General features: G+C 56.8%; 51 protein-coding genes (2 of these 51 running past the window's edge). 26 read left to right on the forward strand and 25 right to left on the reverse strand.

The window, feature by feature from the left end; all coding sequences use genetic code 11:
- Positions 1-784, forward strand: the 3' end of a protein-coding gene (locus tag ACFO5Q_RS00515; RefSeq protein ID WP_068150631.1) for a monovalent cation:proton antiporter-2 (CPA2) family protein. The gene continues 926 nt to the left of window position 1, outside the view; the window shows 784 of its 1710 coding nt (coding positions 927-1710); its start codon lies beyond the left edge, outside the window; the stop codon is at positions 782-784.
- Here ACFO5Q_RS00515 and ACFO5Q_RS00520 read toward each other — a convergent pair.
- Complete coding sequence (locus ACFO5Q_RS00520; protein ID WP_068150634.1) at positions 781-1002, reverse strand: SlyX family protein; 222 nt, start codon at positions 1000-1002, stop codon at positions 781-783. The two genes, ACFO5Q_RS00515 and ACFO5Q_RS00520, sit on opposite strands and share 4 nt — an antisense overlap.
- A 26-nt stretch (positions 1003-1028) precedes the next feature.
- Entirely contained in the window at positions 1029-2738 is a 1710-nt protein-coding gene (locus ACFO5Q_RS00525) for a formate--tetrahydrofolate ligase (RefSeq protein WP_068150637.1), read from the reverse strand.
- A gap of 162 nt (positions 2739-2900) precedes the next feature.
- On the opposite strand from ACFO5Q_RS00525, the gene ACFO5Q_RS00530 reads away from it, so the two are divergent.
- The 4 genes from ACFO5Q_RS00530 (at position 2901) to ACFO5Q_RS00545 (ending at position 5805) form a co-directional block, all read left to right on the forward strand.
- Entirely contained in the window at positions 2901-3440 is a 540-nt protein-coding gene (locus tag ACFO5Q_RS00530; RefSeq protein ID WP_068150642.1) for a GNAT family N-acetyltransferase, read from the forward strand.
- A complete protein-coding gene (gene rluA / locus ACFO5Q_RS00535; RefSeq protein WP_068150645.1) occupies positions 3440-4099 on the forward strand; it encodes a bifunctional tRNA pseudouridine(32) synthase/23S rRNA pseudouridine(746) synthase RluA in 660 nt (219 codons plus the stop codon). The genes ACFO5Q_RS00530 and rluA overlap by 1 nt, the downstream gene beginning before the upstream one ends.
- Positions 4100-4301: 202 nt before the next feature.
- Positions 4302-4445, forward strand: coding sequence for a hypothetical protein (locus ACFO5Q_RS00540; RefSeq protein WP_156432027.1), 144 nt, complete (start codon positions 4302-4304; stop codon positions 4443-4445).
- A gap of 109 nt (positions 4446-4554) precedes the next feature.
- Positions 4555-5805 (forward strand): type III PLP-dependent enzyme, encoded by a 1251-nt coding sequence (locus ACFO5Q_RS00545; protein WP_082720010.1) that lies wholly within the window; start codon positions 4555-4557, stop codon positions 5803-5805.
- Positions 5806-5874: 69 nt separating this feature from the next.
- On the opposite strand, the gene ACFO5Q_RS00550 is transcribed toward ACFO5Q_RS00545, so the two are convergent.
- Positions 5875-6588 carry a TonB family protein gene (locus ACFO5Q_RS00550; protein WP_068150647.1) on the reverse strand — a complete coding sequence of 238 codons (714 nt, stop codon included), beginning with the start codon at positions 6586-6588 and terminating at the stop codon, positions 5875-5877.
- Between the two features lie 233 nt (positions 6589-6821).
- On the opposite strand from ACFO5Q_RS00550, the gene ACFO5Q_RS00555 reads away from it, so the two are divergent.
- The 3 genes from ACFO5Q_RS00555 to ACFO5Q_RS00565 are packed head-to-tail and all read left to right on the forward strand — an operon-like array spanning position 6822 to position 9518.
- Positions 6822-8054 (forward strand): TIGR03862 family flavoprotein, encoded by a 1233-nt coding sequence (locus tag ACFO5Q_RS00555; protein WP_068150649.1) that lies wholly within the window; start codon positions 6822-6824, stop codon positions 8052-8054.
- A 55-nt stretch (positions 8055-8109) separates the two neighbouring features.
- Positions 8110-9009 (forward strand): alpha/beta hydrolase family protein, encoded by a 900-nt coding sequence (locus tag ACFO5Q_RS00560; RefSeq protein ID WP_082720011.1) that lies wholly within the window; start codon positions 8110-8112, stop codon positions 9007-9009.
- A gap of 8 nt (positions 9010-9017) precedes the next feature.
- Positions 9018-9518 carry a SixA phosphatase family protein gene (locus ACFO5Q_RS00565; protein ID WP_068150656.1) on the forward strand — a complete coding sequence of 167 codons (501 nt, stop codon included), beginning with the start codon at positions 9018-9020 and terminating at the stop codon, positions 9516-9518.
- 5 nt (positions 9519-9523) lie between these two features.
- On the opposite strand, the gene ACFO5Q_RS00570 is transcribed toward ACFO5Q_RS00565, so the two are convergent.
- The 5 genes from ACFO5Q_RS00570 to kefF all read right to left on the reverse strand — a co-directional run bounded on the left by ACFO5Q_RS00570 (position 9524) and on the right by kefF (position 15315).
- A complete protein-coding gene (locus tag ACFO5Q_RS00570; RefSeq protein WP_068150659.1) occupies positions 9524-10738 on the reverse strand; it encodes a M24 family metallopeptidase in 1215 nt (404 codons plus the stop codon).
- 135 nt (positions 10739-10873) lie between these two features.
- On the reverse strand, positions 10874-12451 hold the full coding sequence (locus ACFO5Q_RS00575; RefSeq protein ID WP_068150662.1) for a SulP family inorganic anion transporter: 1578 nt from the start codon (positions 12449-12451) through the stop codon (positions 10874-10876).
- A 153-nt stretch (positions 12452-12604) separates the two neighbouring features.
- Positions 12605-12898, reverse strand: coding sequence for a hypothetical protein (locus ACFO5Q_RS00580; RefSeq protein ID WP_068150664.1), 294 nt, complete (start codon positions 12896-12898; stop codon positions 12605-12607).
- 81 nt (positions 12899-12979) lie between these two features.
- The gene (gene kefC / locus ACFO5Q_RS00585) at positions 12980-14776 is read right to left on the reverse strand and encodes a glutathione-regulated potassium-efflux system protein KefC (protein ID WP_068150667.1); all 1797 of its coding nucleotides are present in this window, start codon (positions 14774-14776) and stop codon (positions 12980-12982) included.
- Entirely contained in the window at positions 14773-15315 is a 543-nt protein-coding gene (gene kefF, locus ACFO5Q_RS00590; RefSeq protein ID WP_068150670.1) for a glutathione-regulated potassium-efflux system oxidoreductase KefF, read from the reverse strand. The genes kefC and kefF overlap by 4 nt, the downstream gene beginning before the upstream one ends.
- A 219-nt stretch (positions 15316-15534) precedes the next feature.
- Between kefF and ACFO5Q_RS00595 the strand changes: the two genes are divergently transcribed.
- Complete coding sequence (locus tag ACFO5Q_RS00595) at positions 15535-15891, forward strand: energy transducer TonB (RefSeq protein WP_068150674.1); 357 nt, start codon at positions 15535-15537, stop codon at positions 15889-15891.
- Positions 15892-15934: 43 nt separating this feature from the next.
- Here ACFO5Q_RS00595 and ACFO5Q_RS00600 read toward each other — a convergent pair whose 3' ends face one another.
- From ACFO5Q_RS00600 to ACFO5Q_RS00610, 3 genes are read right to left on the reverse strand one after another with little or no spacing between them, the layout of a single operon-like run.
- On the reverse strand, positions 15935-19129 hold the full coding sequence (locus ACFO5Q_RS00600; protein WP_068150677.1) for a TonB-dependent receptor domain-containing protein: 3195 nt from the start codon (positions 19127-19129) through the stop codon (positions 15935-15937).
- A 52-nt stretch (positions 19130-19181) separates the two neighbouring features.
- Entirely contained in the window at positions 19182-20171 is a 990-nt protein-coding gene (locus ACFO5Q_RS00605; RefSeq protein WP_197421221.1) for a FecR family protein, read from the reverse strand.
- 40 nt (positions 20172-20211) lie between these two features.
- Entirely contained in the window at positions 20212-20895 is a 684-nt protein-coding gene (locus ACFO5Q_RS00610) for an RNA polymerase sigma factor (protein WP_068150685.1), read from the reverse strand.
- A 556-nt stretch (positions 20896-21451) separates the two neighbouring features.
- Here ACFO5Q_RS00610 and mobA point away from each other — a divergent pair.
- From mobA to ACFO5Q_RS00630, 4 genes are all read left to right on the forward strand, one after another.
- Complete coding sequence (gene mobA / locus ACFO5Q_RS00615; RefSeq protein ID WP_197421223.1) at positions 21452-21970, forward strand: molybdenum cofactor guanylyltransferase; 519 nt, start codon at positions 21452-21454, stop codon at positions 21968-21970.
- 232 nt (positions 21971-22202) lie between these two features.
- Positions 22203-22409, forward strand: coding sequence for a cold-shock protein (locus tag ACFO5Q_RS00620; RefSeq protein WP_068150689.1), 207 nt, complete (start codon positions 22203-22205; stop codon positions 22407-22409).
- Positions 22410-22615: 206 nt separating this feature from the next.
- On the forward strand, positions 22616-25861 hold the full coding sequence (locus ACFO5Q_RS00625) for a S41 family peptidase (protein ID WP_068150691.1): 3246 nt from the start codon (positions 22616-22618) through the stop codon (positions 25859-25861).
- 48 nt (positions 25862-25909) lie between these two features.
- A complete protein-coding gene (locus ACFO5Q_RS00630; protein ID WP_068150695.1) occupies positions 25910-27607 on the forward strand; it encodes a dipeptidyl-peptidase 3 family protein in 1698 nt (565 codons plus the stop codon).
- A gap of 54 nt (positions 27608-27661) precedes the next feature.
- Here ACFO5Q_RS00630 and ACFO5Q_RS00635 read toward each other — a convergent pair whose 3' ends face one another.
- The 3 genes from ACFO5Q_RS00635 to ACFO5Q_RS00645 form a co-directional block, all read right to left on the reverse strand.
- Positions 27662-29407, reverse strand: coding sequence for a GAF domain-containing sensor histidine kinase (locus ACFO5Q_RS00635; protein ID WP_068150698.1), 1746 nt, complete (start codon positions 29405-29407; stop codon positions 27662-27664).
- Complete coding sequence (locus ACFO5Q_RS00640; RefSeq protein ID WP_068150701.1) at positions 29407-31002, reverse strand: response regulator; 1596 nt, start codon at positions 31000-31002, stop codon at positions 29407-29409. Before ACFO5Q_RS00640 ends, ACFO5Q_RS00635 begins: the two co-directional genes overlap by 1 nt.
- Before the next feature lie 195 nt (positions 31003-31197).
- Entirely contained in the window at positions 31198-31695 is a 498-nt protein-coding gene (locus ACFO5Q_RS00645; protein ID WP_156432028.1) for a PAS domain-containing protein, read from the reverse strand.
- 286 nt (positions 31696-31981) lie between these two features.
- Between ACFO5Q_RS00645 and ACFO5Q_RS00650 the strand changes: the two genes are divergently transcribed.
- A complete protein-coding gene (locus ACFO5Q_RS00650; RefSeq protein ID WP_068150705.1) occupies positions 31982-33538 on the forward strand; it encodes an MFS transporter in 1557 nt (518 codons plus the stop codon).
- A gap of 234 nt (positions 33539-33772) precedes the next feature.
- On the opposite strand, the gene ACFO5Q_RS00655 is transcribed toward ACFO5Q_RS00650, so the two are convergent.
- The 5 genes from ACFO5Q_RS00655 to ACFO5Q_RS00675 all read right to left on the reverse strand — a co-directional run bounded on the left by ACFO5Q_RS00655 (position 33773) and on the right by ACFO5Q_RS00675 (position 40532).
- Positions 33773-35038: a M24 family metallopeptidase gene (locus tag ACFO5Q_RS00655; RefSeq protein WP_068150710.1), complete on the reverse strand. Its 1266-nt coding sequence runs from the start codon at positions 35036-35038 to the stop codon at positions 33773-33775.
- Between the two features lie 17 nt (positions 35039-35055).
- Positions 35056-36324: a Xaa-Pro dipeptidase gene (locus tag ACFO5Q_RS00660; RefSeq protein ID WP_068150714.1), complete on the reverse strand. Its 1269-nt coding sequence runs from the start codon at positions 36322-36324 to the stop codon at positions 35056-35058.
- 184 nt (positions 36325-36508) lie between these two features.
- Positions 36509-38110 (reverse strand): tetratricopeptide repeat protein, encoded by a 1602-nt coding sequence (locus tag ACFO5Q_RS00665; RefSeq protein WP_068150717.1) that lies wholly within the window; start codon positions 38108-38110, stop codon positions 36509-36511.
- Positions 38111-38247: 137 nt separating this feature from the next.
- Positions 38248-38787, reverse strand: coding sequence for a hypothetical protein (locus tag ACFO5Q_RS00670; RefSeq protein ID WP_068150720.1), 540 nt, complete (start codon positions 38785-38787; stop codon positions 38248-38250).
- Positions 38788-38801: 14 nt separating this feature from the next.
- On the reverse strand, positions 38802-40532 hold the full coding sequence (locus ACFO5Q_RS00675) for an OPT family oligopeptide transporter (RefSeq protein WP_068150722.1): 1731 nt from the start codon (positions 40530-40532) through the stop codon (positions 38802-38804).
- A 155-nt stretch (positions 40533-40687) separates the two neighbouring features.
- Between ACFO5Q_RS00675 and ACFO5Q_RS00680 the strand changes: the two genes are divergently transcribed.
- The 6 genes from ACFO5Q_RS00680 (at position 40688) to ACFO5Q_RS00705 (ending at position 46459) form a co-directional block, all read left to right on the forward strand.
- A complete protein-coding gene (locus tag ACFO5Q_RS00680) occupies positions 40688-42070 on the forward strand; it encodes an MATE family efflux transporter (RefSeq protein ID WP_068150725.1) in 1383 nt (460 codons plus the stop codon).
- A 232-nt stretch (positions 42071-42302) separates the two neighbouring features.
- On the forward strand, positions 42303-43094 hold the full coding sequence (locus ACFO5Q_RS00685) for a MipA/OmpV family protein (protein WP_068150728.1): 792 nt from the start codon (positions 42303-42305) through the stop codon (positions 43092-43094).
- Positions 43095-43197: 103 nt separating this feature from the next.
- Positions 43198-44952 carry a serine hydrolase domain-containing protein gene (locus ACFO5Q_RS00690; RefSeq protein ID WP_068150731.1) on the forward strand — a complete coding sequence of 585 codons (1755 nt, stop codon included), beginning with the start codon at positions 43198-43200 and terminating at the stop codon, positions 44950-44952.
- 147 nt (positions 44953-45099) lie between these two features.
- The gene (locus tag ACFO5Q_RS00695) at positions 45100-45360 is read left to right on the forward strand and encodes a hypothetical protein (RefSeq protein WP_068150736.1); all 261 of its coding nucleotides are present in this window, start codon (positions 45100-45102) and stop codon (positions 45358-45360) included.
- Positions 45361-45999, forward strand: coding sequence for a DNA-3-methyladenine glycosylase family protein (locus tag ACFO5Q_RS00700; protein WP_068150737.1), 639 nt, complete (start codon positions 45361-45363; stop codon positions 45997-45999).
- 16 nt (positions 46000-46015) lie between these two features.
- Positions 46016-46459, forward strand: coding sequence for a TIGR01244 family sulfur transferase (locus ACFO5Q_RS00705; RefSeq protein WP_068150739.1), 444 nt, complete (start codon positions 46016-46018; stop codon positions 46457-46459).
- 6 nt (positions 46460-46465) lie between these two features.
- Here ACFO5Q_RS00705 and ACFO5Q_RS00710 read toward each other — a convergent pair whose 3' ends face one another.
- Both ACFO5Q_RS00710 and ACFO5Q_RS00715 read right to left on the reverse strand, forming a co-directional pair.
- A complete protein-coding gene (locus ACFO5Q_RS00710) occupies positions 46466-47074 on the reverse strand; it encodes a GNAT family N-acetyltransferase (RefSeq protein WP_068150742.1) in 609 nt (202 codons plus the stop codon).
- 25 nt (positions 47075-47099) lie between these two features.
- A complete protein-coding gene (locus ACFO5Q_RS00715) occupies positions 47100-49151 on the reverse strand; it encodes a S9 family peptidase (RefSeq protein ID WP_068151148.1) in 2052 nt (683 codons plus the stop codon).
- A gap of 162 nt (positions 49152-49313) precedes the next feature.
- Between ACFO5Q_RS00715 and ACFO5Q_RS00720 the strand changes: the two genes are divergently transcribed.
- Together ACFO5Q_RS00720 and ACFO5Q_RS00725 are read left to right on the forward strand one after the other, a co-directional pair.
- Positions 49314-51107, forward strand: coding sequence for an aminopeptidase P family protein (locus tag ACFO5Q_RS00720; protein ID WP_068150744.1), 1794 nt, complete (start codon positions 49314-49316; stop codon positions 51105-51107).
- 30 nt (positions 51108-51137) lie between these two features.
- Complete coding sequence (locus tag ACFO5Q_RS00725) at positions 51138-51881, forward strand: metallophosphoesterase (protein WP_068150746.1); 744 nt, start codon at positions 51138-51140, stop codon at positions 51879-51881.
- On the opposite strand, the gene ACFO5Q_RS00730 is transcribed toward ACFO5Q_RS00725, so the two are convergent.
- Positions 51847-52275, reverse strand: a complete 429-nt coding sequence (locus ACFO5Q_RS00730) for an OsmC family protein (protein ID WP_068150750.1) — start codon at positions 52273-52275, stop codon at positions 51847-51849. The genes ACFO5Q_RS00725 and ACFO5Q_RS00730 overlap by 35 nt on opposite strands.
- Positions 52276-52433: 158 nt before the next feature.
- On the opposite strand from ACFO5Q_RS00730, the gene ACFO5Q_RS00735 reads away from it, so the two are divergent.
- Complete coding sequence (locus tag ACFO5Q_RS00735) at positions 52434-52862, forward strand: BLUF domain-containing protein (RefSeq protein ID WP_068150752.1); 429 nt, start codon at positions 52434-52436, stop codon at positions 52860-52862.
- Here ACFO5Q_RS00735 and ACFO5Q_RS00740 read toward each other — a convergent pair.
- A complete protein-coding gene (locus ACFO5Q_RS00740; RefSeq protein ID WP_156432029.1) occupies positions 52859-53518 on the reverse strand; it encodes a glutathione S-transferase in 660 nt (219 codons plus the stop codon). The genes ACFO5Q_RS00735 and ACFO5Q_RS00740 overlap by 4 nt on opposite strands.
- Complete coding sequence (trhO, locus tag ACFO5Q_RS00745; protein ID WP_068150755.1) at positions 53518-54495, reverse strand: oxygen-dependent tRNA uridine(34) hydroxylase TrhO; 978 nt, start codon at positions 54493-54495, stop codon at positions 53518-53520. The genes ACFO5Q_RS00740 and trhO overlap by 1 nt, the downstream gene beginning before the upstream one ends.
- 224 nt (positions 54496-54719) lie before the next feature.
- On the opposite strand from trhO, the gene bfr reads away from it, so the two are divergent.
- The gene (gene bfr / locus ACFO5Q_RS00750) at positions 54720-55199 is read left to right on the forward strand and encodes a bacterioferritin (RefSeq protein ID WP_068150761.1); all 480 of its coding nucleotides are present in this window, start codon (positions 54720-54722) and stop codon (positions 55197-55199) included.
- A gap of 103 nt (positions 55200-55302) precedes the next feature.
- Here the strand turns inward: bfr and ACFO5Q_RS00755 are convergent, their stop codons facing one another.
- A complete protein-coding gene (locus ACFO5Q_RS00755) occupies positions 55303-55494 on the reverse strand; it encodes a (2Fe-2S)-binding protein (RefSeq protein WP_068150765.1) in 192 nt (63 codons plus the stop codon).
- A gap of 207 nt (positions 55495-55701) precedes the next feature.
- On the opposite strand from ACFO5Q_RS00755, the gene ACFO5Q_RS00760 reads away from it, so the two are divergent.
- Both ACFO5Q_RS00760 and ACFO5Q_RS00765 read left to right on the forward strand, forming a co-directional pair.
- Complete coding sequence (locus ACFO5Q_RS00760) at positions 55702-56319, forward strand: PAS domain-containing protein (protein WP_068150770.1); 618 nt, start codon at positions 55702-55704, stop codon at positions 56317-56319.
- A 193-nt stretch (positions 56320-56512) separates the two neighbouring features.
- On the forward strand, positions 56513-57671 hold the 5' portion of the coding sequence (locus ACFO5Q_RS00765; protein ID WP_068150772.1) for a glycosyltransferase family 4 protein. The gene runs 53 nt beyond the window's last position; 1159 of the gene's 1212 nt are visible here — the first part of the coding sequence; the start codon lies at positions 56513-56515; its stop codon lies off the right edge, out of view.

Below are 57671 nucleotides of genomic sequence, written 5' to 3' on the forward strand. Positions count from 1 at the left end.
TGTAATCATCACAGGCCTTGTGCGCGTCATGAAACAGCCGCTGGGAGAGGCCATCAAGGTGGGGGCCCTTCTGGCGCAGTCCGGCGAATTTGGCTTCGTGCTCTTTACCTATGCCCAGCTTGAAGGCCTGCTTGAAGGGCCACTGGTTGAAATGCTATCTGCCGTGATTGCGCTTTCGATGGCCGCGACACCGCTTCTATTCCTGCTTGGTGAACGACTGGCGCGGCGTGTAGCCCGCGATACCGGCACGCCTCCATCCGTGGCACCTCAGGAAGACGACAAGAAACATATCGTCATCGCCGGGTTTGGCCGCGTGGGCGACACAATCGCCCGCATACTGTCTGACCTGGAACTGCCGTTCACAGCCGTGGACCTTAACCCCGAGCACGTAAAACGCGCGAGAGAGGCAGGCCATACAGCCATCTATGGCGACGCTGCCCGGCCTGAAATTCTGCGCGCTGTCGGTGCAGGTAAAGCTGCCATGCTGGTAATTACGGTGGATGACCCGAAGGCATCGGAGCGCATGATCGTATGCGCCAAGCGCGAATGCCCCACCCTGCCTATATTTGTCCGCACCCATAACAACACAGCGGCCAAGGCACTGCGGAAGCTGGGCGCTATGCACGCGGTGCCGGAAACACTTGAAGCCAGCCTCAGCCTGGGGGCTGAAGTGGCCCGGGCCATGAACGCTGACGAAGCCGATATCCAGACAGTGGTTACTGCCCTCAGGTCAGATGATTACCGCGCCATCGCGCCAGAAGAGGAAACCCCAAGCAAGGCCTAGTAATGCGGCGGCTTGATATTACCTGGGTCTGCCGGCCCCTGGGTATCTTCAAGGTCCGCGATCTGGCCCTGCAGCTGCGACAGCATCCGCTTTAGCCGGTCGATCTCCGCCCACTGGTCGGTCACTGTGCTGTTCAGCGTCTCGATCGTTTCCTGCTGGAACGCGAACTTGACCTCAAGATCATCAAGGCGGGTGCCCAGGTTGGCTTCATCAGCCATGTTTAAGTCCTCCTAAATCGGCGGGCCTAGAAAAGCCCCGCAACACGGCCCTTGTCGTCCACATGGATGGCGTTGGCGGATGGCACTCGCGGCAGGCCCGGCATGGTCATGATGTCACCGCAGATCACCACTAGGAACTCTGCCCCCGCGCTCAGGCGTACTTCGCGGACTGGCACCACGTGCCCCGTGGGAGCGCCTTTATAGTCCGGATCGGTGGAAAAGCTATACTGCGTTTTCGCAATACAGACCGGGAAATGACCATAATCGGCCTCCAGGTCCCTGATCTGGCCTCGAACTTTCTTGTCGGCGATGATTTCGCTGGCGCCATAAAGGTCCGTCGCGATGGTCTGGATCTTGTTCCAGAGCGACGTGTTGTCACCGTAGAGCGGTTTGAAATCGCTCTCGCCGCTTTCTGCTGCTTCCACAACCTGGCGTGCGAGCTCTTCGGCACCCGCGCCGCCCTCAGCCCAGTGATCGCTTTCAACCGCCGTGACGCCAAGCGAGGCGCATTTTTTACGAACGAGTTCCATCTCCGCAGGGGTGTCTGCCGAGAAACGGTTGATGCCCACCACCACCTTCACGCCAAAGCGCTTCAGGTTTCGGATGTGACGCTCAAGGTTCACGCAGCCCTTTTCCAGCGCATCCAGGTTTTCCGTTTTCAAGTCATCCTTCGCCACGCCGCCATGCATCTTGAGCGCGCGGATTGTGGCCACCAGCACTGCAGCATCGGGCTTGAGGCCACCCTTGCGGCACTTGATGTCGAAGAATTTCTCTGCCCCCAGGTCAGCGCCGAACCCGGCCTCGGTGACCACATAATCCGCCAGCTTCAGGGCTGTCTTGGTGGCGATAAGCGTGTTGCAGCCGTGGGCGATGTTGGCGAACGGCCCGCCATGGACAAACGCCGGGTTGCCTTCAAGCGTCTGAACAAGATTGGGCTTCATGGCGTCCTTCAGAAGCGCCGTCATCGCACCCTGGGCATTGATCTCTCGCGCCAGAACCGGCTTGCGGTCGCGCGTGAAGCCAATGATCACATTGCCCAAACGCCGTTCCAGATCCTTGAGGTCCTTCGCCAGGCACAGGATCGCCATCACCTCTGATGCAACGGTGATATCAAACCCAGCCTCGCGCGGCGCGCCGTTTGCCACACCGCCTAGCGACGTTGTGATCTGCCTCAAAGACCGGTCGTTCATATCGAGCGCCCGACGCCAGGTGATGCGCCGGTTATCAAGCCCCGTTTCATCGTTCTGCCGCCAGTAGACATGGTTGTCGATCAGCGCGGCCAGGAGGTTGTTCGCAGCACCAATGGCGTGAAAGTCGCCGGTGAAATGAAGGTTGATATCCTCCATGGGCACCACCTGGGCGTAACCGCCGCCGGCCGCGCCTCCCTTCATTCCGAAGCAGGGACCAAGGCTGGGTTCGCGCAGGCACATCATGGCCTTCTTGCCGATACGGTTGAGCGCGTCACCAAGGCCCACGGTGGTGGTGGTCTTGCCCTCGCCCGCTGGCGTCGGCGTTACGGCCGTTACAAGAATGAGCTTGCCGTCAGGGTGGTTTTCAAGGCTGTCGATATAGTCAAGTGACAGCTTGGCCTTATAGTGGCCATAGGGTTCAAGGTCTGTGGCCTCAATCCCGAGTTTGTCTTTTGCCACGTCCATGATCGGCCGCATGCTGGCGGCCTGGGCGATTTCAATATCAGATTTTGGATGTGCGTGTTGGTCTGAAGGTTGGCTAGCCACCTCAAATCCTTCCCGTTTTTTGGCACTCTTTGGCGCCCTGTTGTCCCTCTCAGGAAACTATGGTGGCTGTGTGCAGGGCTGTCAATTCAGGGGAGCATTTTCATTGGACAGACACAAGGCGCGCACCACATAGTGACACAAATCAACCAGAGTGACTGACCCATGACCCATAAATTCACGCACCGCGTGGCCACAAAAGACGATATCCCCGTGCTGACCAGCATCATGAATGCCTCCATTGGCAAGCTGCAGGACGGCTTCCTGACGCCAGAGCAGGTCCAGGCCTCCTATGAGCTGATGGGCATGGACACGCAGCTTATTGAAGACGGCACCTATTATGCGATTGAGTGCGAGGGTGAGATAGTCGGCTGCGGCGGCTGGTCCCGGCGTGAAACGCTCTATGGCGCCAACCACACGAAGGGACGCAATCCGCGCCTTCTTGACCCGGAAACCGAAGCCGCCCGCATTCGCGCCATGTATACCCACCCCGGCTGGGCCCGCCAGGGCATTGGCCGCATGATTATGGAACTGTGTGAAGGCAAGGCTCGTGAAGAAGGCTTCAGGACCTGCCAGCTGATGGCCACCCTGTCTGGCGAGCCGCTCTATAAGGTTTGCGGATATTCGCCTGTCGTGTATGAAGAGGTCCCGACGTCTCTGGGCGTCAATGTACCGCTTATAAAAATGGAAAAGTCACTGGTCTGATGGTCTTGCTCCGTCCCTATAATCCTCCCCTTGAGCCCTGGCTCGATATCCTGTTCGAAGATGATGATATCCTGGTGCTGAACAAGCCCGCAGGGCTTTTGTCCGTGCCCGGGCGTACGGAGGAAAAGCAGGACTGCCTGGCCACCAGGGCGCAGGCCCAGTTCACAGGCGCCCGCACCGTCCACCGGCTGGATATGGAAACCTCGGGCGTCATCATCATGGCGCGGCACATGGATGCGCTGAGAAATCTGGGGCGCCAGTTCGAAGACCGGCTGACAGAAAAAACATACGAGGCCCGCGTCTATGGCCAGATGGGCGCCGATGAGGGCGAAGTGAACCTGCCGCTTGTGTTCGATTACCCAAACCGGCCGAAGCAGAAGGTCTGTTTCGAGACCGGCCGGAAGTCCCTGACCCGATACAAAGTGATCGAACGCGAAGAAAACGCCACCCGTGTGGCGCTCTATCCCGTCACCGGACGGTCGCACCAGCTTCGGGTTCATATGCTCAGCCTCGGCCATCCGATTCTGGGTGACAATTTATATGCTGAAGGTGAGGCACTTGAGGCCGCACCGCGCCTGCAACTGCATGCAAAAACGCTAACACTCAGGCACCCTGAAACGGCAGAAATGCTCACCTTTGAGGCGCCTGTTCCCTTCTAAAAATGCGACGCTCAAAAAAACGCTTGCAATCACAGTCAAAAAACATCATTTACGCCGCCAGACGTAAAAAGCGCACGTGCCACGACTCCCGGGCAACAAGCCATCAGGCTTCCGGCAGCCATGTACGGGTAACGACGCAAATCGTCCTTTGTTGATTGGGGCCGGCCACTACCGGTCAAAGTTGATCGAGGGGTTTGCCGGAATGATCCGTACCGCACGCAAAGAGGCGCTGCAGCAACTGTCTGCATCCCATGAATTCGAAGCCAACCGGCTGTTTATGTCGGCCGACATGTACGACTATTTTTCAGTCGTGCTGAAACTTTTCCATATTTCCGCGCATCGCTAACGGATGCGCCAAACGCCGGCAATGCGCTGGCGGCCCTGTCTAAGACCCTTGGAGCTGTTTCCTTAAGGGTCATGTGCTTTTTTCCTCTTGAGTGAAGGAATCCAGGCCAATGCAGGTATTGGAAATTGTACGTCCATCGTCCCCATCAGAAGATTTTCGCGGACAGTATGGAGCTCTGAATTGCTATTCTTCCATTCGCGGTGCCATCGAAGCCGAGGCATCGAACGACAGCGTGCATCTGTTCTTCCCGGACGTACTGAAAGATAAGGCAGCCGAATTCCTGACCGGATTTCGTGGACGATCCATGTATGCCGTGAAAGCAAACCCACACGCGGAAGTGCTGAAAACCCTGTGGGCTGAAGGTGTGCGCGATTTCGACGTGGCCTCTATCCGCGAGGTTGAGCTCGTCTCCGGCCTGCTGCCAGACGCGAAGCTTTACTTCATGCACCCGATCAAGAGCCGTCAGGCCATCAGCCGCGCCTACATGATGGGTGTGCGTGCCTTCGCATTCGACCACATGGATGAGCTGAACAAGATCCTCGAAGAAACTGGCTATGCCGAAGACCTGGAACTGTTCCTGCGCCTTGGTGTGTCCGCCAAAGGTGCCGCCTATGAGCTTTCCGGCAAGTTCGGTGCGCCACTTGATATGGCGCCGATGCTGCTCAGCCGCGCCCGTCAGGTAGCCAAGCGCCTTGGTGTCAGCTTCCATGTTGGCAGCCAATGCATGCGTCCTGGCGCTTTCTCGGAAGCGATCCTGCAGGCAGCGGCCGTGGTGCGCCACGCCGGCATCAAGCTGGACGTGATCGACGTCGGCGGCGGCTTCCCTGTAGCTTATCCAGGCATGGAGCCCCCGGCACTAGACAACTATTTCCAGACCATCCACAGCGCGCTCGACATGCACGGGTTTAAAGACGCAGAGACCCTGTGCGAGCCCGGCCGTGCGCTCGTCGCCGAATCCGGCGCCGTCGCCGCCCGTGTGGAGCTCCGCAAAGGCACTGACCTGTACCTGAACGACGGCACCTATGGCGCGCTGTTCGATGCGGGTGTGCCAGAGTGGCCATTCCCGCTGTCGCTCATCACCGCCGATGATCGCGCCCTTCTGGACGAGACCAGCTTCTACCGCTGCTTCGGTCCAACCTGCGACAGCTGCGACAAGATGGAAGGCCCCTTCCCGCTGCCAGCAGACGTGGCAGAGGGCGACTGGGTGATCTTCGAGCACCTGGGCGCATATGGCCACACGATGCAAGCGCGCTTCAATGGTTTCTATTCCGAAACGATGGTTGCTATTTCACGTGAAAAAGACATTTCAACCAGCGTTTCAGTGCCCACCCTTGTGGCTGCACCGACCCTGATTGCCTAAGCTTTGGCAGACCCCAAATACTGAAGAGGCGGCCAACTAGCCGCCTCTTCACGTCTCTCGTTACCTGCCTTAGCGGCGGGCGTAATTGGTGCGCTCGGCTGCGATCTCATACTTGAGCGGCAGCACAAGCGTGAAGCTTTCCTTGCCTTCAGGCAGCTGCGGAAGGCGCAGGTCACCCGCCATCAGAAGCGCCTCTTCGTCCAGTTCTTCGTTGCCGGAAGACTTCAGCAGGCGGGCATCAGTCACCAGGCCGTTCGCCGCAATGTCGACGCGCAGCTTCACGCTGCCTTCAACACCCCGGTTGATCAGATACTGGGGATATGATTGCTTCAACGCCACTTGGCGCTTCGCCTTCATCTGCCATTCGGCCATCGCATCCGACGGCTGTTCAACTGTCACCCGGTCCGCCGACATGGCGACATCAGTCAGGCGGAAGTTCAGCGGAATCACGAAAGACTGTTCGTCGCGGGCACCCGGTACGGCAGGCAGTGGGTCAACGCGGGCGATCAGGTCAAGCGCTTCAGCGTCGAGATATTCGTTGCCGGAGCGCTCAACAATTTCGAACCCATTGACAGCGCCTGACGCCGACACGCGCACGCGAACCTTGACCGTCCCTTCGGCATTGGCCTGGCGGGCACGGCGTGGGTAGCGCTGCTTGGCTGCAAATTCCTGGCGGACATCGTCAGCCCAGCCTTCAAGGGTATCGGCAGCAAAAACCGGCACGGTGATTGACGCCATCATCAGTGCCGCAAGGGTAGCGGATTTCAAAAAAGAACGAGGCATTGTCTGCTCCTAAAAAACACCTGTGGAAGACTCCTGGGGGAGGTAAAATTCTGGCGCTTTGTGCGCGCTGTCTAAATGCCCTGCGGTCCATTTCAACATGATCGCACTTATGTGAAAAAATGGTGACCCGCGCATACAAGCCATGCGTCAAATGACCACCTCAAACCAGCTTGCCTGGGGCGGACATAAGCTCTAGTGTCCGGGCGAGATTGGACCACCTGGGGAAATGCGCCGTGACACCATCAGAGGAACAAGTGGACGTTGCCATCATTGGCGCCGGGCCTGCTGGCCTGATGGCAGCGGAAGACCTGATCGCGGCCGGCATCACTCCTGTTATCTATGACGCCATGCCCACGCCCGCGCGGAAGTTCCTGATGGCGGGCAAGTCCGGCCTCAACCTGTCGCACTCTGAACCCATTCAGGCATTCCTGAAGCGATACGGCGCGGGGGAAGACCGGCTAGGGGATGCCATCCGCGGCTTCAACAGCTGGGCCATCCGCGACTGGGCCAAGGGCCTGGACACCGAAACCTTCGTCGGCAGCTCGGGCCGCATTTTCCCCACCGCCTTCAAGGCATCGCCGCTCTTACGCGCATGGCTGACGCGCCTCAAGGACGGTCACGCCGTTCTCAAGACCCTCCACCGCTGGATCGGATGGGCGGAAGATGGTCGCCTGCGTATGCAAACGCCAGAAGGGGAAGTGTTGGTCAGGGCCAATACGGTGATCTTGGCGCTTGGCGGGGTGAGCTGGCCACGGCTTGGGTCAGACGGGTCGTGGGTCCCGTACCTCAAGGACCGCGGCGTGCATGTCACACCGTTCCGGCCTGCCAACTGCGGCTTCAATGTAAACTGGAGCGATCATTTCCGCGACAGATTCGAGGGCGAGCCAGTGAAGAACACCATCCTCTCGTTTGAATGCCAAACCACAAAAGGCGACTTTGTTGTCTCCAGGCACGGGGTGGAAGGTAGCGCCGTCTATGCCCTATCCACCGCCATCCGCGACACGATCGAGGAAGTTGGACCGGTGGCTTTGACGGTTGACCTGACCCCAGACCGAACCGTAGAGCAACTGAAAAGCGCCCTCTTGAAACCTCGCGGCAAGAAATCGATGGCCACCCATATCAAGAAGGCAACCGGGCTAACTGGCGTGAAGGCGGGCCTCTTGCGCGAATGCCTCTCCGCGGACGAGTTTGCTGACCCTGAAAAGCTGGCGGCCAGTATCAAAGCACTGCCGCTTGTGCTTCAGAGCACCCGACCCATTGAGGAAGCCATCAGCGTGGCTGGCGGCGTGGCGTTCGAGGAACTGGACGACCATCTGATGCTGAGGGCGCTGCCCGGTGTCTTCTGCGCCGGTGAAATGGTGGACTGGGAAGCCCCCACGGGTGGCTACCTGTTGACTGCCTGTTTCGCACAAGGGAAGCAGGCAGCAGCCGGTGTGATGAACTGGCTGAACACCCACAGCACCTAACTGTTGATTGACACACCCCCGCGCTTGCCCCTTAACTTGCCTTCAGACATCGGACATGACCGAACCAAAGGGGGCAATCCTCATGCGCATTATCCTTGGCCTGCTTGCGGCACTTTCAGTACCTGCCGTGGCAGACACCGACCCGCTTTTGAGCGACCCGGCAACCATAGACCGTGAAAACCCGCCCGGCATGGTGGAGCTGCAGATCCCATCGGCGGGCGCCATGATGAACGGCCATATGTATCTGGCGGGTGGTGCGGGGCCGCACCCAACGGTGGTGATGCTGCACGGCTTCCCCGGCAATGAAAAGAATTTGGACACCGCCCAGATGCTGCGCCGGGCCGGGTTCAATGTGCTGTATTTCCATTATCGCGGGGCCTGGGGCTCTGGCGGTGATTACCATCTCGCGAACGTGGTGGCGGATGCGAAGGCCGCTGTTGCCTATGTGCGGGCACAGGGCGAAGCGGGCAAGGACAGGGTTGACCCCACGCGCGTCAGCCTGTTTGGCCACAGCCTGGGCGGCTTCAATGCAATCCTGAACGGTGCGGCTGACACGGGTCTTGCCTGCACCGTCGCAGCGGCCCCGGCGGACATGGTGAATTTTGTGGAAAATGCAGATCCCAACATTGTGGTCAGTGCCGGCGCAAACACGCCCGTGCCCGGCCTGAAGAATTATAGCTTCGCCGACCTGATAAAGGAAACGGATGCCGACAGAGAGGCCTTTGACCTGCAGTCCAAAATGGCTGCTTTCAAGGGCCGCGCCCTGATGATCGTGACGGCCGAAGGGGATGTGGTCGTGCCGCCTGAAGGCCAGCAAGCCCTGGCGGACGCCGCGAAAGCTGGGGGCGCCAAACCGTTCCGTCATGTGGTGATGGACGGCGACCACGGCTTTGCCTGGACCCGTATCGCTTTCAACACCACTGTTACAAACTGGATGTCAGAACACTGTAGATAGGACCTGATATGCTCCGAATTTTTGCCCTTTTAATTGTTGCCCTGATTGCCGTGACGCCTGCGGCACTGGCCGACGCCACAATCTATCTGGTCCGCCATGCGGAAAAGGCGTCGGACGGCACCCGTGATCCTAATCTCACTGATGAAGGCCAGGCCCGCGCTGCATGGATCGCCGAATTTCTGGCGGACAAAGGCGTGACGAAAATCTATTCCACCGACTATAAACGCACCCGACAGACGGCAGCCCCCGCAGCGGAACATGCTGGCGTGGAGATCAGCCTATATGATCCGCGCGCGCTTGAGGCTTTCGCCGAACAGCTAAAAAAAGAAACGGGTGTCATTCTGGTAACCGGCCACAGCAACACAACGCCTGAACTGGTTGGCCATCTTGTCGGTGAACCATTGGGCGAGCTGACCGAAGATCAGTATGACCGGATTTATATCGTGACCATCAGCGCGGGCGGCACTGCATCCTACCGCCTTACCTACAGCGAACCACGCACACCATAGGGTGCCTAGGCTTCCAGCCCGAACGGGTCATCGATGCTGTGGCTTGGCGTGGTGAACCATTTCGGGCCATCCGTGTCCATATAGAAATGGTCCTCAAGGCGGACACCGAATTCACCGTCGATCACCATCATCGGCTCGTTTGAGAATGTCATGCCCACATCAAGCGGCGTGCGGTCGCTTTTCACCAGATAGGGCCATTCGTGGATATCCAGCCCGATGCCGTGGCCTGTGCGGTGCGGCACACCCGGCGTCTTGTAACCCGGGCCATAGCCTTTGCTTTCCACGTAGGCCCGCGCAGCAGTGTCCACGTCACCACAGGGCGTGCCAAGCTGGGCTGCCTCGAAGGCTGCTGCCTGTGCGGCCTTTTCAATATTCCAAACCTCGCGCTGCTTGGCGTTCGGCTCACCAAATACATAGGTGCGGGTGATATCAGAGATATAATCATGCAGCTGGCAGCCGGTGTCGATCAGCACCGTGTCGCCAAGCTGAAGCGTCTGCTCATAGCTCACACCGTGAGGGAAGCTGGTGGCTTTGCCAAACAGCACGATCACGAAATAGCTGCCTTTGGGCGCCCCCACACGCTTGTGCGCTTCGTGGATGAACTCTTTCACTTCAGCTGTGGTGATGCCTTCATGCAGGATGCGGGCGGCGGCCTTGTGGACCTCAATGGTCATTTCCATCGCACGTTTGATGAGCGCAATCTCGGCCTTTGACTTCCGCGTTCGGCACCCGGCCGTTACCGGCTTGGCGTCTACATAGTCATAACCCGGATGCGCCAGGCGAATGCCGTTGGTCATGGCAAAGCTGGTGCTTTCGTCAATGCCCATCTGGCCGCCCCGAATGCCAAGCGATGCCAGCACTTCACCAAATAGCTCATAGGGGCTTTCATGTTCTTCCCAGCCGTGTATCTCGCCTTCAATACCCATGAAATCCTTCACGGTATCAATCTCGAACGCCGGGCAGATATAATGCAGCGCGTCCTTTGTCACGATCGCACCCACCAGCCGTTCGCTCGCGTACCAGCGCGTACCGGTGAAATAATAGAGGTTCGTGCCCGCGTTCAAAAACACAGCCTCAAGGCCTTCAGACATCATCAGCGTGCGTGCTTTCTGGAGCCGGGCTTCAAACTCGCCCCTGCCTATGGGGGAGATGCCCGCCGTCATGTCTGAAAGTTTCGCCAGTTCTTCCTGAGCCGTTGAGCCACCTACGCCGATTGTCATTGCTGTCCCTCGCATTACACGCGTTTCATTTGCGCGCAGCCTACCAGCTTTTGCCCGCAAAGAAAGAAAATTGTATACAATTTTTTGAGGGATATTGAGGCAAAAAAACAGGGCCGCGCGGGCCCTGGATTTTCTTTACCAGTTTGCTGTTTTGGTCAACTGCTCGCCATAGTCCACCGCGACACCATAGATGGGATCTTCCTCGTGGCTGGCCTTGACCATGGTGCCTGCTTTCTTCAGAAGCGCCTTGCAGTCAGACGACAGGTGCACAAGCCGAAGCGTGCGATCCGCGCGCTTGTAGCGTTCGGCAAGAGCATCAATAGCCTGCAGGCCCGAATGATCCAGCACCCGTGTTTCGGCGAAATCAACGATGACACGGTCAGGGTCTGTCTTGGGGTCAAACAGCTCATTGAAACTTTCAACCGAACCGAAGAACAGCGGGCCTGAAAGGCGGTAGACCTTGCGGCCCTTGGCATCCTGTTCCACGCGCGCCACAATCCGGGTTGAGCTTTTCCAGGCAAACACCAGCGCCGCAACAATCACACCCACCACAACGGCCATGGCGAGGTCGCTGACAACCGTAACGGCAGACACAAGAACCAGTACGAAAGCATCGGATTTCGGGATCTTGTGCATGATCCTGAGACTGGACCAGGCGAAGGTTGCGATCACCACCATGAACATCACGCCCACGAGTGCTGCGAGCGGTATCTGCTCAATCAGGCCGCTGGCGAACAGGATGAACGCCAGAAGAAACAGCGCAGCGGAACTGGAAGACAGGCGCGTGCGCCCGCCCGATTCCACATTGATCATGCTCTGGCCGATCATGGCGCAACCGCCCATGCCGCCAAAGAAGCCGGTGACGATGTTAGCCGCACCCTGCGCCGCACATTCCTGGCTGGCGCCGCCCTTGGTTTCGGTAATTTCTGCCACAAGGTTCAGCGTCAGCAGTGATTCGATCAGGCCGATGGCCGCAAGGATCAGCGCATACGGGAATATGATCCCCAGCGTTTCAAGATCGAACGGTACATTAGGGATGTGGAAATCTGGCAGACCGCCTGCGATGGAGGCCATGTCGCCTACTGTGCGGACATCAAGGTCCAGCCCAATCACCAGGCCAGACACGGCCAGAATACCCACAAGGGGCGCCGGCAGGAATCTGATGAACCTGCCCGACAGCACAATCAGCGCCATCGTCAAGCCCGTCAGGCCCAGCATCAGGTAAAGCTGGCTGCCTTCCATCCACACTTTGGTGTCTTCCGGGCCAGGCACCTTGAACTGGCCAAGCTGCGCCAGGAAGATCACGATCGCCAGACCATTCACAAACCCAAGCATCACCGGATACGGCACCATGCGAATAAACTTGCCAAGTCTGGCAATACCCGCAAACACCTGAAGAATGCCCATCAGGATCACGGTGGCGAACAGATATTCCACGCCGTGGGTAACCACCAACGACACCATCACAACCGCGAGTGCCCCGGTAGCGCCGGAGATCATCCCCGGACGACCGCCAAAAAGCGCTGTCACGAGGCCGACGATAAAGGCAGCATAAAGGCCGACAAGCGGGTGAACGTGGGCAACAAAGGCGAAAGCCACCGCTTCCGGCACCAGCGCAAGCGCCACCGTCAGGCCCGAAAGCACCTCGGTCTTGATGCGCTCTGGGGTGAAGATATCGGCCAGGCTGGCCTTCTTTGTTACCGTCGACTGCACGGGATTTCCTTACACGTTGGATGCATCTGTTGCGGAGCATTGGGCGTCAAAAAACACAGCCCCGCGCAAAATTGAGCGTGCCTTCTGGGCTATTTCGCCCGGAAAAGCAAGCTTTGTGGGGCCAGAGCATGGCCTTAAAAGATGAAATTTCTGTTAGGCGTTCGGTGTGTCCGTGCCGGTCTCGAGCGGAATCTCGATCTCCGTCTCACCAGCTTCCAGCATATAGACCACCGCCAGCATCGCCAATTTGCCCATCTCGGCGGTCACCTGGCCCACGTCGCCGGCATGCATATAGCCCGACAGCATAGACGCCGCCTGGCCATGGGTCATCTCCACTTCCTTTAGAAGGTTCACGATAACCGGATAGTCCTCATCCTTCACATCGAAGGTGCCGTTCAGGAACGGTTGTTCATCCTTCAGCACTGTGACAGTCAATTTTCTGGGCATATCTCTCTCGCATCAGTTTGGGCGTATCGGGTTGGCGTTACTGACGCGGCTTTAACGCGGCTGGAGCTCCCTGGTCAAGGCTTACTGCCAATCTTTGTCACGCCCGCGGATTTCCTGTTCGTCCGCCTGCATCAGGCGCTCAAGCTCCTGCCGGGCCTTGATGGCATAGTCGATAGCTTTTTTCTGGTCGCCCCGGAACTGCATCGCATCCTTCAGCATCTTCTCGTCATACCGGCGGAACTTCCGCGCCACCCGGTGCGCCTGATGGGCACCGAACCCCAGCTCCTTGAGCGCCAACTCGCCTATTTCAAGCGCGGAGCCGAATGTTTCGCGCCGGGCCAGCGTGACCCCGATTTCCACCAAGTCAGCCACATCGCCCCGCCCTTGCGCCCGCGCCAGAATGGTCAGGTCAGGATAGTGGCGCCGCACCCGTTTTGCGGTCTCCAGCAGTACTTCCTGGTCATCGATTGCAAGGACCAAAATCCGCGCCTTCGCGATGCCCGCCGCCTCCAGAAGGTCAAGCCGCCCCGCGTCGCCATAAAAAACCTTGAAGCCGAATTTCCTCAGCATCTCGATATGATTGGGGTTGTGATCCAGAACCGTGATGGGAATACCAAGCGACATCAGAAGCCGCCCTACGATCTGCCCGAACCGGCCATATCCGGCGATAATCACCGGGTTGCCTTCATCGCGCACATCGCTTTCCAGTTCCTGCTCCCGGCACACATGCGGGCAGATGAAGCGGTCGTATATCAACAACAGGACAGGCGTGGTGAGCATGGAGAAGGTGGCGACAAGCACAAGAAGTGCGGCAAGTTCAGTATCCATCAGCCCAGCCTGCGCGGTCAGTGAAATCAGGACAAAGGCAAACTCGCCGCCTTGCGACAGCACAAAGGCAAACAGCCAACCGTCCGCGAGCGTCAGTTTAGCTGGGCGTGCGAGCGCCAGAAGAACCAGTGTCTTCACCGCCAGAAAGCCGCCCAAAATCATCAGCACACGAAGCGGTTCCGCAATCAGGAGGGAAAAATCCACCGTCATCCCAACAGCGATGAAGAACAGCCCCAACAGCAAGCCCTTGAAAGGTTCAAGGTTAAGCTCAAGTTCGTGGCGATACTCGGATTCCGCCAGAAGCACCCCCGCGAGGAAAGTGCCAAGCGCCATGGAGATGCCCACTGCCTGCATCAGAAGCCCGGTGCCAATCACCAGGAACAACGAAAAGGCTGTGAAAACCTCCCTGAGACGGGTTTCTGCAATGTACCGAAAGACGGGCCTAAGGAGATACCGCCCACCCACGATAATCAGCAGAAAAACGGCAAATGGCTTCAGCACTGCCATAAGGTTCGCTTCCTGGGTCAAGGCATGGGTCGCGAACAAGGGCACAACCGCAAGCACAGGGATCACCGCCAAGTCCTGGAACAGGAGGACCGAAAATGTCAGGCGACCGACCGGGTTTTTCGCCAGCCCCCTTTCTTCAAGAGACTGCAACGCCATGGGCGTGGACGACATGGCAAGCGCGAGCGCAGCCACAAGCGCCACCCCGGGTTCAAGCCCCAGAAGACTTGCACAAAGTCCCAGCATGAGCGTGCTCAGGAAAACCTGGGCGCCCCCCATTCCAAACACCGGTTTCCTGAGTTGCCAGAGCGTCGCCGGCTTGAGCTCAAGCCCGATCAGAAACATCAGGAGCACCACACCGAACTCTGAGAATTTGAAAATAGTTCCCACATCGGAAATCAGTTTCAGCCCCCAAGGGCCGATCACCATACCGGCCACCAGATAGCCAAGCACTGCGCCAAGCCCTAGTCGCTTGAAAATGGGCACCGCAATCACTGCGGCTGCCAGGTAGATCATCGCGCTTTCGAGAAATCCTTCACCCATCATGCAGCATTCTCCGTCACAAGCTCCTGGAGCCGCGCAGCATAACGCTCCGCTTCCGCGCTGACATCCGCCTCAGACATGGTACCAACACCGTGGCAGACGTGAGGTTCCACAAGCCGCATGCCACAAAAACGCGCAGTCTGTTCAAATGGCTTCAGATAGACTGACAATGGTGCCCCGTGTGGCCGGGCTTCGGCGTAAGAGGCCGCGTCACCGCCAGTTGTAACCGTCAGCATAAAACGCTTGTCCTTGAGGGCCGTCCCATCAGCGCCAAAGGCAAAGCCTTTGGTCAGCACGCTGTCCTGCCATTCCTTCAGGATGGCCGGAGCACTGAACCAGTAGATGGGGAACTGAAACACCACCGCGTCAGCCTGCGCCAACGCCGCCTGCTCGTGCGCCACATCGATATAATGGTCAGGATACATTTCATACAGGTCATGAACCTCTATGCCCTGAAGCCTCTGTGCCGCCAGAATCAGTTGCCTGTTCAAGCGTGAACGCTGGGTGTTGGGATGCGCAAAAAGCACCAGTGCGCCGCTCATAAACTTCCCCGTTTCGTCAGTAGGGCCATTCGTTCAGCATAGGCAAAGCAAAGGATTTTCACCACCTATTCTGTGCAGAATTCCTTTCGGCTAAAACGCACCCTATGGTTTAATGATTATTAACCGGTGCTGTGCATAGTGAAAACGCTTTATTGGGGTGCCATTATGGTTCCTGTTTTCGCCGGAGATACCGGCGTATCATCGTGAAGGTAACTGGCCATGACGATCCGACTTACCAGCATAATTCTTGTAGCCTCTTTCCTTGGTTTTTCGTCTCCAGCAATTCTGGCCGACGCCATGACCGACTGGCAACGGGCCGTGGTGGAAAAAGTGCGTGCCAAGCAGGGGTATCCCCGGCTGGCCGTGGCAAGGCAGATTGAAGGCCGTGCCAAGGTGCGCCTGACTGTGGCTGCAGACGGCACTATCAGCAATTATGAGATCCTCGAAGCCACCGGCGAAGACGTGCTGGACCGGGCTATCCCACCCCTTATTGGCAAGCTGAGTCCTCTGCCTCCGCTGCCTGGTGGCCAGTCAGAGATGACTTTCGTGCTGCCGCTGAACTGGTCGCTCGACTAAGTCCTGCCTGAAGGCATGAGGCGCGACCCCCATAGCGTCGCGCCTAGAAATCAAATACAGCCCCAAGATAGAAGCGCCGACCTACCGTATCGTAAAATTCGGGGAATGTGTCCTGAACCGACCCACCGACGATACGGGGGGCATCCTCGTCGAACAGGTTACGAATGCCGCCATAGAAAGTGATATTCTTGTTCACCCTTACACGTGCCGCCACATCATTATAGAGAGCCGCCGGGATCCTTGCTTCAGGCAAATCCCCAAGCGCCTTATTGGTAATGGCTCGCCCCCGAAAACGCACATCCCAGTCCACAGTTACTTTGCCCATATCGAAGCTGACACCAGCCTGAAGACGGTGTTTTGGATATTTCGGCAAGCTGCGTAAATCTTCTATGGGGCCGTCTATGGAATTCTGCTGCTTGGCGTCCAGGTTTCGAGAATAGAGACCAGTGATCGACACGCCGTCAAGAAAGCCTGCGCTATCGCTCAGGTCCAGCATATACTGGAATTCGACATCATAGCCTTTCAGCCAGAACCGGCCTGCATTGAAGATGGTTCCCGTAACCGCCAGCAGGCTCCCCGTTGACTGATCGCGCTGGATATAAGGACTTCCGGTAACCGGATTATCGCCGCAAAACAGGTGGGTAAGCCCCTCGCTCTGGTAGCACACATCCAGAAGCTGGTCGGCGTCAAGGTTGACAATATAGTCCGAAACCTTGATGCGGTAAGTGTCTACCGAAAGTCTGAAACGACCAAGGAAACTATCAAAAACCCCGTCACTATCGATCGCAATGCCCCAAGTCAGGTTGGTGGATCGTTCCTCGGTCAGGTTAGGATTACCAAAGCTCTGGATATCAACGAAAGACTGAACTTGCGTGTAGCCGTCAGGAACACCAAGTAAACCTTTGCTTCGACAATTTTTGGCCAAAGTAGTGGCTTCAAATTCTTCAATTAAGCCGCATGGATCCTGAAAGGAATCGAAGCCACTGGGGCCACCCGCAAACAGTTCGGCGATGTTCGGTGCCCGCCGACCGCTCTGGTATGACAATCTGACAGACACACCACCACCGGTCGCCCAATAACCGCCTGCATGCCAGTTGATGATCCCGCTGGTGGTGGAGAAGTCTGAAAGACGCATCCCGAATGTCGCCGTCAGCTCTTCAGCAAATCTTTTGTCCTTCAAGAGCGGAGCCGTAACGTCGAAAAATCCTTCAATGGCATCAAAGCTACCGCTCGAGCCCGGAAACGCCAGCGAGCCGCTTACAGGGCGGGCCTCTAGCGCGGGGTCGGGTTCATCATCTAGCGCTTCGTGGCGATACTCGAGGCCCACGGTCAGCTTTGTGTCTTCATCCGTGAAACCATCGAGCGGACCTGAAATCGCAAAACTGAAAACATTCTGGCGAGTGCTGATTTTCCGGTGGGCATTCGGCGCCTTAAGGAAATCAATCTGTGCGTCGTTCCAGTGCCCAACCCCGAATGGGTTGATCAGGCTGCAGCCAACTGTCCGGCTACATAGGTCAGTATTGAGCGCAGCCTCATAATTACGGATATCAAGAAGCCCATCGCGCTCCTCATCCACTTCGTTTCGGCCGAACTGATAATAGACATCATAGGACCAGCCCGGCGCCATCATGCCCTGGAAGCCGATAAGCGACCTGAGCGTCCGGCGCGAAATATGGGTCCGGCGGGGCCCAAGCTCGACAATCCGCCGCGACAGGATCAGGCCTGCTGCATCCGACAGGCCCTGTGCCGCCAGCAGTGCCCGCACGGGGTCCGGTATATATGGGTTATCTAGCGGGACGGCAATCGGCGTGCCGTCATCGCCATTCAGGCCAGCGCCGACCTGCAACGGTATGGGCGCCAATTGCGAGACCACATTCGTGTCCGCCAGGCTGTTTTCAAACACCAGCTTATGCCCTGGCGCGATGTCATAATTCAGGTTCAATGTAGCGAATACACGGTCAATCGGCGTGATCAGCGTATGGTCTTCGGCGAAGTTATATATCTGATGCTGGCTGCCATCGGCCTCTTCGATGGCCGTCCCTGCCTCATTCAAATAATAGACCGCGTCCAGCGACTCGATACCGCCGTTTTGCAGGCTCACTCCTTGAATCAGCCCAGCGGGCGTGGTGCTGCTGCCACCAAAACCTCGGGTGAACACAGCCCCTTCCGCACCGGACCGTCGTCCATTCAGGGCGAAGCCACTTGGATTGGATGTCACGTCACGATCAGTCATGAAAAGACCGGACTGATCATCAATGGTCAGACTTGCAATGACGCTGCCGCGGCCTTCGGAAAACTCGTTACCGAATGTCAGGGTTGCCAGGATTTCCTCGCGGTCGCCGCGCTCGGTGATGCCGCCCTGAACCGCTCCGCTCCAGCCGTCAAGATGATCCTGCAGTGTGAAATTCACTACGCCAGAGACAGCTTCGCCACCATAAGAGGTTGCAGCACCCCCATTGATGATTTCGATCCGCTCAACAAGCGAGGCCGGGATGCTGTTAAGGTCAACGCCATACAGTGTCAAAGACCCCCCAAAAGTGGGTACAAACCGGCGGCCGTTTACCAGAACCAGGGTCCGCTCCGGCCCGATCCCCCTCAGATCAGCAAGGTTGAGCCCGGCCGGGGTGCCGAAAATTGTGGTATTGGCTGACGTGATATCCGACAGCATGCTGGGAAGCTCAAACAGGAAATCCGACACATTCACCTTGCCGCCGAATTGCATCTCCTCGCCGCCCATCGCCTGGGTTGGCTTGAATTTATAGTATGGCGGGTTACTGGTACGGGTGCCCACAATCAGCAGTTCATCAACGACTGCGGTAGCACTTAGGGACAGGTTGGTCGCTTCACCACCGGGCGAAAGGCCGCCGCTGCTGCCCACCGGTCGGCTGATTGCCAGCCTAACTGGCACAATCGCAAGCGTGTTGCCACCCACGTCAACCACCTGAAGACCACTGTTTGCCAGCAGAAGGTCCAAAGCCACTTTGGCCGAATACTGACCGGTGATGGCCGGGGCATCCTTGTTGGCGACAAGGCGGCTATCGAATACCAGGCCCAGTCCGGTCCGGTCCGTGAATTCAAGAAGGGCATCCGATAGCGGCTTGCCAGTCTGGTTGAATTCAACCGTGGTGTGAACACTGGCAACATCGCTCGTGGCGGCAATTTCAGATGCAGCAGCGCTGCCCCCGCATGCGAGAACCACCGCCAAATAAGATACCGATGTCAATACACTGCACTTCATCCCGAGCCCTTTAATGCCTCCCCGCTGGCACGAGTATCGCTTCTAGGACGATCTAATTCTCTTGTCTCGCATAAAGAAGAATTACACCATCCAATCGCTTGACTGCCACGATGGAGAAGGCCGATTCAAGGGCATCCACTACCACATCCTGATCAGTCAGGTTAAAGGTACCGGATACAGGCAAGTTCGCAAGATGCGCGTCTGCGATTTCTAGCGGCGCGTCGAAATAACGGTTCAGATCTTTGACCACGTCCCTGAGCGGCGTCTCATGGTACAGGGCTTTGCCGTTCCGCCACGCCATGACAGAACCCTGGTCGAAGCCCTCCACGACAGCTTCCTGACTGGACGTGTGATGCTCTGCCTGCTCGCCAGCATGAAGGCGCGCAATCTCACGAACATCATCTTCATCATCGGAACGCTGTGCCACGGACACAAGGCCAGAGAGCACCGACACGACATTCGACGACGCCCCTAAACGCACATTAAACTTGGTACCAAGCACTCGTACCTGGGTCTCGCCCGCGTTAACGATAAACGGTCGGCTCTCATCGCGTTTTACGCTGAAAAAGGCTTCTCCTTTTTCGATCGACACATGCCTTTCATCGTCTTCCAGGAGGGCTGTCACCCGCGTATCGGTATTAAGCTGAAGCACGCTGCCATCAGCAAGCGCGATAGTGGAACGCTGGCCCTTTGCAGTCTGGTAAGTCACAGGTTCGGGCGCCGACACCCACATGCTGACGGTCATCACTGCCGCCACGACAAATCCCGCCGCCAGTGAGGAAATCCCGGCCACCCAGCGCTGACGCTTGCGCTCTGCCGCGGCTTCATGAAGCTCGCGTTCAAATTCTTCCTGAAGCGCCTCTTCGCCAACCGCGTCAAGGTCATCGGCCATAGCTTGCAGGTCCTCATAGGCCCGTGCATGGCGCGGGTCTTCGTCCCGCCACGCAGCCAAATCTACATCCGCATGCGTACGGTTGTCGCCAGACATCAGCCCCACAGCCCAGCGGGCCGCCTGCTCTTCTATGTCCTGCTTCTTGGTCATCGTCATCACTTCAAGGCCTTTCGCCTATAGTCATCCCTCATCACGCCTTGCCACCCCGGCCCCGCCGCGTCTTGCGGGGCATGGGAAGAATGGCTGCGCCCGGTTTCCGTAGAAGCCGGGTTCGAAGGCGCTTGAGGGCGTCCATCATATATTTTTCAACCGTGCTCTCAGACACGCCCATCTCGCCCGCAATCGCGGCATAGGTCTTGTCTTCAAACCGGTTTTTGACGAACGCAGTCCGCGCCTTGTCAGGCAGCGCACGGATCGCATCCATCATCTCTCCCACTTCCTGTCTGTGCCCAAGAGCCTCTTCGGGTGTCGGATCGTCGGTCGGCAGGTCGGCGACAGTTTTTGAAACACTGTCATCATCCACCTGCACCTGGCGCCTGAGCACGCGACCACGGCGTTTCAGCTCATTAATGGCCAGGTTTGCCGCCGTCTTGAACAGGAGAGCCTGGGGGTTCTCAATTACTTCGACACTCGCGAAGCGGTAGACCCTCATATAAACATCCTGCGCGACATCAGATGCGTCGTCCGTATTGCCCAGCTTTTTAGTAATCCAGCCCACTAAAAGACCATGATTGGCCTTTATGCAGGCTTCGAGTGCGCGGATATTCTTGCGGCGGGCAGCCTCCTCCAGAAGCGGCTTGTCGCCACTCTCCTGCGCCTCGACCGGCGCATCCGTGTCTTTGACCAATTTGATATGTGGCGCTTTTCGCAGCACAAATAATCCCTTGCTTGCCTGACGCAGCCTTCGCTGGCCCTCCACCAGAAAAACGCTGCCTCTCGCCTCCGCCGACTGATCCGAAAAACCTCAAGCTCTCTGCGGCTTACAAACGGAAAACCGGACCCAGTTCCTTGGTCATAGATCGAACGTACTAGGCCAGCAACAAAAAAAGTTGGAGGGATGCCGCCAAACGGGCTGTCTTAGAGTACGAAACACAGATGGTGTTTCCTCTCATGTTTAAACTTTCCAAGCGGAGCGGGATACTTTCCCACTCCGCTATTTCTCTTGATTAAAATAAGTAAATACTGCCATAAATATTTATATTTACTTTAGATTATTTGAAATTTTATTTCAAAAATCCTCGGCGCGCACCTACCGTTACATAAAGACCACACATCACGGATAAAGACCGGATTTATCCACAAAGCCAGCCCCATGCGGGGCCAAATGACCATTTTTCTAAACCTTTGATATAGATTGCAAGTGTGGTTCCCCGTTTTCTGCAAGTGATTCGCCGTTCCAAAAGGCCCTGAACCACATTATGATCCCGGTTATGACCGAACCGCTGACCACATTCATTCTTGCCGGTGGCCGCTCAAGCCGGATGGGCCGGGACAAGGCAACCATCAAGGTCGGGGCGCGAACCATGCTTGAGCATGCCTGCAGCCTTGCCGCCGATGTGGGGAGCGACCGCATTCTGGTTTTGGGCCGCCCGGATCATGCACTGGGCGTGGCAGACGACCGACCCTATGAGGGACCCGCCAAGGCGCTTGCGACCCAACTGGCACACCTCTCCATCCCAGCGCGAATCCTTGTCTTGCCGGTGGACATGCCCTTTCTGAAACCCTTACATATCAACGTGTTACTTACCCAAAAGCATGGTTGCCATTTTGAAAGGCAGTATCTGCCTTTTGCTGCCCGGGTAAAAGAAAGCATCGCCTTTGATGGCGACCGTGTCCGTGACCTTCTGGCCGCCCTTGGCGTCACCAGCATTCAGGGCGATCCGGGCTGGGGTTCGGCGCTCCAAAACATCAACACTCCTGACGCTCTGGGCGGGCTGGACGGGCAATAGAATGCTGCGTCTTTTCGGGCACAGGGGCTCGAAAATGTCATATAAATTTCATTCCGTTACCGCTTGAATCTGCTGGACAGCCGCCCGCGTTAGTATAAGGTGCGTTTTGCATGGATTTGGAATCACTTGACCCAAGTCTGAATGCGGACTGCGACTGATCTGCTTGGTACCGAACTGTTTCCAAAAACGCCGTTGCCACGACTGACTTCGCTACTATTTGGAGACCACTAAGATGGCTAACGGTACTGTAAAATGGTTTAATACCACTAAAGGCTTCGGCTTCATTAAGCCTGAAGATGGCGGCAACGATGTATTCGTACACATTTCCGCTCTTGAGCGCGCGGGTCTTTCCGGCCTGGAAGACAACCAACCTGTTTCTTACGAGCTGGTTGAAGACCGCCGCGGTCGTATGTCTGCTGGTGAGCTGAAGCTTCGCTAACAGAATTCATACCGCAAGGTAGGAAAGGGACGGATTTTTCCGTCCCTTTTTTTATGCTCCCACGACAAGTCTCAGGGCAACCGGGCGCGGCGATTGGTCCCACTATGCGACCAGTTGCAATCCGCCTTCAGGCGTGGCAGGAAGATTGCCTATAAAAATAACTGCTTCGGGGGAAGCAGTCCGTCACACGGATATCGGGGATCACAATGAAAAAGACATCCATCACTCTCACGCTCGCCACACTTCTGTCCGGCACGGCGCTGGCCGCAGACATAAGCCCGAATTGGCTGCAGCACGCTGCCATCTCGCCAAACGGCAAAGATATCGCCTTCAGCTACAAGGGCGATATCTACAAAGTGCCCGCCAAGGGCGGTACGGCAATACCGCTGACTGTCAATGCCGCCTGGGAAGGCCACCCCGTCTGGTCGAAGGACGGCAAGCGGCTTGCCTTCGCCTCCACGCGGAATGGCAATATGGATGTCTATGTTATGCCCGCAAAGGGTGGGGACGCCACGCGGCTGACCTTCCATTCCGCTGACGATATCCCCAGCGACTTCTCCAAAGACGGCACAAGCGTGCTGTTCCAATCCGCGCGCCTTGACGCCGCCGCCAGCAGCCAGTTCCCTGCGGCGGCCTATCCCGAACTCTATCAGGTCAACTTGACGGGTGGCACCCCGGCGCAGCTCATGACCACGCCCGGCGTGAACGCCCGCTGGAACACACGTGGCGACAAGCTGATCTATCAGGAAGAAAAGGGCCGGGAAAGTGACCTCAGGAAACACGACCGCTCAGCCTTCGCACGCGACGTATGGATGTATGATGCCAGCACAGGTGCTCACACGCAGCTGACAACTGACCCAGCTGGCGACCAGGAACCCGTATGGGGGAAGAAAGACGACACCTTCTATTTCCTCAGCGACCGCAGCGGCACATTCAACGTGTGGTCCGCCAAGGTTGGGGGTGACGCCAGGCAGCTGACAAAGCATGACCTTCACGCTGTGCGCTCGCTTTCCGCCGCCAAAGACGACACGCTCGCCTACCTGTTTTTTGGTGACCTTTATACCGTCAAGCCCGGGAAAAAACCTAAGGCAGTGAAGGTGACATTCGCAAACGACGGTCACGGCACGGATGAGGAACGCCTGTCGGTCGCGGGCCGCATCGGTGAATTTGCTGTATCACCAAACGGCAAGGAAATCGCCTTCGTCTCGCGCGGGGATGTTTTTGTCACGTCCACAGACTTCGCCACCACCACCCGCATCACCGATACACCGGGCATGGAACGCAGCGTCAGCTTCACCAAGGATGGTGACAGGCTTCTGTATGCCGCTGAACGCGAAGGCAAGTGGCGCGTGATGGAAGCTGCACGCAAGTATGACGGCGAAAAATATTTCTTTGCAGCCACAGGCTTTGAAGAAACAGAGGCATTCGCAACAGACGAAGACGCCTTCCAGCCGTTGGCCTCCCCTGATGGCAAGAAAATCGCTTTCATCGGCACACGCGACAACATTCGCGTTTATGACCGCGACAGCAAAGAGATCACCACGGTGTTGGACGCCACGCACAACTATTCATATGTGGACGGCGACATCACCTTTGACTGGTCACCCGACAGCAAATGGATCACGGCGGACTTTGCCTCAAACGGGCGCCTATTTTTCACCAATGTCGCCATCGTGCCCGCAGACGGCAGCGAAGGCCCACATGACATCAGCCTGTCGGGCTACACAGATATTTCGCCCACATGGCATGAAAGCGGCGGAATTGTTTACTGGGCCAGCGCCCGCTTTGGCCAACGCGACCACGGCAGCCACGGCACCCAGTTCGACATGTACGCAAGCTTCCTCAACAAGGATGCGTGGGACAAGTTCAAGGCAAACAAGGAAGAGCTTGAGCTGAAAAAGGAAGCCGAGGCCGAAGCTAAAAAGGCCGAGGAAGCAGCCAAGAATGAAGGCGACAGCAAAGACGGCGACAAGAAAGATGCTGATACGGTAGAGCCGATCACCATCGAATGGGACAAAATCGAGGACCGCCAGGCGCGTCTGACCATCCATTCGTCCAACCTTGGCGGGGCCGTACTGTCGAAAGAAGCAGACAAGCTCTTTTACCTGTCGTCGTTCGAGGGCGGCTATGACCTCTGGGTACATGACTTCCTTGAGGATGAAACCAAGAAGCTCCTTCCGCTGGGGGCAGACCGCGCATCGATGACCCTCTCCAAGGACGGCAAGACCCTGTTCCTGCTGGCAGACGGCGCGCTGAAGAAAGTTGACGCCAAAAGCGGCAAGCCCGAAGGCATCAAAGTGTCGGCCGACCAGACCATCAGCGCATCGGCTGAGCGCCGGTATCTCTTTGAGCACATCTGGCGTCAGGTGAATGATAAATTCTACCGGCCCGGCTTCCACGGTCAGGACTGGAACGCCATGCGCCGCGACTATGCCAAGAAAGTGGACAGCATCAGCAATAACCGCGACTTCGCGCGCCTGATGGAAGAAATGCTGGGTGAACTCAACGGCTCGCACACTGGCGCGTATTATCGGGGCGGCAATGGCGGCGACAGCACGGCGGCACTTGGACTCTTGTTCGAAGCAGGCAGCTTCCGCGTGGCTGAAGTGCTGGAAGACAGCCCCGTTCTTGAGGCCGACACTGCGGTCACGGCCGGTATGACGCTCGCGGCCATTGACGGCCAAGCCCTGGATGCGGACACCAACATGTACGCGCTTCTCGCCGGCAAAGCAGGTGAGCGCACACGCCTGACGTTCCAGCCAGCTGAAGGGGACGCCTTCGATATCGTCGCGAAGCCCACGAGCCTGCGCGCCGAGGGCGGCATGATGTATGACCGCTGGGTGGAGGGCCGCCGCAAGCTGGTGGAGGAACTCTCGGGCGGGCGCCTTGGGTATGTGCATGTGCCAATGATGGCGGACCATGTGTACCGCAGCGTCTACCGCGATATGTTCGGCCGCTTTATGAATGCCGAAGCACTGATTGTGGACACCCGCAACAACCGGGGCGGTGACCTGACGAACGACCTGATCAAGCTTCTGAGCGGCAAACAATATATGACCAACATGCCGCGCGGGCGCGAAGCCCAGGGCGAGCCACTGACGCAGTGGACCAAACCGTCCATCGTTCTGATGAACGAGGGCAACTATTCCGACGGCCATTGTTTCCCGGCGGGCTATAGCGCACTTGAAATGGGCAAGACAGTCGGCATGCCCGTACCCGGCACATGCTCTTACGTTTGGTGGGAACGCCTGATGACCGGTGACCTTGTGTTCGGCATCCCGCAAATGGGCATCCTGGATATGGAAGGCGACTGGATGGAAAACAAACAGCTTGAGCCCGATGTGAAAGTGAAAAACCTGCCAGGCGACGTGGCCGCAGGCAAAGACGCGCAGCTTGAAGAAGCCGTGCGCGTGATGCTGCAGGATCTCGATGCCGCCCTGAAATCTGAATAAGACCAGCGGCATCCGAATAAGACAAAAAGAAACCAAGGGGACTTAGTAATGTCTAAAACCGTAATTGGCCTGACCGCAGCGGCAATCGCTCTCGCTGGTGGCTACTATTATATGTCCAGCCAGGGCTTACCGGAGCCTATCGCGCAACAGGAGCATCAGACAGCTGAGCACGCCTACGACCTGCAGACCCAGCGTGACAAGATCGCCAAGGTGAAGATGGATGTGGACACCAGCTTCCTGACGGATGAAGAGCGTGCAGTGATCAACAAGCTCAATGAAGCCGCAGAGCTGATGAGCGAGATTTACCTGCGCCAGCGCAGTGAAGACAACCCGGCGATCCGCGCGGAAATCGCGGCCTCAGATGCGCCAAACAGGGAGCTTCTGCTGGACATGTTCGACCTGCATTTCGGCCCATGGGATACGGTGGCGGAATCTCACCCCTTCTATGGCGACACAGAGATGCCTGCCGGCGCGGCCTTCTATCCGGCGGACATGACCAAGGCAGAATTCGAAGCCTGGTTGGAAGCCCACCCTAAAGACAAGGAAGCCTTCACCAGCCTCTATACAGTGATCCGCCGTGAGGGCGACAAACTGGTGGCCATCCCTTACCGAGAACATTACCGCGAATGGCTGGAGCCAGCCGCGAAACTGATGCGCGAAGCCGCAGACATCACCACGAACCCAAGCCTTAAAAAATTCCTGACATTGCGCGCGGAAAGCTTCCTGACAGACGATTATTTCGAAAGCGAAATGGCTTGGATGGACCTCAAGGACACGCCAATTGAAGTGGCGATCGGCCCCTATGAGGTCTATACAGACGGCATGTTCGGCTACAAGGCCGCCTATGAGGCCTTCATCACCATCAAGAACCCGGAAGAAAGCGCCGCCCTCGCGCGCTATAAAGACTATCTGCGGGACATGGAAGCTAACCTGCCGGTGGATGAAAGCTACAAGAACTTCAAACGCGGATTTGAAAGCCCGATCGCAGCCACGTACCAGATCCATGGCGGCGGCGACAATGTGCCGGGGGTGCAGACCATCGCTTTCAACCTGCCGAATGATGAGCGCGTGCGCGAAGCCAAAGGTGCCAAAAAAGTTCTGTTGAACAATGTTCTGGAAGCCAAGTTCAAACTGATCCTCGCCCCGATGGCGGAGCATATCCTGGCGCCATCGGACGCTGAAAAGCTGATGGCCAAATATATGGCCAACGAGACGCTGTTCCACGAGCTTAGCCACAGCCTGGGGCCTGGCACCATCACTGTTGACGGCGTGGAAACCACGGTGAACGCGCAGCTGAAGGAGCTTTATAGCGCCATTGAAGAAGGCAAAGCCGACGCGATGGGCGTCTATAATATCCTGTTCATGATGGAAAAGGGTGAGCTGCCGAAGGCCGAGCGTAACAACCTGCTGGCCACCTATTTCGTTGGCCTCTTTCGCGCCATGCGCTTCGGCATAGACGAAGCCCACGGCCAGGGGGCTGCCTTCCAATATAGCCTGCTGAAGGAAGACGGCGCCTTCACCACCGACCCTGAGACCGGCCGCTTCAGCCTGGACTATGACAAAATGGAAGCCGCAGTGACAGACATCGTGCGCCGCGTTGTGATGCTGCAGGGTGACGGCAACTATGACGCCGCCAAAGCCTTCCTTGACACATACGGCAAACTGGATGATGCGGCCAAGGCAGCCATTGCCCGCACCGCCGATATCCCAGTGGACATCCAGCCAGAATATCCAAGCAAAATCTAAGGACTTGGAACGACAGATATAAAAAAGGCGGGTATTTGCCCGCCTTTTTTGTCCTCACGCCGCCTTGCGGTGCTCCAGCGGCAAGGTGATCGTGAAGCGGGTGCCGCCGCCTTCGGCATCATCCACCCGTATGCTGCCACCGAGCTTGTGATAGACGGTGTTATAAACAATGTTGAGACCAAGACCGGACCCGCCTGCACCGCGGGCTGTGGTGAAAAAGGGTTCGAAAATCTTCTCACGGATATCGCTTGGGATGCCGCGACCATTATCGGTCACCTCAATCTGGACCTCTTTGTCACGCGCCTGGGCTTTCACCCTGATCTCTTTGTCGGCGCGGTCGGGCCTGTCGGAAAAGCCGTGCAGTGCACCGTTCATAATTAGGTTGGTCAAAATGTGCGACAGGTCCCCCGGCACTGTGTTCATGACCAGCCGGGGTTCCGCTTCGGCTGCCACCTTGACCCCTTCCTTCCTGAGCGTGGGCACCAGGCTTTCTACAATCTCATCGATATAGTCACCCACATCGATCTCACGCGTGTCGTCGGCTGACTGGTCCACTGCCACCATTTTGAAGCTGCGGATCAGATGCGCCGCGCGCTCAAGGTTCCGGCGCACGACAGTTGTGCCCTCGTCCGCGGTTTCCATGAAATTCATGAGGTCGGATTTCTTGATCTTCCCGCTGTCGACTGACCGTTTGAAACCGGTGAACACTTCCGCCATATGGGTGATGCTGGTGAGCGCGACACCTAGCGGCGTGTTGATCTCGTGCGCGACGCCCGCCACAAGGCCACCAAGCGAAGCCATCTTTTCGGACCGCACCAGTTCCTCCTGCGCAAGCTGGAGCGTTTCCATGGCGTCCTCAAGGTCTTTGGTACGCTTCTTGACCTGCATCTCCAGCATTTCATTGAAGTCGCGCAGGCCTTCTTCAGCCACGCGCCTGTCGTGGGCCTCCAACATGCGCAGGATCAGGTCACACAGGTAAGAAACGAACGCCACTTCGCTCTGGCGCCAACGGCGCTGGTACTTTTCTTCTGCCACCGCGATGGCGCCTACAACCCGCGGGCCGCGCATGATGGGAACGATCAAGATGGATTTGACGTCGCGTTCCCGCCCGTCGCCCGACCGAACTCCCTTCAGGAAATCAACAATCGTCACGTCCGGGACATTGATCGGCTCACCGCTTGCCAGTTTGTCAAACAGGGCCGGGCTGGTTTCCTTCTCGAGCCGCTCAAGCTCCATATGCTCATCCGTCGGCGCCCAATAGCTCTCCTGTGGGTAAAGCGCCGTGCCGTCCACATTCATCAGCCATACGTCAGCGCGCGTGGCCACAAGCGCTTTCGCCGCAACCTCCGTCATGATCAGATAGGCGCGGTCCTTGGTGCCGCTGTAGATCGCTTCCTCATTTGCAAGCTCAGAGGTTGCGCGTTCCAGGCGGGCGATACTATCCAGCTGGCGCTTCTTTTCAGACAGGTCGCGGATAAGCGTCAGCGTGCCGCCATCCGGCAGCGGCAGATCGTCAAGCGAGCAGAAGCGCCCCTTGCCGAATTCGAAAACGCCATCTTCTGCGCTCAGAACCAGGATTTCATCCAACTGATTGAGGGCATCAACCGCGGCTGGCTCATAGGCACGCAACATGTCCCGCACTTCATCGCGGGTCTTGCCAACCATGTCGTTGGCAAGAAGGCCGGGAAACAGTTCGCCGACGCGGTCATTAAATGACATGAGCCGGCCATCCGCGCCATACACGATATAGCCCACGGGCGACGGGCTCAGTTCTCCTTCATAAGGGTCCTTGGGCAGCATCAGTCGTTCCCGGTTCCCAGGGGCGTGTCCTGATAGCGGGTATAGATGTCACGGATTTCAGGCAACTTGCGGAAAAAAGTATCGATCAATTCCGGCTGGAAATGCTTGCCTTTTTCTTCCTGAAGAAGGGCATGCACCTTGTCTTCCGGCCATGGCTTTTTATAGCAACGCTCAGACACCAGCGCGTCATAGACATCCGCCAGCGCCGTTATGCGGCCCACAAGCGAGATATCCGTGCCCTTGAGGCCTTGCGGATATCCGCTGCCGTCCCATTTTTCATGGTGTTCATAGGCAAGGGAGGCCGCGACCTGCAAAAGCGCACGGTCGGAATGCTTGAGGATGTCATAACCCAGCTGCGCGTGGGTGCGCATGACATCGAACTCTTCCGCCGTCAGCTTGCCCGGTTTGTTCAGAATGGCATCCGGAATACCGATTTTACCGATATCATGGAGCGGCGAGGCAAGCCGGAATGTTTCCGCGTCATGCTCGTTCATGCCCATCTCAATCCCAAGCAGCTTCGAAAGTTCGGCCACCCGCTTCACATGGTTGCCGGTTTCCTTCGACCGGGTTTCCACCGCCTGCGCCAGCCGGTAGACCACCTCGCGCTGGGTATCAAGAAGCGCATTTCGCAGATACAGGTTTTCCACCGCAATCAGCACATTGCGCACGAAAATCTGGATCAGGTGGGTATCGATCATCGCCGGGCGGCCCTCGCCCACCAGATAGAGGATGCTGGCACGGCCCGAATTGCCGACAACCATCCCGACATAGGATCCATCGACCCAGAAACCATATTCGCCGCGGCCACGTTCCCGATGTTCTTCGATGGCGGCGGCAACCCGCGGCGGGAAATGCTCCCACGCCGACTTGCCCACATTACCCGCGAAGCGGCCTGTACCGGCCACCAGGGTCATTTCCTTGCGGTCGTGGGTTGCGGCGGCCGCGTCTTCGAGCGAAAAGGCCACATCGCGCCCTCCGGCCACCAGGGACGACACCTGCTTCAGCACGCCGTTTGCGAAATTGTCGAGGAACTGTTCCTTGAACATCTCAGCAGACGAATCGATCACTCGCACAAGGCCGCGCCTGCTGGCCTCAATGATATTGATGTCGCGGTAGCTCCTGAGCGTGGCATAAACCAGCGTGAACAGCTTGGTGGCCGACAGGTCGGTCTTTTCTTTATAGTCGTTGATGTCATAGCGCACGATGACGTCGCGTTCGGGTGCCTGTCCCGGCTGCCCGGTTCTGAGCACGATACGCACCATCGTGTTCCCGAGCTCATTCCGGATGAAATCGACCAGGTTCAGGCCAGCGTCATCACTTTCCATCACCACGTCCAGAAGGACTATGGCGATATCATCCACTTCTTCGAGTATCTTGCGGGCGGCAGCGCCGGATGTTGCTTCCAGGAACTGGATCGGCATACCGTCGAATTGAAAACCCCTAAGCGCCAGCTTGGTCGCGACATGAACGTCAGGCTCATCGTCCACGATCAGGATTTTCCAGGCTGACTGATCAGTATCCGGGGCAGCCCCGTCGTCATCTTCGATCAGCAGGTCTTCGTCGTCATCTTCTATAACCAAAAAGTCATCGTCCACGCGGTGTCTCCGCTTCTGGTGTTGATGGGGGCCGTGGGAACTTCCAGGCTGAACGCCTGCTTTTGCTCCTTCCCAAACCGCCTCCCGGGCAACTTTCCCTGAACGACTCCTGACATTTTTTCAGGTCATGCCAGCGTGGCACAAACCCTTTTATTATCGGTTAATCCTATCACAGTCCGGGCGGAATTGCAGCGCCTAGGATGTTAGACTGCGGCTGACAGACACATGGGTGAAGAAACGGTCGATGTCAGCGTTATTTTCCGATAACGGCACATAAAGGACCGATACTCTCAGATGATTTTTTTCTTCCGACAGCGTGAAAGCCTGAACCAATACAGGGCAGCGGCGCTTAAGGCCGAACACCGCGCTCTTGAATATGCGGTCTGCGACCAGCGACGATGGATGGGTGAAAATGCTCTTGCCCGTCAGTTCGCCATAGAAACTGACCACATTGGTGCCCATCAACCGAATGACAACATCCTCCAGCAAACCGTCTGGATCTTTTTCGAGCTCAAAAATGCAGACGTCAGGCAGAAGATCTTTCATGTCGCTTGGGTTGATGTCGGCCCGACAGGCGAGCCGTTTACCACCGGTACGCGCCTCAAAATAACTGAGGATTCGGTCGACCACCGGCATGTCGGCCCTGTGATCTTCAGCATCTTCAAACGAGAAACCCGGAAGGTTTTCCCGCACGCGGGCTATATCAGCGATATTTTCTTCAAAAGACGAAATAGACCGGCTCCTGTATCTTATCGCGCCATCATATCGCAAGACCGTCACCACTTGGTTAATACGCCCGTTTCCAGTCCCCAAGTCGTGAGCAGATCCACCTTTTATCGCTTGAAAACAGCTTTTCACCTGTTTCGCATTGACCCGGGCGAACGAGTGCGCCCTAATGCGCCGCAGTTTTGAGTAAGGCACGCAGCTTGGGAGGCTGCAAACAATCAAAAAGTGCCCAACAATATAAAAGGGGAAATGTATGTCTGAGGGAGATAACAACCTCAAAACGACGACCGTCAAGGACGTCAAGCAGCTTGGTACCTTCGCCGCGCTGGCCAGCCTGTCCTATGTATTCTGGATTTGTGGCGGCATGGAAATGGTGGAGCGCCTTGCCTATTACGGCGTTCGTTCACTTGCCAGCCTGTATGGAACCAATCCGAAGTCAAGCGGGGCGCTTGGCCTGACAGGCACTGAAATCGGTTTCATCCTCAGCACGTGGTTGCTGATTCAGGGTCTTGTACCAGTGTTTACAGGCGGTATCGCCGACCGCTTCGGATACAAGGAAACCATCTTCGTTTCCACCGCGACCAAAATCATTGGCTATTTGGTCATGGCCTGGTTCCCGTCCTTTATGGGTTTCCTGGCGGGTGCCTGGATCCTGGCATTCGGCACCGGCATCTTCAAGCCCGGCATCCAGGGGACAATCGTAAAAGCGACGGGTCGGCACAATAGCTCCGTTGCCTGGGGTGTCTTCTACCAGACAGTCAATATTGGTGGGTTCCTGGGCCCGGTACTTGCCGGACAACTGCGTCAGCTGGAATGGTCTTATGTATTCTATGCTTGTGCTGCCATCATCTCGCTGAACTTCCTATTGCTCCTTACTTATAAAGAGCCAGACAAAGAAGAACGGCTGGCACACAAAGCCAAAGTTAAAAGCGGCGAAATCCATCAGGACTCGTTGCTTGTAGACTCGATTAAGGAACTATCGAACCCGATTCTGCTTTGGTACATGCTGCTGTTTTCCGGCTTCTGGTTCATGCTCTACATTTATTGGGATCTTGGGCCGCTGTATTTCCGGGACTGGGTAGACACAAGTGTCCTCGTGAAAGATGTCTGGGGCACGGAAGGGCCTGGGGCATTCTCCCGCTGGTTCTTTGTCCTTAGTCAGGACGGAACCCGCGTAATGCCTGAGGGCATGGTCAATATCAACTCGTTGCTGATCATGCTCATCTGCTTCCTGGTGACAGGTTGGAGCGCCCGGATGAAGGCTGCAAACGCCATGGCGGTTGGCACGTTCCTGGCCTCTGCTGCCCTTCTGCTGCTGGGTGGATTCAACGCTGCCTGGGTTATGGTTTTCGGTATTGTTATCTTCTCTCTGGGGGAAATGCTCTCAAGCCCGAAATGCCTTGAATTTCTTGGCAATGTGGCGCCCCCACAGAAGAAAGCGATGTATCTGGGCTTTAGCCAACTTCCGTTTGCGGTTGGGGCATTTATTGAGGGCATGGTGGGGCAAATCACCTATGAAAAATATGCTTCCAAAGACACGCTCTCCCGCGAAATGCTGCTTCAGAATGGCATGAGCCCAGAAGAGGTGAAAAGCATCCCAATCGGCGACGCCTTCCAGGTGCTGGTTGATATGACTGGCCAGGCCGAATGGGCGCTGACCAACCAAATGTATACTGCCAACGACATTGGCTCGGTGTTTTACATTTTTGCTGCTGTTGGAATTGTATCTGCCTTCGGACTTTTCCTTTATGGCCGATGGACATATCGCTTTGCGATGAGCCAACAGGCAGACGCCCAAGCCGCCAAGTAATCCAGGCAACAAGCAGACGAAAAGCCGCGGTACCCGCCGCGGCTTTTTATTTGGCCCGAACAATAAAAAGGGGACGTGCCACCCCCATCATGGCACGCCCCACAATAGTTCGCCGATCACCAATCGACTAAGTGTCAAGATGCCCGTTTGCTTGGTAATTGGCTACCTAAAAAAAATTTAGGTGCGAATTCGGGCCTAAATAAGACCCGAGTTTAACCGCTATTTGGCAATTCATCAGCCCATGCGGCCGATCGGCTTTTCCAGGCTTTCCGGCGGAACGGTAAACCAGGCCGGACCGTCATCGGTCATATAGATGCAGTCCTCAAGGCGAACGCCAAATTCGCCGAAAATATAAAGACCGGGCTCGTTAGAGAAACACATGCCAGGGGCAAGGCGCGTTGTCTCACCATGGACAAAATTCACGCTCTCGTGCCCGTCCATACCGATGCCGTGACCTGTCCGGTGGCTGAGGCCCGGTGTCTTATACCCGGGGCCATAGCCAAGACCTTCGTACATCTTCCTGACCGCGTCATCGACCTGCCCTGCGGGCGTGCCTATCTGCGCTGTCTCGAATGCGATCTCCTGGCCTTGGCGCACGGTATTCCATACCTCGCGCTGGCGCTTCGTGGGCTCACCGAACACAAAAGTGCGGGAGATATCGCTCTGGTAGCCGTGCACCTTGCAGCCACAATCCATCAGCACAATATCGCCTTCCTTCAGGGTTTGCTGCTGGCCCGACCCGTGCGGGTAGGCACTGGCTTCAGCCAGCAGCGCCATGCCCCAGATGCCCTGCCCGCCCAGTTCCGCCTGCGCCGTGCGCATCAATGCGGTGATGTCAGCAGGCGTCATGCCCACCTCGAGTTTGTGCCATACGTGGCCATAGGCTGTCAGTGTCACCTCATTGGCCTTGCGCATCAGCTCAATTTCATGGGCGGATTTATACATGCGGCAACCAAGCGTGACATCAAGTGCTGACGTGATCTCGAAACCGGGAGCGGCGCGCTTCAGCCCTTCAACGACAAAATAGCGCACCGTGTCTTCAAGACCGATCTTGCCGCCCGTCAGGCCACGATCCTTGAGGATGCCAGCCACCCGCTCAAACGGGTCCTCATGTTCGTTCCAGGTGCGCACATCGCTGCCGAAGGTCATGCTTTCACGCACGCTGGGTTCCTCGAAATAAGGGGTCACCACTGCGATCTCGCCCTCACGCGGGATCACCACAGCCGTCAGACGTTCGCTCCGCCACCAGCTGATGCCGGTGAAATAAAGCATGGCCGAACCGGGCTCCAAGAGGATGGCATCAATGCCGTGCTCAGCCATCAGTTTCTGTGCTTTTGCAACGCGCGCCTTGCGCTCGCTGGTGCCGATAGGCTGCACGTCCCCTGTGATCGGCTGCAATACGTTGCTTGCCCGCGCACCAGTAGTGGAAACCCCTGCCAGAAGGGCAGCACCACCAGCCGCGGCACCCAGTTTGAAAAAGTCCCGTTTGGAAAGTGTCATGGTTCGCTGCCTCGTCTTTATTGTTTGTAGATAACGCCGTCTTTCATCACGAAAGTCACTGCCTCGGTCGTGGTGATGTCTTCAAGCGGGTTGCCCTTCACAGCCACGATGTCTGCCAGATAGCCTTCGCGGATCATGCCCAGGTCGGTTTCGCGCTTCAGAAGTGTTGCCGCATTGATCGTGGCGGCCTGCAGCGCCTGCATCGGTGTCATGCCGAACTTCACCATGCGCGAAAATTGCTTGGCGTTGTCGCCGTGCGGATAAATGGCGGCGTCAGAGCCAAACACCATCTTCACGCCACCTTTTACGGCCTTGGTAAAGCTTTCGCGCTGGCGCACAGACACCTGGCGTTCCTTGTTCAGGTTCTCTTCCGGTACACCGTTTTGTTCGCCATAGGTCAGCGTGTATTCGGTGTTGTAGATATCCATGGAAAAATAGGTGCCAAACTGTTTGGCCAGCGCCACGCCTTCATCGTCCAGGAAGCTGACGTGCTCAACCGAATCAACACCCGCCACAATCGCTGCCTTGATGCCGTCCGTGCCATGCGCGTGGGCCGCCACCGTGACGCCGCGGCGGTGCGCTTCTTCGACAATAGCTTTCATTTCCTCAAGGCTATATTGCTGCACGCCCACCTTGGTGCCCTTCGAGAACACACCGCCTGTCGCGCAAAACTTGATGGCGGTAGCGCCATATTTGATATTTTCGCGCACCTTTTCCCGCGCGGCCCACGGCCCGTCGGCAACTCCGCCTGACGTCGCCTGCATTTCAGGCGCCAGGAAATTATTGTCACAGTGACCGCCGGTGATCCCCAATGCATGGCCAACCGCATAAATACGCGGCCCGATGATGTCACCGGCATGGATGCCGTCGCGCACACCGATCACGCTGTAGCCGTCCGCCCCGACATCGCGCACAGTGGTAAAGCCCGCCATCAGGGTCGCCCGCGCATTCCTCACCGCCACCACTGTCTGGCGCGGAATGGAATAGCCCATGCTTTCATAAAATGGCGTTTCCGGGTCACCCGTGAGATGCACATGCATGTCCATGAAGCCCGGCAGCAGCGTCTGGCCATCAAGGTTGATGACCCGCGCGTCATCCGGCACCGGCAACCTGCCCTGACTACCGATAGCCACGATACGGTCTTCGCGGATGATCAGCGCCGGCTTCTCGATTCGTTTGCCGTCGGCCACATCGATCATGGCGTCTGCTGTCAGATAAATTTCCTGGGCCATCACGCCAAAAGGCGCCATCAGGGTCATGAAAAGGGCCAGAATGAATGCGCGCATGGTTGTCCTCCCCGGCACGTTTAAAGTCTTATTGGTTTCTGGCGAGCGAGCCTAAGGGCATGGGGCGGTTTTGTCCACGCATCACAGGCGTGGACAATTCACCGGACAGAACACAAGTTCGTGTTATTCGTTAATCCGAAAGAAGAACCGTCAGGAGACTGCCGAGCGCCTGACCGGAACTAGCCTACTCGGTAGACGGTACGCCGTCTCTGGCAGAGGCGTTCTTCAATGCCCTGTCAATTCGCCCCAGCATCTGTTCTGCCCGCTTTGCTGTGCGCTCGCTGGCACTCCAGTTGGCGATGTTATTCAGAAGCGGTCTCGCTTCGTCATACCGCCCTTTCAGGAAAAGGGCTCGGGCATACAGGAAACGCGCCTGATCGTTTTGCGGCACCAGCTTGATGAAAGACCGCAATGCCTTGATACCGCTCTCGGATGCGTTCGCGCCTTCATAAAGCGAAGCGATACCAAATCGCAGATAGGCCTCACTATCGAGCCGGTCGCTGCGCGCCACCTGAAAAGCCAGCTTCTTGGCCTCTTGGACCGCAGCCATATCTGGCTCATAGGTAACAGTGTCAGGGTCGAAGTTTTCGTCATTATCGCCACCCTGTGCGGCTTTCACGAGCTCCCACTTCCGTGTTCCTTCACGAGACATCAGAAGTTCCGACTTCAGCAGCAGCGCATCCCGATGATCTGGCACTTCTGCCAAGGCCTGGTCGATGATGGCTTCTGCTTCGTCGTAGTCTTGCTCATTGATGGCAACCTTGGCCTGATAGAGCCGCGCCACAAAAGCAGTTTCGGGGTCCTTGACTTTTTTCTTCAGGAAGCGCTTCAGCCACGGGTCGGCCTCCCAGTCCCGCAGATAGTCCATCCGCAGGCGCATCTTCATTTTCTCCACCTCTACATCATCAAGCTTGTGATGCTCCCAGGTCGGTACATAGTCGATGTTGGAGAAATCCAGCTGCAATACCGGGAACTTCTTGTCATCCCAATAGTCGCGAGCCTCACGGCCAAATTCTTCCTCGGTCATGCCGAAATGTTTCAGGAAGGCGTCCTTCTGCTCCATACCCTTGTTGATGTCGATCAGATAGTCATCCAGCACTTCCATCAGGGTCGGCGTCGAGCGGATCTTGTGGGTATAAAGCCAAGCCTGGGCATAGAAAGCGCCCACATGAAACCCGGCCCGGTCGGTATTTTCGAAACGGGCATTGGCCGCAAACAGAAGGCCAGACGGCATCCATTGATACCGCAACCACCAGAAGCGCTGAAGCGGCGGGTTGCCAATCTGCGCGGTCGTACCGTTGATTCTGAAGGTGGAAAGATATTCTGCAAATCCTTCCTGGTACCATTTCGGGAAATTGAGCGCGCCGAACTCATGCAGGAAATGGTGGGCATATTCATGAAACAGGGTGTTGCGGCCGTCTTCCTTGTAGATGCCCTTCTTGTCTTCCACTTCAGCGATGGTCACCGCACCGCGTGGCGTTACCCAGTAAGCACCAGCAAAAGACGGCCTGTAGCCGAGAAGCTCTTTATAATCGTCATATTTCGGGATCAGGTATACCGTCAGCGGCAAAGGGGACCCAGCCCCATCAGTTCCGGTCAACACAGACATATAATAGCGGTAATATTCCAGATCGCGCAGAATGCTCTCTGCCCGCTCGCTCTCCACCATGCTGTAGACCTGAAAATGTTCGGACCTGTAATAGTGCCACTCGTCATCCGCATCAGCACGAAGTGTGTAGAAGGATGCGGTTGAAACCGCAGCCAGAATAAGAAGCCAAAAGCGCATGGTACCCCCAAATGTCAATCGCTAGTGTTAGATATACATATACACCTTTCGTTTAAAGGTCAAAACTCGACGCGGCCCCCAAAGGAAAACGGCGACCACATGGGCCGCCGGTTTCAATCTTTAACACTATTGGTGGCTCAAGCTGCCGCACGGACCGCTTTGTCGAACTCTTCCATCGCGTGACGGAACTGATTGAGCGACTTGTCCACATACATCAGAACCTCGTCCACATAGCCGTCGGTGGAGGCCGACCAGACGCGGTTGATATAGCGCTCGCCGGCCGCGAAGCTGGACATGATATCCGCGTAAGCCTGCAGGCCGAAGATATGCTTCATGCTGTCGCGCGCGTCGGCAAAGCGGGTCAGGTCATCCCGGAACAGGCGGTCGATTTCAAACCGCATATCATAGGTTGGCACCTTGTCTTTGCGACCATGAAGCTCTTCAAGGTTCTTGAGAATATTTTCAAGCGCACCCTTCAGTTCGCCTCGGTGATGCTCAAGCTTTTCGGAGCATTTGGCTTCCGCCGCTTCAGCGCGTTTCAGCATCACAACGCCAACAACACCAACCAGCATCACTGGAATAAAGGTGATCCAATCCAGTGTGAGCTTGTCCAGCGACGTCAAAAAAGCGCCTGCGAGGAAAGAAAGCATGACAAGAAGGTAAGCTACTGTTTTCATCTTTTCTCTCCCTGTTACGCTGTGAAGATCATGTAGGCGGCGTACCCGACACCCACAAGCGCTTCACCAACAATCAGGCCGGCTGCAACAGGGATGCCCTTGTTGTCAGACCAGCTGTGGCCTTTCTTACGGTCAGAAATTTCCCGAAGGAGCGTCCCGATCGAATAGGTCAGTACCACATTGAACGGCAGATAGAACCCGAGCCCCACGGTAATACCCAGACCGGTCTGAACCGCCGACAAAAGCGCCCCAAGAATCGCACCGGCGATATATTTCTCTGTCGGCACATTGCCACCCGTGATGCCTTCCACCATGGATGCCAGTGCCTGGCCTTGCGGCGCCGGCAACTGGTCAGAGCCAAGACCCCAGGCTTCATGAAGCAGGAAGATCAAGCCGATGATGACGATCGGGCCAAGCCACGCGCCAAAGAACTGCCCCATCTGCTGCATACGCGGCGTGGCACCCACAAGGTAGCCGGTTTTCATATCCAGCATCAGGTCGGTTGCCTGGCTCATGGCCACACAGGTTGCAGCCCCCACGGTAATCGCGGCAACGATCGCTTGCGTCGTTTCCATGCCGCCAAAGCTCTGGGTAATAACAATCAGAAGCGTCACGGCAATCAGCGTCATACCGGAAAGCGGTGACCAGTTGGTCCGGCCAATGGCTTCCGACAGGATGATGCCTGCCATCCAGATCCAGACAGTACCAAGAAGCCCCATCATAAGGCCCCGTACAATGCCAACCTCCTCTGCTGACGTGATCGCCATGATAGTCAGCAAAATAGCGGCGCCGATAATACCCACATAAAGCAGCTTGATCGGCATCTCATCACGGCTCATGGCGCTTTCCACCTTCGCGGAGGATTGCATCGACGAGACGGCAGACCGGATGAGCGGAAAGGCGAACATCACGCCAATCACCGCACCACCGATCAGCATGCCAATACCCGTTGGCCGGAACAGGCCAAGGCGCAGGTCGCCCGGATTGCTTACATCAACACCAGCAACAGGCATGTCAAACCAGTTCAGGAGCGGTGCCAGCACAAAGTAACAGACATAGCCGCCGATGATGAAAGCCACCCCGCCCCTGCCGGCGATAAAGCCCACACCGATGGTCATCAGTGATACATAGAAGGTGCCGTTGAAGTAGCCCGGCAGTCCAAGCTGATCAAACAGAGGCCAGTTTTCAAACCCGGTCGACAGGCTGATCACGTGAACCGCGCCGGAAACAAGCATGGCGATAAGAAGTAGCTTTGCCTTCTCAATGCCCGCACCCGGTGACTTCAGGATGGTGGCAACGGCCACGCCCCCCGGATATGTCAGGCGCTCGAAGTCGATCATCTGTTTCCGAAGCGGAATGATGAACGCAATCCCGAGGAACGCCCCCGCAATCGCGCCAAACGTCAGCACATATGGGTTAAATTCTGTGCCGTAGCCCAGAATGAATATGGCAGGCACGGAGAACATCATGCCCGATGACGCGCCATTGACGGCACTTGCGACCGTCTGTGTGACGTTGTTTTCGACGATGGATCGCCGGCGCAGAATGCCGCGCAGGATACCGAAACCAAGGATGGCTGCGAGTTCTGATCCCTCAATGGAAAAACCCAGTTTCAGTGCTGCAAAGCCTATTGAAAGCGCAATGATAACGCCCAGAAAATAGCCTACGAGCACTGCTTGTGGTGAAAGCTCAGGGTATGCGCCGCGCGTTAGCGGCCCCTGGCTCACTGCAGTTTCTTGTGACACCTTAACCTCTCCCCCTCAGGTATTTCCCCTGAGATATTCATTTCTTTTTTGTCAGTTCTGCGCTTTCATTTGCTTGCCAGCCGCGCAAAACCAGCATAGCAGTAGCACAACAAGGGCGTTCAGGCGACCCAAACAATAACGTACAGCGACCAGATATGTCTGAAGTTGACACCACAAATAGCCCAGGGCTTGACCCCCGGTGGCTGCGCGAACGCCTGAAGCGTCACTTCAGCGAACTGGCGCGGCTTGCCTTGCCTGCTGTTGCCATGCGCATCGGTATCTTTGGCCTGGCGATGGTGGACACCGCCATGGTCGGCCACTATGCCACTGAGCACCTGGCCTGGCTGAACCTTGCCAACCAGTCTGTCATCATGTTTGCGCTTGTGGTGGGACTTGGGCTTCTGGGCGGCATCACGGTCTATACGGCCAATGCCATCGGCGCGGACGACAAGCGCGAAGCGGGCCGCGTATGGCGCAGGAATGTGCCTTTCACCATTGCTGTTGGTATCGGCCTGATGCTGGCTGTCTGGCCCGCAGAATATTGGCTGACGCTCCTCGGGCAGCCAGAAGTCAAGGCACTTGAAGGCGGCAAGCTGATCCAGATTCTGGCGCTTGGGCTTCCGGCCCATATGCTGTTTGTCTGCTGCACCATGTTCCTGGAAGGCATCAAGCGGGCAGAAGTGGGCTTTTATGTTATGATCGGCGCCAACCTTGTGAATGTGGCGCTCAACTATGTGCTGATCTTCGGACAGGCCGGTTTCCCGGAACTGGGGGCTGCGGGCTCGGCCTGGGCGTCAACCGGCGTGCGCTGGTTCATGGCCTTCGCGGCGTTTGGTTATGTCTGGCTGGCGCCCAGCGTGCGCGGCTATGGCCTGAGGAAACCTCACGGCCAGAAATGGCACGAGTGGCGAGACCAGCGCCACATGGGCTATGCCTCTGCGGTGTCATTGGCGGCTGAAGTCCTGGCGTTTGGCGCGCTGGCGATCTTTGCCGGCTGGCTTGGTACCGTGCCACTGGCCGCCCACGGGGTTGTGTTCCAGGTGGTGGGTGTGCCGCTGATGATGTCCATCGGTATCGGGGTGGCCGCCAGTGTGCGGGTCGGCATCGCCTTCTCGCGCGGGGACAAGGCCGACACAGCGCTGGCAGGGCTTTCCGGGGTGCTGCTGAACTTCTTGCTCACCGGCGCTTTCGCAGTTGGCATCTTTTTCTTTATCGAGCCGCTTCTGGATATCTTCACCGATGACCAGCGCATCATCGCGCTTCTGGTGCCACCGGTGGTGATCTACTGCATTGCCATGATTTTCGATGCCAGCCAGATGGTGGCTTCCATGATCCTGCGCGGCTACCGGGAGACCTGGTGGCCCACCTATCTGCAGGGTTTCGCCTTCATCGTCGTGATGCTGCCTGCCTGCTATATCATGGCCTTCCCCGTCGGCCACGGATGGGCAGGGCTGATGGAAGGCATGTGCATGGGCGTCGTCACAAGCTGGATTTTGCAAATGGCCCGTTTCCGTTTTCTGGCGCGCACGCGTTTGTGACTGGCCGGATATGGCAAACATAACCTAAAAAAATTTCAGCTTTTGTTTGCCATACTTTTACCCTTTTATGGATTCCTAATAAGGGTCAGGCACGGTTTCAGCACCAAGTAGGGAGAACCTGGCGGAGGATAGACGGACTATGTCACGGTGGTACAAAGGCCGGAAAAGGAAGACGATACTGTCGGCAAGTTTGCTGACGGCAGTTTTTTGTCATACTTCATCAGGATACGCGATGCAGGGCCTTAGCCTGGCCGACCGTTTCAACAATGCAATTGAAGCGGTGCAGGAAGGCATTGACCTCATCTGGCCCGGCGACCTGGACAGCGAAAACATGAACGCCCGCATCGGTATCGGAATGGGCTGGATTCCAGACTATGTCGGGTCCGACAACTACCGTTTCCGCGCCCTGCCAATCCTCGACATCCGCTACAAAGAGCTTTGGCGCCTGAACGGCAGCAAACTCACCTACACCGCCTTCAAGACAGACGGGCTGGAGATCGGCCCACTCGTCAATTTGCATTTCGGCAGGAAGGAAAGCGCCAATAAGGCCCTTACCGGCCTTGGGAACATTGGCACCACCCTGGATGTCGGCATATTTGCTCGCTTCAAACATGAGGGCCTGCTCGTTGAAACAGACGTTCGGCGTGGCATCAGCGAAGGCCAGGGCACCCTTGCGCGCCTGACCGCAGCTCACGGCATTTACCAGAACGGCAATTTTGGCGCGAGCCTGGCTGTTCGGCTGCAGTATTTGTCCCAAAAAGGCATGCAGACCAATTATGGCATCACCCAAGAACAGGCTGACGCTTCCCGTGCTGGCTATGATCCCTTCCGGGCCTCCGCCGGAGTATCGGATGTATCCGCAAATATTATCGGCGCTTATCGTCTGACAGACAAAGCCCGGCTGATGAGCCTCGTCTCTGTTGGCCATCTTCTTGGTGACGCTGCCGATAGCCCGCTGGTGACAAACGGTACAGGATCACCCTTGCAGGTCATCGCCGGCGTGGGCCTGATGATGCAGTTCTGATGAACCATCATTTCCATTCCTTTCTAATGCTCAGGTGGCAATCGAACTCATCTCGTGCTTATATCGCCTGAACCATAGTAACCAGCGATCAACGTGGGGGTTTATGCGCTTCTCCCAAATCATTCTGTGGCTGTGCCTGATGCTAGCGGCGGCCCCAGCCTTTGGTCAGGCCGTTGTGCTCCGGCCCGAGGATGTCCTGCCGCGCATAAAGGACGTTGCACCGGAGGCCTTCTATATCAACGGGCATGATGTACACGGCATGACTGATGAAACTGCCAATACCTATTATCCGCTGGGAGACGCTGCCAAATTTATGCTCGCACTCGTGGCCCTTCGGCTGGCGGATGAGGGCGTCATAAGCCTGGATGAGCCGGTCGCAAAGGCCCTGCCTAGCCTGATCGACTTCAACCCGTTCGAAGTGGCGATCACGCCAAAACACCTCATGGCAGAAACCGCCGGTTTTGCAAGACCGATCGCGGACATTAACGACGCACCGCTCCGCTATTATCTGATCACGTCGCGGGGAGCAGGGCAGATTTCACTACACGATCCCATCGGCTGGCGGCTGCTACAGGCGTTCCTTGAAAAGCGTACGGACCAGCCTGTTGTCGAGCTGCTTGCCCAGGAACTTCTAACGCCGCTTGGCCTGCCGGAAGAGGCTTTAATTCCAGTGGAAACCAGATACCCTGATATGCCCGCCACACCATTGTCCGACGCGGTTTTACGGGGCGATGCTGTTGCTGCAATGGCCCGGTTGCTGCTTGCCAATGAGGATGCCTCAGGCGCACCGTTCCTAACATCGGAAAGCTATGGGCTTCTCACCACGAGACCCCTCTGGCAGATGCATCCGCTTGGGTTTGGGGCTTTGGCAGGGTCACGGCGATACCGGTCTGGGTCACATGAATGGGTCCAACTTGGGCTCTGCAGACCGGGTGTTTCAGTTGTGGCCTTCCCTGCGTCCGGCGTTGCCTACATCCATCCGTCGGCCACACCTTTTCCAAGCGTCCAAAGCCAAAGTTGCGCTGGCAAACTGTTTCGCGAACGGGCGCTCTCGAACGCGACTGCCAACATACCCCCAACGTGGTCCCGACAGGAGGCAATTGCAGCTGCGGATAAATTGCTCGAGCCGGAAACGCTGGGCGGGCGCTACCAATGTGCCAATGTCTCCGCCTGGGTGAAAGACCGGGTTGAAGGATCGGCCACCTGCAGGCTGACGGCCCACTTGATTGACAGCGAAACCTTGACAGCGCAGATCGTGTGGCCACCGCATGCGGACTTTGTTGTGGGACCGCCTTTGTCTCGGCGCTATCAAAGGGAAGCCCCTTATGCCTATCGGGGCAGCCTTGCTGAACAGCCTCTGATCTTCAGCCCCTACCGCGCCGGCGGATATGCCTATATTGGCGACATGGCCTATGTGCGGGTGGGCGTGCTGGGATACTTCCGCACCATTGCTGGAAAATATATCCCGCTGATGATTGTTATCCTCCTTACAGGCGCGCTGCATATCCGCAGCAAAACCTCCGTGCAGTGGCGGCGCTTTGGCTGGTTCTGCCTCGCGGGCGCAACACTGGTCGGGTTCGGCGTCTATGCCGACTGGTACTGGTGGCCAACGGTACTTTATCAGTTGCAAATGCCGTGGCTGATTACGCTGTGGCGCACAGGCCTCAACATCGGGCTAATGCTGCTTCTTGCGCTGCCGATGCTGTCCATGACATTCATCCGGCAACAGAATATGCCCGAACGGGGGGTCGCGCTGCTGTTCGCCGGGCCACACCTGGGGCTGATGTCATTGGCCGCGATTGGCCTCTTTCTGACCACCATTATCTGGGGAATCGCAGGCACCTTCACAGCCTATTGATTTCTCCGTCTGGTCACTATAGGGTCCCGCTCATGACACAAACAGGTGCGTATAAACGAATGTGGCGAATGATCCGCCCGGTTTCCAAAGGAAGCCGGGTCCTTGTCATTTGGTCCAACCACAATTCGTTTACGGGAGTCGCGCACCATGACTGCGCCATTTGAAATAGCTAATAGATTTGATGTCCTCACATGGCGGCAGCCGCACGCGCTCAGCAACGTGCTGTCCCACTTTTCCACCAGCCAAAGCCAGCCGTCACGGGTAAGTACCGTAGCCCACAAGGATGGGACACTTTCGGTCATCATTGTCGTCAAGGAATTGGCCGAAGCGGAAGCCCGTGCTATCCAATCAGACTTGAAAGAAGACAAGCAGGTGCTGCGCGCCATGCTCGAGCATTTTGTGGGATAGATGACCGATTTTATTTTGACAGAGAACGAGATCAGGCGCCGACTTGATCTGGTAGCCAAGGACTGCCCTCATGTAGCAGCGGCAGTAAAGCTTGTCGGCTATCCGGCAGAACGTCGCGGCACACAGGGCTTCCAGACCTTCATGCAGGTAATTGTGGGCCAACAGCTTTCCGTCAAGGCAGCCGCCACAATCCGCGGCCGGGTTGAAGCATTGGTGGGAGACCCCTCAAATCCGGACAGCTACGACAAGGTATCAGACGAAGACCTCCGGTCCGCAGGCCTGTCACGGCAGAAAATATCCTATGCGCGGTCATTGGTTGACACGGTGCGTGACGGCACGCTGGATGTGGACGCACTTCCACACATGTCGGATGAAGGCGCCATCAAGGCCATCACGGCAGTGAAGGGCCTTGGGGTCTGGAGCGCACATATGTACCTGATGTTCTCGCTTGGGCGGCCTGACATCTGGCCAGTTGGTGACCTTGCAGTGCGTGTGGCCGCGGGCCGGATTATCGGTCATGCAGAGCGCCCGACGGAAAAAGAAGCCGAAGTAATTGGTGAACGCTGGAAGCCACACCGAAGCGCCATTGCGCTTCTGGCATGGCATTACTATTCTAACGCCCCTGCCATTGGTGAATAAGTATCAGGAGACAGACATGAGCGATTTTAAGAAAGTGACGGATACGGTTTCTGTCTCCCCGCAAATTAGCAAAGCGGATATTGATGCAGCGGCGGACGCAGGATTTACGCTGATCATCAACAACCGCCCAGACGGCGAGGAGCGCAGCCAACCCGCAAACGCCGACCTGGCGGCTTATGCGGCTGAGAAAGGCCTGAAGTGGGCCAGCATTCCGGTGGTTGGAGGCCAGCTGACCTTTGAATCGATCGAAATGATGTCGATGGCGCTCAAGGACGCCGACGGCCCTGTGTTGGCTTTCTGCCGATCCGGCACCCGGTCCTGCACGCTATGGTCGCTTGCGCAGGCGCTGACCGGTGCGATGGATACAAAGGATATCCTCGATCATGCCGCCAAAGCCGGCTATGACGTTTCAGGCATGGCGCCCACGCTTGAACACCTCAAGCAGCTGCATCATGGCTGACGTTGGCTATGAAGGTTGCTTGTGAATGAAACGTACCGTTTCTTCGTAAATCTCGGCGTCGGGACCATATAGCTCCCACACTTCGTCGCCATCAATCACTGCGTCCTGCCGGTGCTCAAGCCCTAACTTCTTCAGCACATTGCGACTGGCATCATTTCCCCTGAGAACATAGGCGAACAGGTCTTCGTTCGGGAATTTCATTGTTTTCCGAGCTGCCTCGATCGCGGCCTTTCCAGCTTCCGTTGCCAGCCCCTTGCCCCAATATTCCTCCCGGAACCAATAGCCTACTTCGACAAACCGACCATCAGGCGTCGGGCGCATCAACACCCAGCCAAGGGCCGTATCGTCCTCGCTGTCCTCAAGGGTTTTCCAGTTCACCGCATAGAAGAATTTGAAACGCCCCTCTCTGAGGCCTTTCAGGTAAGCCTGCTTCTCCTCAGCCTCATCAGTCCCTGTCGGGCGGGGGATGAAACGCATTACATTGGGGTTCGACAGCATCAGCCAAAATGCGTGTGCATCCCCTTCCTCAAATGGCCTCAATCGCAATCTCTCGGTCTCAACCGGTGCCGGATCAAGGACCAAAGCTTCCCGTTCATAGGTGCCATCCTGTGCCATAAATAATTCCCAACCAATCGTTCGGTTAAATAAGATCAAACGCCATCAAAAGGAATGTATATTCCTCTGCAACTTCGCGGTAGCGTTCAAACCGGCCGGATTTGCCGCCGTGCCCCGCCCCCATGTTGATTTTCATCATCAGCAGGTTGTCGTCGGTTTTCGTGGCTCGCAGCTTGGCTGTCCATTTGGCCGGTTCCCAATAGGTTACGCGCGGGTCATTCAGCCCGCCGGTTACCAGCATGGGCGGATAATCTTTCGCCTCGATGTTTGTGTAAGGGCAATAGCCTTGGATCGTCTCAAACGCTGTCTTGTCCTTGATCGGGTTACCCCATTCAGGCCATTCGATCGGCGTCAGCGGCAGGTCAGCGTCCAGCATGGTGTTGAGCACATCCACAAACGGCACATGCAGCACGACGCCCTTAAACAAATCTGGCGCCTGGTTCACCACCGCACCCATCAGCTCACCACCGGCGCTACCGCCCGAGATGCTGATACCGCCCTTCGAGGCGTACCCTTCATTTTCCAGGTATCGGGCCACATCGACAAAGTCATTGAAGGTGTTGGTGCGCTTCTCCAATTTGCCATCTTCGTACCAGCCATAGCCCAACTCGTCCCCGCCGCGGATATGCGCGATGGCATAGGCAAAGCCGCGATCGAGGAGGCTGAGGCGTGTGGCGGAGAAGCCTGGGCTCATGCCAAGGCCGTAAGCGCCGTAGCCATACAGATGCAGCGGCGCGCCCTTTTTCCAGTCTTTCTTATACACAAGGCTGACCGGCACTTCGACGCCGTCTCGCACTGTCACCATCAAACGCTCGGACGCATACTGCGATTTGTCGTAACCAGATGGGATTTCCTGTTCTTTCTTGAGCGTCAATGTACCGCTACTCAAGTCATAGTCGAACACGCTGGGCGGTGTCACGAGGCTCGAGTACACCAGCCGCACATGTTTCTGGCCAAATTCCGCATTTGTCCCGAGACCCACTTCATAGACCGGTTCCGGCATGCCGATATGGCAGCTATTGCCGTCTGTGAACACTAGGCGGATCTGGTCCAGCCCGTCCTGTTTTTCCTCCACCGCCAGGAAACCGTCGAACGCCTGCATGCCGGTAAGATACAGTGATGCGCTGCCCTCAAGCAGAAGTGACCAGTCCGCCGGGGCATCCACAGGCGCCTTATAGATGCTGAAATTCTTCTGTTCACCATTTGAGCGGATATAGAAATGCCCCGCCCCGTCATGATCGACCGTATAGTCATGGCCCGCTTCCCGAGCACGAACCAGCGCTGGTGCTGCAGATGGATCATCTAGCCGTACAACAAGGTTCTCAGCCGTAACATGGTCAGCGCTTCTGATCACCAGATGCGATTTTGAGCTGGTGCGGCGGATATGAACGAAAAAGCTGGTGTCGCTCTCCTCATAGACCTTGCTGTCTTCGCCACCCAGCGCGTGGAAATTCACCAGATAAGGCCGCCATTCCTTCGAGACCTTCACATAGTAAAAGCCGCTACTGTCTGCCGCCCAGACAATTTCCCCCGAAGCTTCAACAATCTCGACTGCCAGCATCTCACCAGTCACAAGATCCCGCACGCGCGCCGTGAAACGCTCCGACCCGTTGGTATCGGTTGAGAAAGCCAGATATCGCCCGCACGGACTGACGGCCATGCCGCCCAGCTTGAAAAACTCATGCCCTTCGGCTTCCACATTTTCGTCCAGCAGCACATCCCATTCGGTCGCGCCTTTCTCCCGGCGATACCAGGCCCGGTACTCGGCGCCCTTGGCAAAGGCCCAGCGATATTCATAAGAGCCATCCGCCCACGGCACGCTTTCGTCATCTTCCTTGATGCGGCCCTTGATTTCTTCGAACAGGGTGTCCGTCAGGCCCGCATGATCTTTCATTATGGTTTCGAAATAATCATTTTCCTGCTTGAGATATCCGAGAATATCCTTGTCCGTCACCTCAGGATATCCCGGGTCCTTGAGCCAGAAATAAGGGTCCTCAAACGTGATGCCGTGATGGCTTGCCTCATAAGGCTTCCGGGCTGCCATTGGCGGCTTCGGTGACGCGGGTGCTTTCAACATGGTTTTTGTCCTGACTGTCATATGAGTTTTCCAATAGGTAGGCTGCCCAAATCCCGCTGTAAAGGCCCACGGCAAAAGGTGCGACTTTCCTTGCAAAATGCCCCCCGCCCTGCCATGTAAAGCGCAGCTTGTTTTCAGTTGAAACTATAGGAGAAGCCGCCCATGTCCGACCATGCTGCCCGTTTGACCGCCCTTAGAGCTGAGCTGAAGGAGCGCGGCCTTGACGGCTTTATCGTGCCGCTGACGGATGAGCATATGAGCGAATATGTTGGCACCTATGCCCAGCGGCTTCCGTGGCTGACCAATTTCACAGGCTCTGCCGGCAATGCGGCGGTGCTGCAGGATAAAGCCAGCCTGTTCATTGACGGTCGCTACACCATACAGGCAGCGGCAGAGTTGGACCCGGCGCTTTATGAGCATCATCTGTTTGAAAACTATCCCCTGCTGAAGTGGGTTGCCGACAATGCACCAGAGCATGGCGTGATAGGCTATGACCCTGAACTGACGACCATCGCCTGGGTCGAACAGGCCGAGGCTGCGCTGAAGAAAAAAGGCCTGAAGCTGGAAGCGGTAAGCACCAACCCGATCGATGCCATCTGGGAAGACCGCCCTGCTGAACCGCTGGCGCCCGCCCTTGTGCATACGGCAGAGCATGCCGGCAAGTCAGCCGAGGAAAAGCGCGCCGAGATCGGCGAGAAACTGCGCGAGGAAGGCGCGGACGCAGCCGTCATCACCATGCTGGACAGCATTGCATGGGCTTTCAACATTCGCGGTACAGACGTTTCCAACACGCCCGTTACCCATGCCTGGGGCATCCTGCATGCAGACGGCAGCGCCAATCTTTATATCGCGCCCGAAAAAGTCACCGATGAGCTTCGGGTGCACCTGGGCAATCAGGTTCAGATTGAACCCCGCAACACCTTCTATACTGCGCTCGCAGCCCTTGGCGGGGCGGGCCGCAAGATCCTGGCGGACCGGGACACCAATAACGCCAAGGTGTTCAACACCCTGCAGGTCAGTGGCGCAACCATCGTCGAAGGCCAGGACCCTTGCATCCTGCCGAAGGCCGTGAAGAACCCAACCGAGCAGCAAGGCAGCCGTGATGCCCATATCCGTGACGGCGCCGCCATCGCAGAATTCCTGCACTGGATTGAAACCGAAGCGCCCAAGGGCGGCATTGATGAGTTGATCGCTGTCGACAAGCTTTGGGCCTGCCGCAAGAAGCGTGACCTGCTGCGTGACAAAAGCTTCGATACCATCTCAGGCAGTGGCCCGAACGGCGCCCTGCCGCACTACCGCGTGAATGAAGCATCAAACCGCCCCCTCAAGAATGGCGAGCTTTATCTGGTGGACAGTGGCGGCCAGTATCTGGACGGCACGACAGACATCACCCGTACCGTGCCGGTTGGGGACCCGACCGACGAGATGCGCGACCGATTCACCCGCGTGCTCAAAGGCCATATCGCACTGGCTACCACTCGCTTCCCGAAAGGCACCAGCGGGATGGCCCTGGACGCCATCGCCCGCCGCCCGATCTGGGAAGCGGGGCTGGATTATGATCACGGCACAGGCCACGGCGTTGGCGCCTTCCTGGGCGTGCATGAAGGTCCGCAACGCATCGCCAAGGGCGGCACCAGCGTGCCGCTGCAGCCGGGTATGATTCTCTCCAACGAGCCCGCTTATTATAAGGAAAACGCCTTCGGCATCCGGATTGAAAACCTCATCCTTGTCAAACGGGTTGAAGAAGACACCGAGCGCGAGATGTATGAGTTTGAAAACCTCACCTGGGCACCAATTGATCGCCGCCTTGTTGACACCAAAATCATGTCGGACACTGAGCTTGATTGGCTGAACAGGTACCATACACAAGTGTATGATAAGATCGCAGACCTGGTTGACGCCGACACGCGCGAGTGGCTTAAAGAAGCAACCGCACCAATTGAACGCGCAGCATAAACAGGCGAAATAGACAGATCGAGATCCCAGATGAACGCATCCCACCAGAAAGCCCCGCGCCATATCAGGCTACCGGCCAACATGGCCGGACGGGACTTTTTGCTGGGTGACCTGCACGGTGAATACGACCAGTTCGTCGAGGCCATGATGCGCGTCAAGTTTGACCCGGCGAAAGACCGGGTGATTTCGGTTGGTGACCTGGTAGACCGGGGCCCCAGCTCCTACGACTGCATGATGCTTCTGCACAAGCCCTGGTTCTATGCCACCCGTGGCAACCACGAGACCATGCTGCTGGATGCCCAGTTTGATGGTGCCATGGCCATGTGGATGGCCAACGGCGGCGAATGGTTCCTGGAACTGAGTGAAGACCAGAAAGACGACTGCACAACGCTTGCACAACAGATGCCGCTGGCCATCACGCTGGAACTTAAGGACGGTCGAACCATAGGCGTCTGCCATGCCGAATGGCCAGGCGAAGACTGGAGCGTTGTTGAAGAGACCGTGTTCGATCTGTATCAGGTTCAGGCCATGCTGTGGGGCCGCCGTGTGCTCAGCAAAGGCAAGCCCCAGAGTGACCGCTCAGCGGTACTGACAGTGCATGGCCACACGCCGATCGACGCCCCCAAGAAGCTTGGGAGCGCGCTTTTCATTGATACGGGCTGTGTCTATGGCGGCACGCTGACGCTGGTGAGCGTGGAGCAGGCGCTGGCAATCCCGCCAGATGCCAAACCGTCAATCCTCAGTCGGCTTCGCGGACTTCGAAGTCGGTCGTGATCTCGGCCATCGCGCCAAGCTGCACAGACGCCGAACAATATTTGTCTTTTGAAAGCTGAATGGCGCGCTCAACCGCCCGCGGGTCCACACCAACGCCCGTGACCACAAAATGTGCGTGGATTTTGGTAAAGACACGGGGTGGCTCAGCCGCGCGTTCGCTTTCGAGCTCCACCCAGCAATCGGTCACTTTCTGGCGCGATTTCTTCAGCATCATCATTACATCGATGCTGGAACACCCACCCATGCCCAGAAGAAGCATCTCCATCGGGCGGATGCCATGGTCAAGGCCGCCATCGCCGGAGCCTGAGTCCATCACCACGGCATGACCGGAAGGCGACTCACCAATGAACGTCATGTCACCTGCCCATTTTACCCGTGCTTTTTTTGCTGTCATGATCATGCTCCCGGTATGGATTTAAAAATTTGGTTCTGCCGCTTTTAAACCATGCCGGGGCTGTGCGGCAACGGCTGTTCGGTGCAAATTCCTGTTAACGCTATCTTTATCCCTGAATTCATATAGTTAGACATGGTTAACGGTGGAGGCCAGGTGCCGTGCTGTATCATCTTTTATATATCAGCGAACTGAAGAGCGATGCGTCTCAGGACATGGATACCATTGTCCAGCGCTCCAGGGACTATAACAAGGACCATCATATAACCGGTGCGCTGTGGTTTGACGGCACGGTTTTTGTCCAGATGCTGGAAGGGGACCGGATGGCCCTCTCGGGCGCGTTGGCCCGCATCATGCGGTCCGATGCTCATCATAATTTCGAACTGGTCTTTTTTGAACCAGCCGCAGAACGCATCTTCTCTGATTGGTCGATGGCCTATTATCACGCGTCCAAGGACGAGCAGGATATCGTGAAGAAATTTGCCACGGACAATAGCTTCCGGCCGCGCAGGATGTCAGCACAGAGCCTGATCACCTTCATGCGCTATCTGGAGATGGCACGCCACGTGAGCGCCGCCAACAGCATCTAGGCCTGTTCAGGAAAATCGGCTTCCGCGTCACCCACTTGCCACTGCGAGTGCTTTTTCATCACTGACTTGAAAAAGGCGCTTTCGGTGAAAGCCCGAAGCCAGGACCGAAGCGCCGGATAGGGCGCCGCGTCAAACCAGGATCTGTCCACACCCGAGAACTGACGGATAAAAGGCAGGACGGCATAATCCGCAAGGCTCGCGCGGCTGCCGAACAGCCAGCCATGACCGGCGAGGCGTGCTTCAAGCTTTTCAAGGAAGTTTTCCGCCGCCTGCCGATGCGCAAGCGGGTCCACATCTTCGTACCGGGTGGCATACTTGAACCGGTCCAGATGGTGCTTGAAGTCGCCGTCGTTTTCGCGGATCAGCGCGAGCATGCCCTCAAGCGTGCCTTGTTCGGGCGTCAACCAGCCATCCGGATCATTCTGCGTGAGCGCCCATAGCATCACATCGAGGCTTTCGTCGATCACCGCGCCGTCCTGCAACTGCAGCACTGGCACCGTGCCCTTGGGTGAAATCTCCAGCATGTGCGCTGGCTTGTCCCGTAGCACCACTTCCCGAAGCTTTACGGCTACGCCGGCTTGCGCAAGCGCGAGCCGCGCCCGCATGGCATACGGGCAGCGGCGGAAGCTATAGAGAATGGGGCGTTCTTCAGGCACTAATCTGCCTCAGCACTTTCGGCCTTGTCGCCCATTTTGTCACGGGGCGGCTTAGTGATGCCCACATGGCGTTCGCCGCGTTTTTGCGCCAGCTCAATCTGCTTCTGGCGTTCCTTGAAGCGCTCTTTCTGCTCCGGCGTCGTCTCATCGATACACAGCGGGCAGCTCACGCCTTCCTCATACTCCGGCAGCAGCTTGGCGTCCGGCGAAACCGGACGGCGGCAGGCACGGCACATGGTATAGTCCCCTTCCGCAAGGCCGTGACGCACGGATACGCGGTCATCAAAGACAAAACAGTCGCCTTCCCACAGGCTTTCTTCCTCTGGCACTTCCTCAAGATACTTCAGGATGCCACCTTCAAGATGATAGACCTCCTCGTAGCCCTGCTCTTTCATATAAGCCGTGGATTTTTCGCAGCGGATGCCGCCGGTGCAGAACATGGCCAGCTTGGGCTTATCCAGAACACTCTTGTTCTCTTCCGCCCATTTGGGGAACTCGCGGAAGGATTTGGTCTTGGGGTCCACCGCGCCCTTGAAGGTGCCGATGGCCACTTCATAGTCATTTCGCGTGTCCACCACCACGGTGTCTGGGTCTGAGATCAGGGCATTCCAGTCAGCGGGTTTCACATAGGTGCCCACAACCTTGTTGGGGTCCACGCCCTCGACACCCAGGGTCACAATCTCTTTCTTCAGGCGCACCTTCATGCGCAGGAAAGGCTCGTCCGACGCCCAGCTTTCCTTGTGGGTATAGCCGCTGATGGGCGCAATCGTGTGGAGGAAATCAAGCACTTTGCGCACACCCGCTTCGGGGCCTGCGATGGTGCCATTGATGCCCTCGTTCGCCAGAAGAAGCGTGCCCTTCACATCGCCCGCAAGGCACACATCCGTGATTGGCTGCTGCCAATCTTTAAAGTCAGGGAAGGCCGCGAACTTATAAAGCGCAGCCACAAGATAATTCGACATGTCTGTTCCATTCATTTCAGGGGACCGACGCGTAAAGCCGGGACCAAAACTGCGCGCCTTATAGCAAGTTTGACCGCCCCTGTAAAATCAGGAACGAATCGGTCTTTGTTAAAGAAAAATCCCTTTGTTTTCCTGCGATTAAGAACGCCTCTTACCTGCCGATAAGGGTTGGCGACCTGCCCGGCCCTTGCTATAGTCGCGACATATTCAGATCCAGTCAGCGGCAAAGGAGGCTCGTCATGAAAGGCGACAGACAAGTCATTCAGCATCTTAATGTGATTCTCAAGAACGAGCTGACAGCCATCAACCAGTATTTCCTGCATTCCCGCATGCTCAAAGACTGGGGCATGAAAAAGCTGGCGGATAAGGAATACGAAGAATCCATCGACGAGATGAAGCATGCCGATGAACTCATCGAACGCATCCTGTTCCTTGAGGGCCTGCCGAACCTGCAGGACTTGGGCAAGCTGATGATCGGCGAAGACGTGAAAGAGATTTTCGAGTGCGACCTGAAGATGGAGCATACAGCCCACAAGGACCTCAGGGATGCGATCGAATATTGCGAAAGCGTTCGGGACTATGTCAGCCGCGAGCTGCTGGAGAGCATCCTCTCGTCTGAGGAAGAGCATATCGACTGGCTTGAAACCCAACTGGGCCTCCTGGACAAGATGGGCTACCAGAATTACGTGCAGCTTCAAACGCCCGCCGCGGAGGACTAATCCTCACGTTCAACACGCCGGTTTCAGATACAAAAGGACCGCCTGGGCGCGTGCCCTGGCGGTCCTTTTCCCCGTCGTGCCCGGGCTCTCGCCCGGAAGCCACTTATTCTGCGGCAAGAAGGCGCCTGTTCGGTAGCTCCTCTTCAACCAGACCCGTCGCACAGTCGCGGCATGCGCCACAGCAAAAGCCGCCCCCCAGCGACATATAGGCTTCTTCAGCGTTGCTTACGCCACCTTCACGCACAGCTGCGCGGATTTCCCGGTCAGTATATCCATTACAAAGACACACATACATGCTGCGACAAACCTTCTGAAATTGCGAACAATTCTTAGTATTACTATCAACTCGCAATTCGCCCGTCAACAAAGAAATCTCTATATCCCATGCTGAGCGGGGGTTACACGCAATCAGACCGGTGATCCAAACATGAAATTCAGTCGTATTTAATCAAGCATAGGTATGTTATTGTTGAAAAAAAAATGCGGTAGCAGGATAAACCTCATGAACGAACCATACCAAAGAAAGCCTTTTGATTTCCCCCAGGTGCCTCCCAGGGTTGACCTGAAAATGAAGGACGTTGCCGGGTCTGCTCTGGCAGAGAAGCTCAAGCTGTGGCCTGTATTGTGGCGCGACCTGCTGGATGAGGGCAAGGCCATCCCGGCCAAGTCAGACCTTCGTTTACCCAAGCTCGCCTCCATCCTGCCAAATATCATCATTTTTGAACGGCTCCAAGACGGTGACTATACCTTACGCCTTGCAGGCACCGAGGTAGAGGATTGGCTTGGCCGTAAATTGACGGACACAAATCCCCTTTCACTGGTCCCGGAAATTCAACGTCCACGCGTTAGGGCTGTGTATGACAATGTCATCGATCAGCCCTGCGGTTTCTATATTTCCGAAGTCCTCATGCTAAGTCGGGGCAAGAAAGCCCAGGTCACCACGCTGAAATTGCCGCTGACAGATGACGAAGGCACCATCCGGTACTTTTTGGCCGTCTATCAATTCTCCGATGGCGAATATGTTGAAGGGCAGCCGCCAAAGACTGTTGCTGAGCATCAACGCGTAGATCATATCGGCTATATCGATATTGGTTTTGGCGTCCCTGAAACCGCCGGTTAAAAAACACACCCCGCCACCATGCCGCCATTTCCCTGCCGCAATTATCGGTAGAATAAAGCCTGCGACCTTCTGATGACCTAAAAGCTTCATCAAAGGCCGCTAGGAATTGTCCTGAAGGCGGGCCCCACCCTGGCCCGAAACTGGTCATTCGGCAGCGCGAAAAACGGTAACGCGCTATGGGATTAACGGACACATGCCATTTGATATTCACAACCTGAAGCCAAAGCGGATTGCCCTCTTTTCCGGCAATTATAATTATGTGATGGACGGCCCGGTACGAGCGCTCAATACCCTTGTCGCCTTTCTTGAAGAGCAGGGCATCGAGGTGCTGGTCTTTGCGCCAACCGCCGACAAGCCTGCCTTCAAGCACAGTGGCACACTGGTTTCAGTACCGTCTTTTGCGCTCCCAGGCCGCAGCGAATACCGGGTAGCCTTGGGGCTGCCCCGAAGCGTTCGCAAACAGCTTGAGGCCTTTGATCCACAACTGATCCACCTTGCAGCGCCAGACCTTTTAGGGTGCGGCGCGCTCAAGTGGGCGCGCAAGCACAATGTACCTACCGTCTCGTCTTTTCATACCCGGTTTGATACCTACCCCCGCTACTATCACCTTGGCTGGCTGGAGCCGCTGGTGCGCGCCTTCATGCGCCGCTTCTACAACCGATGCGAACAGGTTTATGTGCCGTCGGAATGTATGCGCCAAATTCTGACAGAACAGCATATGGGGGAAGATATCCGCCTGTGGACCCGCGGCGTTGACGCAGACCTGTTTTCACCAACCAAACGTGACATGGCGTGGCGGCGCGACAACGGCATCGCGGACGATGAGGCCGTGATCGCTTTTGTTGGCCGCCTGGTTCTGGAAAAAGGTCTTGGCATTTTTGCCGATACGCTGGATGAGCTGAAGAAACGGGGTCTGAAGCACAAGGCCTTGATCGTTGGCGACGGACCCGAGCGCGAACGGTTCGCCAAGCGCCTGGCCGACGCCGTTTTCTGCGGGTATCTGCAGGGCGAAGATCTGGCCCGAGCCTATGCCTCCGCCGATATTTTCTTCAATGCCAGCATCACCGAAACTTTCGGCAACGTGACCCTTGAGGCGATGGCATCAGCCGTGCCTGCCGTATGTGCAGATGCCTCTGGCAGCCATTTTCTTGTGCGGCCCGGCGAAACAGGCTATCTGGTGCCCCCCGGCGATGTATCGGCTTTCGCTGACAGGCTTGAACGCCTGATCGCCGACGAAGGCCTCAGGGCCGGTATGGCGGAAGAAAGCCTCGCGGACAGCCGGAAATTTTCCTGGGATGCAGTGCTGAACGCTCTGCTGGACAATTATGAACAGGCGATTACCCACTATTGGG

The sequence above is a fragment of the Kordiimonas lipolytica genome (assembly GCF_042651265.1).
Lineage (GTDB): Bacteria > Pseudomonadota > Alphaproteobacteria > Sphingomonadales > Kordiimonadaceae > Kordiimonas > Kordiimonas lipolytica.

Excerpts from the sequence above, each read along its gene's own strand:
- ACFO5Q_RS00620 (WP_068150689.1), top strand. The coding sequence starts at position 22,203 with ATGGCTAACGGTACTGTAAAATGGTTTAATACCACTAAAGGCTTCGGC.
- ACFO5Q_RS00530 (WP_068150642.1), top strand. The coding sequence starts at position 2,901 with ATGACCCATAAATTCACGCACCGCGTGGCCACAAAAGACGATATCCCC.
- kefC (WP_068150667.1), bottom strand. The coding sequence starts at position 14,776 with ATGATGGGTGAAGGATTTCTCGAAAGCGCGATGATCTACCTGGCAGCC.
- ACFO5Q_RS00720 (WP_068150744.1), top strand. The coding sequence starts at position 49,314 with ATGTCCGACCATGCTGCCCGTTTGACCGCCCTTAGAGCTGAGCTGAAG.
- mobA (WP_197421223.1), top strand. The coding sequence starts at position 21,452 with ATGACCGAACCGCTGACCACATTCATTCTTGCCGGTGGCCGCTCAAGC.
- ACFO5Q_RS00545 (WP_082720010.1), top strand. The coding sequence starts at position 4,555 with ATGCAGGTATTGGAAATTGTACGTCCATCGTCCCCATCAGAAGATTTT.
- ACFO5Q_RS00560 (WP_082720011.1), top strand. The coding sequence starts at position 8,110 with ATGACCGAACCAAAGGGGGCAATCCTCATGCGCATTATCCTTGGCCTG.
- ACFO5Q_RS00710 (WP_068150742.1), bottom strand. The coding sequence starts at position 47,074 with ATGGCACAGGATGGCACCTATGAACGGGAAGCTTTGGTCCTTGATCCG.
- ACFO5Q_RS00580 (WP_068150664.1), bottom strand. The coding sequence starts at position 12,898 with ATGCCCAGAAAATTGACTGTCACAGTGCTGAAGGATGAACAACCGTTC.
- ACFO5Q_RS00730 (WP_068150750.1), bottom strand. The coding sequence starts at position 52,275 with ATGACAGCAAAAAAAGCACGGGTAAAATGGGCAGGTGACATGACGTTC.
- ACFO5Q_RS00550 (WP_068150647.1), bottom strand. The coding sequence starts at position 6,588 with ATGCCTCGTTCTTTTTTGAAATCCGCTACCCTTGCGGCACTGATGATG.
- ACFO5Q_RS00520 (WP_068150634.1), bottom strand. The coding sequence starts at position 1,002 with ATGGCTGATGAAGCCAACCTGGGCACCCGCCTTGATGATCTTGAGGTC.
- kefF (WP_068150670.1), bottom strand. The coding sequence starts at position 15,315 with ATGAGCGGCGCACTGGTGCTTTTTGCGCATCCCAACACCCAGCGTTCA.
- bfr (WP_068150761.1), top strand. The coding sequence starts at position 54,720 with ATGAAAGGCGACAGACAAGTCATTCAGCATCTTAATGTGATTCTCAAG.
- ACFO5Q_RS00665 (WP_068150717.1), bottom strand. The coding sequence starts at position 38,110 with ATGCGCTTTTGGCTTCTTATTCTGGCTGCGGTTTCAACCGCATCCTTC.
- ACFO5Q_RS00705 (WP_068150739.1), top strand. The coding sequence starts at position 46,016 with ATGAGCGATTTTAAGAAAGTGACGGATACGGTTTCTGTCTCCCCGCAA.
- ACFO5Q_RS00685 (WP_068150728.1), top strand. The coding sequence starts at position 42,303 with ATGCAGGGCCTTAGCCTGGCCGACCGTTTCAACAATGCAATTGAAGCG.
- ACFO5Q_RS00565 (WP_068150656.1), top strand. The coding sequence starts at position 9,018 with ATGCTCCGAATTTTTGCCCTTTTAATTGTTGCCCTGATTGCCGTGACG.
- ACFO5Q_RS00660 (WP_068150714.1), bottom strand. The coding sequence starts at position 36,324 with ATGCGCGCATTCATTCTGGCCCTTTTCATGACCCTGATGGCGCCTTTT.
- ACFO5Q_RS00760 (WP_068150770.1), top strand. The coding sequence starts at position 55,702 with ATGAACGAACCATACCAAAGAAAGCCTTTTGATTTCCCCCAGGTGCCT.
- ACFO5Q_RS00755 (WP_068150765.1), bottom strand. The coding sequence starts at position 55,494 with ATGTATGTGTGTCTTTGTAATGGATATACTGACCGGGAAATCCGCGCA.
- ACFO5Q_RS00625 (WP_068150691.1), top strand. The coding sequence starts at position 22,616 with ATGAAAAAGACATCCATCACTCTCACGCTCGCCACACTTCTGTCCGGC.
- ACFO5Q_RS00600 (WP_068150677.1), bottom strand. The coding sequence starts at position 19,129 with ATGAAGTGCAGTGTATTGACATCGGTATCTTATTTGGCGGTGGTTCTC.
- ACFO5Q_RS00570 (WP_068150659.1), bottom strand. The coding sequence starts at position 10,738 with ATGACAATCGGCGTAGGTGGCTCAACGGCTCAGGAAGAACTGGCGAAA.
- ACFO5Q_RS00540 (WP_156432027.1), top strand. The coding sequence starts at position 4,302 with ATGATCCGTACCGCACGCAAAGAGGCGCTGCAGCAACTGTCTGCATCC.
- ACFO5Q_RS00630 (WP_068150695.1), top strand. The coding sequence starts at position 25,910 with ATGTCTAAAACCGTAATTGGCCTGACCGCAGCGGCAATCGCTCTCGCT.
- ACFO5Q_RS00700 (WP_068150737.1), top strand. The coding sequence starts at position 45,361 with ATGACCGATTTTATTTTGACAGAGAACGAGATCAGGCGCCGACTTGAT.
- ACFO5Q_RS00690 (WP_068150731.1), top strand. The coding sequence starts at position 43,198 with ATGCGCTTCTCCCAAATCATTCTGTGGCTGTGCCTGATGCTAGCGGCG.
- ACFO5Q_RS00605 (WP_197421221.1), bottom strand. The coding sequence starts at position 20,171 with ATGACCAAGAAGCAGGACATAGAAGAGCAGGCGGCCCGCTGGGCTGTG.
- ACFO5Q_RS00655 (WP_068150710.1), bottom strand. The coding sequence starts at position 35,038 with ATGACACTTTCCAAACGGGACTTTTTCAAACTGGGTGCCGCGGCTGGT.
- ACFO5Q_RS00670 (WP_068150720.1), bottom strand. The coding sequence starts at position 38,787 with ATGAAAACAGTAGCTTACCTTCTTGTCATGCTTTCTTTCCTCGCAGGC.
- ACFO5Q_RS00695 (WP_068150736.1), top strand. The coding sequence starts at position 45,100 with ATGACTGCGCCATTTGAAATAGCTAATAGATTTGATGTCCTCACATGG.
- ACFO5Q_RS00725 (WP_068150746.1), top strand. The coding sequence starts at position 51,138 with ATGAACGCATCCCACCAGAAAGCCCCGCGCCATATCAGGCTACCGGCC.
- trhO (WP_068150755.1), bottom strand. The coding sequence starts at position 54,495 with ATGAATGGAACAGACATGTCGAATTATCTTGTGGCTGCGCTTTATAAG.
- ACFO5Q_RS00715 (WP_068151148.1), bottom strand. The coding sequence starts at position 49,151 with ATGTTGAAAGCACCCGCGTCACCGAAGCCGCCAATGGCAGCCCGGAAG.
- ACFO5Q_RS00680 (WP_068150725.1), top strand. The coding sequence starts at position 40,688 with ATGTCTGAAGTTGACACCACAAATAGCCCAGGGCTTGACCCCCGGTGG.
- ACFO5Q_RS00595 (WP_068150674.1), top strand. The coding sequence starts at position 15,535 with ATGACGATCCGACTTACCAGCATAATTCTTGTAGCCTCTTTCCTTGGT.
- rluA (WP_068150645.1), top strand. The coding sequence starts at position 3,440 with ATGGTCTTGCTCCGTCCCTATAATCCTCCCCTTGAGCCCTGGCTCGAT.
- ACFO5Q_RS00650 (WP_068150705.1), top strand. The coding sequence starts at position 31,982 with ATGTCTGAGGGAGATAACAACCTCAAAACGACGACCGTCAAGGACGTC.
- ACFO5Q_RS00635 (WP_068150698.1), bottom strand. The coding sequence starts at position 29,407 with ATGCTGCCCAAGGACCCTTATGAAGGAGAACTGAGCCCGTCGCCCGTG.